This window comes from Bradyrhizobium sp. USDA 3315 (genome assembly GCF_054056795.1).
This window is the reverse complement of sequence record NZ_JBSRYP010000001.1, coordinates 5,448,353-5,505,617: the sequence shown is the minus strand read 5'-3', so window position 1 is coordinate 5,505,617 and position 57,265 is coordinate 5,448,353. Positions and strand designations below refer to the sequence as shown.

49 protein-coding genes, 1 tRNA gene and 5 pseudogenes are annotated in these 57,265 nt (G+C 61.9%); 18 read left to right on the top strand and 37 right to left on the bottom strand.

The genetic code is table 11. From position 1 onward, the window contains the following. The first annotated feature begins 844 nt into the window (after positions 1–844). From ACVIYL_RS25580 to ACVIYL_RS25565, 4 genes are all read left to right on the top strand, one after another. Positions 845–1,237, top strand: a complete 393-nt coding sequence (locus ACVIYL_RS25580; RefSeq protein ID WP_456780153.1) for a hypothetical protein — start codon at positions 845–847, stop codon at positions 1,235–1,237. 351 nt (positions 1,238–1,588) lie between these two features. Further along, entirely contained in the window at positions 1,589–1,972 is a 384-nt protein-coding gene (locus ACVIYL_RS25575) for a hypothetical protein (protein WP_411784443.1), read from the top strand. Positions 1,973–2,088: 116 nt separating this feature from the next. Then, positions 2,089–2,595: a hypothetical protein gene (locus tag ACVIYL_RS25570; RefSeq protein WP_456780152.1), complete on the top strand. Its 507-nt coding sequence runs from the start codon at positions 2,089–2,091 to the stop codon at positions 2,593–2,595. Positions 2,596–2,823: 228 nt separating this feature from the next. Continuing rightward, positions 2,824–3,054, top strand: a complete 231-nt coding sequence (locus tag ACVIYL_RS25565; RefSeq protein ID WP_456780151.1) for a hypothetical protein — start codon at positions 2,824–2,826, stop codon at positions 3,052–3,054. Between the two features lie 261 nt (positions 3,055–3,315). Here ACVIYL_RS25565 and ACVIYL_RS25560 read toward each other — a convergent pair. Beyond that, a tRNA-Glu gene (locus tag ACVIYL_RS25560) sits at positions 3,316–3,388 on the bottom strand. 482 nt (positions 3,389–3,870) lie between these two features. Between ACVIYL_RS25560 and ACVIYL_RS25555 the strand changes: the two genes are divergently transcribed. After that, positions 3,871–4,413 (top strand): hypothetical protein, encoded by a 543-nt coding sequence (locus ACVIYL_RS25555; protein WP_212058626.1) that lies wholly within the window; start codon positions 3,871–3,873, stop codon positions 4,411–4,413. Positions 4,414–4,702: 289 nt separating this feature from the next. Here ACVIYL_RS25555 and ACVIYL_RS25550 read toward each other — a convergent pair whose 3' ends face one another. The 9 genes and pseudogenes from ACVIYL_RS25550 to ACVIYL_RS25510 form a co-directional block, all read right to left on the bottom strand. Beyond that, positions 4,703–6,220: a tripartite tricarboxylate transporter permease gene (locus ACVIYL_RS25550; protein ID WP_212058627.1), complete on the bottom strand. Its 1,518-nt coding sequence runs from the start codon at positions 6,218–6,220 to the stop codon at positions 4,703–4,705. A 22-nt stretch (positions 6,221–6,242) separates the two neighbouring features. Continuing rightward, positions 6,243–6,786 (bottom strand): annotated as a pseudogene (locus ACVIYL_RS25545) (tripartite tricarboxylate transporter TctB family protein). A gap of 76 nt (positions 6,787–6,862) precedes the next feature. Beyond that, positions 6,863–7,963, bottom strand: coding sequence for an S-methyl-5-thioribose-1-phosphate isomerase (gene mtnA / locus ACVIYL_RS25540; RefSeq protein ID WP_456780150.1), 1,101 nt, complete (start codon positions 7,961–7,963; stop codon positions 6,863–6,865). A 41-nt stretch (positions 7,964–8,004) separates the two neighbouring features. Then, positions 8,005–8,880 carry an S-methyl-5'-thioadenosine phosphorylase gene (locus tag ACVIYL_RS25535; protein WP_456780149.1) on the bottom strand — a complete coding sequence of 292 codons (876 nt, stop codon included), beginning with the start codon at positions 8,878–8,880 and terminating at the stop codon, positions 8,005–8,007. 135 nt (positions 8,881–9,015) lie between these two features. Then, entirely contained in the window at positions 9,016–9,993 is a 978-nt protein-coding gene (locus ACVIYL_RS25530; protein ID WP_456781889.1) for a Bug family tripartite tricarboxylate transporter substrate binding protein, read from the bottom strand. 252 nt (positions 9,994–10,245) lie between these two features. After that, a complete protein-coding gene (locus tag ACVIYL_RS25525; RefSeq protein WP_157345163.1) occupies positions 10,246–11,043 on the bottom strand; it encodes an enoyl-CoA hydratase/isomerase family protein in 798 nt (265 codons plus the stop codon). Between the two features lie 48 nt (positions 11,044–11,091). Then, a complete protein-coding gene (locus ACVIYL_RS25520; protein ID WP_456780148.1) occupies positions 11,092–12,285 on the bottom strand; it encodes a pyridoxal-phosphate-dependent aminotransferase family protein in 1,194 nt (397 codons plus the stop codon). Between the two features lie 128 nt (positions 12,286–12,413). After that, complete coding sequence (locus ACVIYL_RS25515; protein WP_456780147.1) at positions 12,414–13,697, bottom strand: MFS transporter; 1,284 nt, start codon at positions 13,695–13,697, stop codon at positions 12,414–12,416. A 160-nt stretch (positions 13,698–13,857) separates the two neighbouring features. Continuing rightward, positions 13,858–15,060, bottom strand: a complete 1,203-nt coding sequence (locus tag ACVIYL_RS25510; protein WP_456780146.1) for a pyridoxal-phosphate-dependent aminotransferase family protein — start codon at positions 15,058–15,060, stop codon at positions 13,858–13,860. Between the two features lie 132 nt (positions 15,061–15,192). On the opposite strand from ACVIYL_RS25510, the gene ACVIYL_RS25505 reads away from it, so the two are divergent. The 4 genes from ACVIYL_RS25505 to ACVIYL_RS25490 all read left to right on the top strand — a co-directional run bounded on the left by ACVIYL_RS25505 (position 15,193) and on the right by ACVIYL_RS25490 (position 20,604). After that, complete coding sequence (locus ACVIYL_RS25505) at positions 15,193–15,945, top strand: GntR family transcriptional regulator (RefSeq protein ID WP_456780145.1); 753 nt, start codon at positions 15,193–15,195, stop codon at positions 15,943–15,945. A 132-nt stretch (positions 15,946–16,077) separates the two neighbouring features. After that, positions 16,078–19,056: an FAD-binding and (Fe-S)-binding domain-containing protein gene (locus ACVIYL_RS25500; RefSeq protein ID WP_456780144.1), complete on the top strand. Its 2,979-nt coding sequence runs from the start codon at positions 16,078–16,080 to the stop codon at positions 19,054–19,056. After that, positions 19,049–19,477, top strand: a complete 429-nt coding sequence (locus tag ACVIYL_RS25495; RefSeq protein WP_076833912.1) for a GlcG/HbpS family heme-binding protein — start codon at positions 19,049–19,051, stop codon at positions 19,475–19,477. Before ACVIYL_RS25500 ends, ACVIYL_RS25495 begins: the two co-directional genes overlap by 8 nt. Before the next feature lie 233 nt (positions 19,478–19,710). Further along, complete coding sequence (locus ACVIYL_RS25490; RefSeq protein WP_456780143.1) at positions 19,711–20,604, top strand: 3'-5' exonuclease; 894 nt, start codon at positions 19,711–19,713, stop codon at positions 20,602–20,604. Positions 20,605–20,671: 67 nt separating this feature from the next. Here ACVIYL_RS25490 and ACVIYL_RS25485 read toward each other — a convergent pair whose 3' ends face one another. The 6 genes and pseudogenes from ACVIYL_RS25485 to trbB form a co-directional block, all read right to left on the bottom strand. Next, positions 20,672–21,415: an invasion associated locus B family protein gene (locus tag ACVIYL_RS25485; protein ID WP_456780142.1), complete on the bottom strand. Its 744-nt coding sequence runs from the start codon at positions 21,413–21,415 to the stop codon at positions 20,672–20,674. Between the two features lie 59 nt (positions 21,416–21,474). Then, a complete protein-coding gene (locus ACVIYL_RS25480) occupies positions 21,475–22,257 on the bottom strand; it encodes a YadA-like family protein (RefSeq protein ID WP_456781888.1) in 783 nt (260 codons plus the stop codon). A gap of 429 nt (positions 22,258–22,686) precedes the next feature. Then, positions 22,687–23,010 (bottom strand): annotated as a pseudogene (locus tag ACVIYL_RS25475) (conjugal transfer protein TrbE); the annotation flags it as partial. 9 nt (positions 23,011–23,019) lie between these two features. Beyond that, positions 23,020–23,283 (bottom strand): VirB3 family type IV secretion system protein, encoded by a 264-nt coding sequence (locus ACVIYL_RS25470; RefSeq protein WP_456780141.1) that lies wholly within the window; start codon positions 23,281–23,283, stop codon positions 23,020–23,022. Continuing rightward, on the bottom strand, positions 23,283–23,609 hold the full coding sequence (locus tag ACVIYL_RS25465) for a TrbC/VirB2 family protein (RefSeq protein WP_456780140.1): 327 nt from the start codon (positions 23,607–23,609) through the stop codon (positions 23,283–23,285). Before ACVIYL_RS25465 ends, ACVIYL_RS25470 begins: the two co-directional genes overlap by 1 nt. Continuing rightward, on the bottom strand, positions 23,606–24,586 hold the full coding sequence (gene trbB, locus ACVIYL_RS25460) for a P-type conjugative transfer ATPase TrbB (RefSeq protein ID WP_456780139.1): 981 nt from the start codon (positions 24,584–24,586) through the stop codon (positions 23,606–23,608). Before trbB ends, ACVIYL_RS25465 begins: the two co-directional genes overlap by 4 nt. Before the next feature lie 1,118 nt (positions 24,587–25,704). On the opposite strand from trbB, the gene bfr reads away from it, so the two are divergent. Both bfr and ACVIYL_RS25450 read left to right on the top strand, forming a co-directional pair. Then, complete coding sequence (gene bfr, locus ACVIYL_RS25455; RefSeq protein WP_456780138.1) at positions 25,705–26,187, top strand: bacterioferritin; 483 nt, start codon at positions 25,705–25,707, stop codon at positions 26,185–26,187. Between the two features lie 509 nt (positions 26,188–26,696). Next, on the top strand, positions 26,697–27,500 hold the full coding sequence (locus ACVIYL_RS25450) for a hypothetical protein (RefSeq protein ID WP_456780137.1): 804 nt from the start codon (positions 26,697–26,699) through the stop codon (positions 27,498–27,500). 787 nt (positions 27,501–28,287) lie between these two features. Here the strand turns inward: ACVIYL_RS25450 and ACVIYL_RS25445 are convergent. After that, entirely contained in the window at positions 28,288–28,584 is a 297-nt protein-coding gene (locus ACVIYL_RS25445; protein WP_069275481.1) for a cytosolic protein, read from the bottom strand. A gap of 133 nt (positions 28,585–28,717) precedes the next feature. Between ACVIYL_RS25445 and ACVIYL_RS25440 the strand changes: the two genes are divergently transcribed. The 3 genes from ACVIYL_RS25440 (at position 28,718) to ACVIYL_RS25430 (ending at position 31,040) form a co-directional block, all read left to right on the top strand. Further along, positions 28,718–28,867, top strand: a complete 150-nt coding sequence (locus tag ACVIYL_RS25440) for a hypothetical protein (RefSeq protein WP_456780136.1) — start codon at positions 28,718–28,720, stop codon at positions 28,865–28,867. A 128-nt stretch (positions 28,868–28,995) separates the two neighbouring features. Continuing rightward, a complete protein-coding gene (locus ACVIYL_RS25435; RefSeq protein WP_456780135.1) occupies positions 28,996–29,283 on the top strand; it encodes a hypothetical protein in 288 nt (95 codons plus the stop codon). A 317-nt stretch (positions 29,284–29,600) separates the two neighbouring features. Then, positions 29,601–31,040, top strand: coding sequence for an IS1182 family transposase (locus tag ACVIYL_RS25430; RefSeq protein WP_253607763.1), 1,440 nt, complete (start codon positions 29,601–29,603; stop codon positions 31,038–31,040). 215 nt (positions 31,041–31,255) lie between these two features. Here the strand turns inward: ACVIYL_RS25430 and groL are convergent, their stop codons facing one another. The 13 genes and pseudogenes from groL to ACVIYL_RS25365 all read right to left on the bottom strand — a co-directional run bounded on the left by groL (position 31,256) and on the right by ACVIYL_RS25365 (position 42,056). Further along, positions 31,256–32,902: a chaperonin GroEL gene (gene groL, locus ACVIYL_RS25425; protein WP_456780134.1), complete on the bottom strand. Its 1,647-nt coding sequence runs from the start codon at positions 32,900–32,902 to the stop codon at positions 31,256–31,258. Between the two features lie 146 nt (positions 32,903–33,048). After that, positions 33,049–33,363: a co-chaperone GroES gene (locus ACVIYL_RS25420; RefSeq protein WP_456780133.1), complete on the bottom strand. Its 315-nt coding sequence runs from the start codon at positions 33,361–33,363 to the stop codon at positions 33,049–33,051. A gap of 315 nt (positions 33,364–33,678) precedes the next feature. Next, positions 33,679–34,125, bottom strand: coding sequence for a CopG family transcriptional regulator (locus tag ACVIYL_RS25415; protein WP_456780132.1), 447 nt, complete (start codon positions 34,123–34,125; stop codon positions 33,679–33,681). Between the two features lie 5 nt (positions 34,126–34,130). After that, the gene (locus ACVIYL_RS25410) at positions 34,131–36,116 is read right to left on the bottom strand and encodes a conjugal transfer protein TraG (RefSeq protein ID WP_456780131.1); all 1,986 of its coding nucleotides are present in this window, start codon (positions 36,114–36,116) and stop codon (positions 34,131–34,133) included. A 23-nt stretch (positions 36,117–36,139) separates the two neighbouring features. Beyond that, the gene (locus ACVIYL_RS25405) at positions 36,140–37,879 is read right to left on the bottom strand and encodes a relaxase/mobilization nuclease domain-containing protein (RefSeq protein WP_456780130.1); all 1,740 of its coding nucleotides are present in this window, start codon (positions 37,877–37,879) and stop codon (positions 36,140–36,142) included. Positions 37,880–38,122: 243 nt separating this feature from the next. Beyond that, on the bottom strand, positions 38,123–38,740 hold the full coding sequence (locus tag ACVIYL_RS25400; protein ID WP_456780129.1) for a lytic transglycosylase domain-containing protein: 618 nt from the start codon (positions 38,738–38,740) through the stop codon (positions 38,123–38,125). Between the two features lie 278 nt (positions 38,741–39,018). After that, positions 39,019–39,531, bottom strand: a complete 513-nt coding sequence (locus tag ACVIYL_RS25395) for a S26 family signal peptidase (RefSeq protein ID WP_456780128.1) — start codon at positions 39,529–39,531, stop codon at positions 39,019–39,021. Next, positions 39,528–39,992 (bottom strand): DUF2840 domain-containing protein, encoded by a 465-nt coding sequence (locus ACVIYL_RS25390; protein ID WP_456780127.1) that lies wholly within the window; start codon positions 39,990–39,992, stop codon positions 39,528–39,530. Before ACVIYL_RS25390 ends, ACVIYL_RS25395 begins: the two co-directional genes overlap by 4 nt. Before the next feature lie 41 nt (positions 39,993–40,033). Continuing rightward, a pseudogene (locus tag ACVIYL_RS25385) lies at positions 40,034–40,408 on the bottom strand (replication initiator protein A); the annotation flags it as partial. Positions 40,409–40,430: 22 nt separating this feature from the next. After that, on the bottom strand, positions 40,431–40,712 hold the full coding sequence (locus ACVIYL_RS25380; protein ID WP_253639355.1) for a helix-turn-helix transcriptional regulator: 282 nt from the start codon (positions 40,710–40,712) through the stop codon (positions 40,431–40,433). A gap of 133 nt (positions 40,713–40,845) precedes the next feature. Then, the gene (locus ACVIYL_RS25375) at positions 40,846–41,352 is read right to left on the bottom strand and encodes a DUF2285 domain-containing protein (RefSeq protein ID WP_456780126.1); all 507 of its coding nucleotides are present in this window, start codon (positions 41,350–41,352) and stop codon (positions 40,846–40,848) included. A gap of 73 nt (positions 41,353–41,425) precedes the next feature. After that, positions 41,426–41,620, bottom strand: a complete 195-nt coding sequence (locus ACVIYL_RS25370; RefSeq protein WP_069275638.1) for a transcriptional regulator domain-containing protein — start codon at positions 41,618–41,620, stop codon at positions 41,426–41,428. Positions 41,621–41,783: 163 nt separating this feature from the next. Next, entirely contained in the window at positions 41,784–42,056 is a 273-nt protein-coding gene (locus tag ACVIYL_RS25365; RefSeq protein ID WP_081334642.1) for a DUF2285 domain-containing protein, read from the bottom strand. 117 nt (positions 42,057–42,173) lie between these two features. On the opposite strand from ACVIYL_RS25365, the gene ACVIYL_RS25360 reads away from it, so the two are divergent. Next, positions 42,174–42,401 (top strand): helix-turn-helix domain-containing protein, encoded by a 228-nt coding sequence (locus tag ACVIYL_RS25360; RefSeq protein WP_069275471.1) that lies wholly within the window; start codon positions 42,174–42,176, stop codon positions 42,399–42,401. 205 nt (positions 42,402–42,606) lie between these two features. On the opposite strand, the pseudogene ACVIYL_RS25355 reads toward ACVIYL_RS25360, so the two are convergent. Then, positions 42,607–42,783, bottom strand: a pseudogene (locus ACVIYL_RS25355) (DUF932 domain-containing protein); the annotation flags it as partial. An 85-nt stretch (positions 42,784–42,868) separates the two neighbouring features. Then, positions 42,869–43,180: a DUF736 domain-containing protein gene (locus tag ACVIYL_RS25350; protein ID WP_225646982.1), complete on the bottom strand. Its 312-nt coding sequence runs from the start codon at positions 43,178–43,180 to the stop codon at positions 42,869–42,871. A 915-nt stretch (positions 43,181–44,095) separates the two neighbouring features. Between ACVIYL_RS25350 and ACVIYL_RS25345 the strand changes: the two genes are divergently transcribed. Next, a complete protein-coding gene (locus ACVIYL_RS25345; protein WP_456781887.1) occupies positions 44,096–45,646 on the top strand; it encodes a Fic family protein in 1,551 nt (516 codons plus the stop codon). Between the two features lie 430 nt (positions 45,647–46,076). Here ACVIYL_RS25345 and ACVIYL_RS25340 read toward each other — a convergent pair. Next, positions 46,077–46,859 (bottom strand): annotated as a pseudogene (locus ACVIYL_RS25340) (DUF2493 domain-containing protein); the annotation flags it as partial. A gap of 532 nt (positions 46,860–47,391) precedes the next feature. Here ACVIYL_RS25340 and ACVIYL_RS25335 point away from each other — a divergent pair. Beyond that, positions 47,392–48,690, top strand: a complete 1,299-nt coding sequence (locus tag ACVIYL_RS25335) for a hypothetical protein (protein ID WP_456780125.1) — start codon at positions 47,392–47,394, stop codon at positions 48,688–48,690. 59 nt (positions 48,691–48,749) lie between these two features. On the opposite strand, the gene ACVIYL_RS25330 is transcribed toward ACVIYL_RS25335, so the two are convergent. From ACVIYL_RS25330 to ACVIYL_RS25320, 3 genes are all read right to left on the bottom strand, one after another. Further along, a complete protein-coding gene (locus ACVIYL_RS25330) occupies positions 48,750–49,529 on the bottom strand; it encodes an enoyl-CoA hydratase/isomerase family protein (RefSeq protein WP_456780124.1) in 780 nt (259 codons plus the stop codon). 80 nt (positions 49,530–49,609) lie between these two features. Further along, on the bottom strand, positions 49,610–51,709 hold the full coding sequence (locus tag ACVIYL_RS25325; protein ID WP_456780123.1) for a molybdopterin oxidoreductase family protein: 2,100 nt from the start codon (positions 51,707–51,709) through the stop codon (positions 49,610–49,612). Between the two features lie 125 nt (positions 51,710–51,834). Then, positions 51,835–52,905, bottom strand: coding sequence for a substrate-binding domain-containing protein (locus ACVIYL_RS25320; protein ID WP_253607765.1), 1,071 nt, complete (start codon positions 52,903–52,905; stop codon positions 51,835–51,837). Positions 52,906–53,698: 793 nt separating this feature from the next. Here ACVIYL_RS25320 and ACVIYL_RS25315 point away from each other — a divergent pair. After that, the gene (locus tag ACVIYL_RS25315; protein ID WP_253607763.1) at positions 53,699–55,138 is read left to right on the top strand and encodes an IS1182 family transposase; all 1,440 of its coding nucleotides are present in this window, start codon (positions 53,699–53,701) and stop codon (positions 55,136–55,138) included. A gap of 302 nt (positions 55,139–55,440) precedes the next feature. Here ACVIYL_RS25315 and ACVIYL_RS25310 read toward each other — a convergent pair whose 3' ends face one another. Next, positions 55,441–57,207 (bottom strand): carbamoyltransferase family protein, encoded by a 1,767-nt coding sequence (locus ACVIYL_RS25310; RefSeq protein WP_256558684.1) that lies wholly within the window; start codon positions 57,205–57,207, stop codon positions 55,441–55,443. Positions 57,208–57,265 lie beyond the last annotated feature (58 nt).

Genomic DNA, 57,265 nt, shown 5'->3' with positions numbered 1-57,265 from the left:
CGCAGCTCAGTATTTGCAACGACCGGTGTTGGAGTGAACGCATAGTTGAAGCCGACACGCAGAATATGATTGTGGAAAGCTGACGTCCGCCTGGTTAGCGGTTCCGACGAAGTAAGTCTTACTTCCGAAATGCGTATTCGAGCTTCGCCGACCAATTCCGGGTGAACTTACGCTCGACGCCCGATCGAACCGACTCGGGTATCGGTGCTACTCACCGCCGCACCGATTGAAAAGCTGAACGCGCCGAACGGAGTCGTGCCGCCGAGATCCGCCCCGAAGACTTGGATCCCAAGGTTGACCGCGGACGAATACTTGAGCTCCCCAACAGCGAGACCACCGGTCGCATACCAGAGGGTCTGCGGACTAGATAGAAATCACCATTTGAAAAAGATAAGAAGTCCCACAAGAATCCAGAGCGGAGAGAAACTGAACAACAACGATGCCCAATAATAAAACTCTTTTCGAGTAGTCGCACGCCCACTCATACGCTTACTCCCGCTCACTGATTCACCGTAAAAATACGGTAGTGACCGCCTCCGCCAAGGGATAGGAGTCCTTATATTCAAAAAACTCTTTCACCGCTATTATGTTCGAGCTGCCGTCGACGTTGGTCGACGCCTTACCATTGGCTGGCCTGCATGATGACTTGGCTCATTCTCGCGGCAATTTCGATTTTGATCCTCGCACTGTGCGTCCGGGCGACATATCGATTTGCCTTTCGCGAGGGCCGCGAGCAGGGTTTGTCGGAGTCGTTTCAACTCTACGGAGGTACCCGGCGGTCACTCGATAAGGCTCCCCCACGGCGAGATCCTGATTGAGGTGTCGTTCTCTAAAATTACACGGTATGTCATACAGCGCTGGTGTCGACCGGCTCACACCGTTCGCTGTGGTCTATCTGATCGGCTTGCTGCCTTCGATTGCCGTCATTGCGCATCTTCTGCCTCGGGCAAGGAAACTGTTCATGACAATTTCTACGCGAGCTATCGTTACTGCTGCCGTCGTTATTAATATCATCTCGATTGGCTTGTCTGAGGTGCAGCGAAGGCAATTGGGCTCGACAGCGATAGATGCCACACTCGAGCTGCGTCGAATTGAGCAACAGCGGCTAGCCCAGCAGAGCATTGAGTTGGACCGAACCTACAAATTGATTGCAGAGGTCAACAATCGCATTAGCATGATCCAAGCTCAATTGCTCGGCCTTCAAGCGAGGGCGCAAGCCGTAAATGATGCCAAATAGCTATCAAGTGAGTGCCCTGCTTTTTGATTGGGAGAAGATGGTTCCGGCTCTCATGATCGCCGCGGGCCTCGCGCTGGTGCTGATAGGGTCTATTGCCGCGGCCCAGCACAAGCGATCGGAGAAGACTTGGGAAGACGGGGAAGCTGCAGCGCCGCGCCCCCGGATGGCGCCACTGCCGCGCCTGCTATCCACTCAACGGGACCGGGGCGAGTAAATTGCCATTTTTTCCGTTCTCGTCGCGGAGATGCTTCTCTAAGTTGCATCGTGCTACGAGCAATCCGGGCCGGATACGGGACCACCGGCGCAGGTGTTGATAGACCAAAGTTATTGTTGTTCAAGGGGTGGAAAACAATGCCTTCATTCAAGCTGCTCGCGCCATTTTCCCTTATCTACGCGCTGGGCATACTGGCCACGGCGGGGCACTTCTACCGCAAGCACGAAGGACGCTTAGGTGCACGCCAGACCTTGTGCGTACTCTTTTGGCCGGCTTGGTGGTTCCTGGAGCATAGTGTCCGAGAGACTATTGACGTCATTTCAGACGCGACCATAGGAACGGACGAGCGAGCGACACTTTCCTTCGGAGTTGGATTATTTGCGGCAGGACAATTTTTATTTTCTAACTGGGAAATGTGCAGTGGGGTCACATGCGCCGGCGTTCTATTGAAGAGCTCTGCCATGCTCTTCCCGCCGGTCGGCGCAACGTATCTGACTTGGCTTATCGCGCAGCTTGCATAGCACCAGATGACGACACGGATCATGAACACGCTTGAAGAACTTCGGGGCAGACCATTTTCAGGGCACTTGATCCGACGCTTCAAAGCCTTTCGTCTACAGACCACTCTGGAAATCCTGTGGGCCCTCCTCTTCAGGACGTGACGACGCGGATACTGAAAATCAACAAATGGCACGCGCTCGCCGCGGTGCTGGTCATATACATCCCGATCGGGCTCTATCTGGACACTCTATCGCCCACCGATCCAACAATCATGTACGGGCCGTTCGAGCACTATGGCGGCTACGCTTGGCGCTACCAGCCATCCGTTTCGCGAGCAATAGCCGATACCGCTGAAGCACCCCACCAATCGCGACTTGAACTGACCGAGGATGGCCGTCCCCTCGGGCCGGCCCACTGCGCGGACATCGAAATTGGAGACATAGGACACGGTCGGTTTTCCTACCGGAAGGATGATTGGGTTTTTCTCTATTTCTCGACAAGCGACAACAGTAATCCAAACACAAATGGCCGCATATATCGCGCTGTAGAACCGGCAGCTGCTGACCCGTTCCAGTCGATTAGAATTCCACCGCGTAAACCCTGGATCTTCTGGCTGCTAGAAAAGATCCATTCCCATTCTTGAAGGTCAATATCGAAGCGAAGCATTAACCGCACCGCTAGAAGCGCAGCGAGGCAGGATGTATGATCGGGAATTTAGAAACCCGCTTTAGACATTCCGGTCGGGCGACACCGTGCGTAGAAAACCCGGCTAGCTAAGGGAAGCGGGTCGGCACATCATGTCGCCCCCGTTTTTGACGGGCGATGGATTGCTCGACATGATGCACTCTCTCGGCGCAACCGACATACCAATGTGACTGCAATTAAAGATTTCGTCGATCACATCCTGCGCCCACGTCCGCCGAGGCGCGGCCGATCATGGCCAGCTGCCTCCGTGACGAACTACGGCTATCGCGGCGATGATGAGGCCCCCGATGAGTTCGCCTCGATCAAGCGGGAGATCGAGGAGCGGCGGGCCTGGCTGGACAAGATGGCCGCGATGGTCCGGAAGGCGCCGGCGCCGCGACCTGGTCCGGGACTATGAGATTGGCAGGAGCGGTAGGAATCGAACCCACATAACCATTTTTTGGAAGCCGGTGCCTTACCACTAGACGACACTCCCAAAGAGAGGTCCTGACTGGGTGAATCGAACACCGCGTCTCACGGCCGAGCGTCCTTCCATTGAACGAAGTCAGGAGAGATCGAGATGGCAACGCCAGAACAGTAAGGCAGCATCGCGAAAGGTGATGGGCGCCGTGACGGCGCTCAACAGCGCGCTCCACGACGCCGGCAGCGCCGGCCTGCACGTCAGCCAACGGGACGCGAACCCGTGTCGACCGGTTGAGAACCGGGCATCCTAACCGATAGACGATGGCTGCATGCATCGACTCCTCGACCAGGATTCGAACCTGGATGAACCGGTTAACAGCAGGGCCGCTTACCATTGCGGATCGGGAAAAAAGAGGGCCATAGAACTGGCCCCCAATTCTGATGGTATTGGCACAAAAGGGTTGTGGAAATGGGGCAGCTAAGCCGTGTGCTGTTTCGCGGTGCGCCCCTTATCCGTATCAACGCGAAATACACCCAGCCCGAAATGGCAACAGACCTGCTCGAGGCGAATATGGAAAAGCTCGGCAAGCTCTGGGATCGTGGGCGAGACTCTGCCAGCGAGTAGACGCGCAACTTAGAGGCTTTTTGACCTAGGAGAATTGGAAGTGGCAATTTCAGAAGCGCAACTCGAAACTTGGAGCAAGCGGAGCGCTAACTGCCCCAAGTCTTCAACAATGGGTCGGAGGATGCGCATTTCCTTGCGTTCAGCTTTGTCAAGGCTGCCGAGCTTTCCTTTCCCGTAAGGCTGCTCGTGCGCTTTCTCGGCACCGCTCTGACGATCATCACAATGTCGCAAGTGATGCCAAACTCGATCACGTTCCCTGCGCTGTCGACCGAACAATGGATGGCAATTTACGTCCTTCCCTCGGTGGCGATCGGCGGCGGCATCGTCGGATGGTGGCGGCCCGCCGGCTACATTCTGCCGATTTGCGCCTGCGGCTGGTATCGTTTTGCGTTTGCTTCGGTTCTCGGCTTTCCGTTCGGCTGGAACGAAGAGATGACGCTGCAGGAGTCAGCGCTGTTCCTCCTGTCTGGTACCCTTGTCATTGCGACCATCATAAGATTGCTCCCGAGCCTCAGGCACTATCGGGATTCGATTTTAGCGTCGCTCATCATGGCAGCAAGCGCGATTCACTTCGCGAATTACTTCTATTCCGGCGTTGCGAAAATTGTCTCTCGACGGAGGGCCGTTGAGCTGCCTTACAACCAATACGACCTACACGCTGCTGGCCTCGGCCGATCGACTTGGCGTCAACTTCTTCTCGACGATTCCGCTCGAGCAACTTCTGTATAACTCGTTTCGGGCGCATATCCTTTTGATAAACACCGTCACCATGGGCATCCAACTGTTTGCCTTGGTCGCGCCCCCCTTTCTGCCAGCGATCCGCGTGATGTTGCTCGTTTATGATCCGATAGGACGCCGACGCGCACGTGGAACGTCGTGAAAAATAAAAATTCCATGGGGAGTATACGCACCAAGGCCTGGCCGGCATCGCGCAGCGGAACATTTGGAACCAATGACGAGGCGCCTGGATAAGACTATCGCGACATAAGAGAACTGGGACACTGATCTAATTCAGTTCTCATGGTGTCTCCGTTTTGCTCCGCTGCCTCCAACTGACACGGCCGACCAAACCATCGATCAAGGGCCAAAACAGCAGCACGATTGCCAACGTCGTGATCGAGCCGACCAGTCCGTTCGACCAGAACACCTTCATGTCGCCGCCGGAGCCGATCATCGAAAGGCGGAACGCATCCTCGGCGCGGTTGCCGAGCACCAATGCGAGGGTGAACGGCGCGAGCGGGATCCCGATCTTCTTGAAGACATAGCCGACGACGCCGAAGCCCAGCATGAGCCAGATATCGAACATCGCGTTCTGGATCGCATAGGCGCCGATCGCGCAGGACACCACGATCATCGGGGCTACGGCCGCGAACGGCACGCGCAGGATCGAGGCGAAGATCGGCACCGTGGTCAGCACCAGCACCAGGCCGACGACATTGCCGAGATACATCGAGGCGATCAGGCCCCAGACGAAATCCTTGTGCTCGACGAACAGCAGCGGCCCCGGGTTGAGGCCCCACACCATCAGGCCGCCGAGTAGGATCGCAGCAGTCCCCGAACCGGGAATGCCGAGCGCCAGCATCGGCAACAGCGCCGAGGTGCCTGAGGCATGCGCGGCGGTCTCCGGCGCGAACACGCCCTCGATCCGGCCCTTGCCAAAGCTCTCCTGATCCTTTGCGAAGCGCTTGGCAAGGTTGTAGCCCATGAAGGAGGCCGCGATCGCGCCGCCGGGCGTGATGCCGAGCCAGCAGCCGATCACCGACGAGCGCAGCAGCGTCACCCAGTATTTCGGCAGGTCCTTCCACACCGAGAGCACGACGCGCAGGCTGATGCCGGCGGCGTGTCCGCGCAGCGCGAGGCGCTCCTCCATCGTGAGCAGGATCTCGCTGATGCCGAACAGGCCGATGACCGCGACGAGGAAGTTGATGCCGCGCAGGAGCTCCGCGGAGCCGAACGTCATGCGCAGCTGCCCGGACACCGTATCCATGCCGACGCCGGCGAGCAGTAGCCCGAGCGACATCGAGATGACCGTCTTGTGCTTGGCCTCGCGGCCGAGGCCGACGAAGGAACAGAAGGTCAGGAGATAGACGGCGAAGAATTCCGGCGGGCCGAACCTCAGCGCAAACGACGAGATCATCGGCGCCAGGAACGTGATCAGCAGCACCGCGACCAGCGAACCGACGAAGGAGGAGGTGAACGCCGCGGTGAGCGCTTCGGCCGCCCTGCCCTGCTGCGCCATCGGATAGCCGTCGAAGGTGGTCGCGACCGACCAGGCCTCGCCCGGGATATTGAACAGGATCGAGGTGATGGCGCCGCCGAACAGCGCACCCCAGTAGATGCAGGACAGCATCACGATGGCGGAGGTCGGATCCATTGTGAAGGTCAGCGGCAGCAGGATCGCGACGCCGTTGGGGCCGCCAAGCCCGGGCAGCACGCCGACGAAGATGCCGAGCACCAGCCCGACCATCATCAAGAGCAGCGTCTTCCATGTCAGAAGGACGGCAAAGCCGTGCAGCAGGAGACCGAAGGCTTCCATGTTTCGAAATCCTGTCGGTTCGCTAGCGGCCGAGAACCGCTTCGAGCGGTCCCTTCGGCATGATGACGTCGAAGACGATGTCGAAGGTCACGAACATCACGGCGGTGAAGACGAAGGCGGTGAGCAGCGACTTCCACAGCGCGATCTTGCCGACGAGGCGCATGAAGCCTGCGATCAGGAGAAAGCTCGCGACATAGAGGCCGAGATATTGGGTGGCGAGGCAGAACAGCAATGTCGGCACGAACACCGCCATCACCCGGCGAAGCTGGGACCGGGTGACAAAGGTCTCGGCGGCTTCCCGGCGCGAGAGGAAGGCCGCGCCGAGACCATAGAGGCTGGCACCGCCGAGGATGACCGAGAGGTAGAACGGAAAAATAGCCCGGCTGCGGCCCGGTCGAGTCCCACGACGCACCGGTGCGCCAATTGTCCCAGCCGAGCACCACGGCGAGCGCAAGCAGAAGCAGCGACACGACGACATCAACGACGCCGGTGCTGACGACCGCCGGCGAGTTATCTTCAGGTGCGGTCGGATCGTCGACAACGATCTCAAGTTCGGTATTGGACATGGATGAGACGGTCTGGGTTGCGAGGGCAACGATTGGGATAGCGTGCTGATGCAACCACCGTCAATGCAGCCTTCAGCTAAACGGTGGAACGTTCGGGAAAGGCGCTCGCAAGTGCAGCACGCTCCGGCTTGAGAACGCCGCGCTCGGTGATCAATCCGGTCACCAGCCGCGCCGGCGTGACGTCGAAGCCGAAATTGGCGACGGTCGAGCCGTCCGGAACCACGCGCACGGTCTCGATCCGTCCATCCGCCGTCCGCCCGGTGAGATGCGTCACCTCGGCGGCCGCGCGCTGCTCGATCGGAATCTGCCTGACACCGTCATCGATACTAAAGTCGATGGTCGGTGACGGCAGCGCAACATAGAACGGCACGCTGTTGTCGTGGGCCGCGAGCGCTTTCAGATAGGTCCCGATCTTGTTGCAGACGTCGCCATTGGCAGCGACGCGATCGGTCCCGACGATCGCGAGATCGACCATGCGATGCTGCATCAGATGGCCGCCCGTGTTGTCGGGGATCACGGTGTGCGGCACGCCGTGGTGCCCGAGTTCCCAGGCGGTGAGCGAAGCGCCCTGATTGCGCGGCCGCGTTTCGTCGACCCAGACATGGACCGAAATGCCGCGATCATGCGCCTGGTAGATCGGCGATGTCGCCGTTCCCCAATCCACGGTTGCAAGCCAGCCGGCGTTGCAATGCGTCAGGACGTTCACCACCTCACCCGGCTTCTTGGTCGCGGCGATCGTCTCGATCAGGCCGAGCCCGTGACGGCCGATCTCGCGGTTGATCTCGACATCCTCATCGGCGATCTCGCGCGCGCGGGCATAGGCCGCCTCGGCCCGGGCCGAAGCCGCGAGCGGCGCCAGCGCGCGCTGCATCTCGTCAACAGCCCATTTCAGATTGACCGCGGTCGGCCGGGTCGCAAGCAGCATCTTGCCGGCGCGCTCGAGCGCCGCATCCGACGCATCGGCGCGCATCGCAAGCGCCACGCCATAGGCTGCGGTCGCGCCGATGAGCGGCGCGCCGCGAACCAGCATCGAGCGGATCGCCTCGCCGGCCTCGTCCGCAGTGGTGAGTTTGGCGACGATGAATTCATGCGGCAACCGGCGCTGATCGATCGCGCCGACCGACCAGCCGTCGGGCTCGAGCCAGATGCTGCGAAAATGTCGTCCATCGACTTTCATGTCCTACGCCCTTCGCGTCGCGCGCTCGCTAGAGGACTTCTTCACGACCGCAACACCCGTCCGGCGACTGCATCGAGCTTGGCCAGCAGCTGCGGATCGCGGGCCGCGGGTGCCGTGATCAGCGCGGTGTCAAGCGCCCGATCCGAACCGACCGGACACGGCTCGTGCTCGCGCGGGAAATCCCGTGCCAGCCGCGCGACCAGCGCCTTTGCCTTCTCGGCGTTCGAATTCAGCACGCGGATGATGTCCTGCACCGTCACGGCATCATGCGCCGGATGCCAGCAATCGAAATCAGTGACCATCGCGACGCTGGCGTAGCAGATCTCGGCCTCGCGGGCGAGCTTGGCTTCCGGCATGTTGGTCATGCCGATCACCGAATAGCCCTGCGCCTTGTAGGTCAGGCTTTCGGCGAGCGAGGAGAACTGCGGCCCCTCCATGCAGAGATAGGTGCCGCCGCGGGCGAACGCGATGTCTTCGGCCTCGGCCGCGGCGGCGAGATGCCTCGCCAGCAACGGCGACACCGGATGCGCCATCGAGACATGCGCGACGCAGCCCTTGCCGAAGAACGAGCTCTCGCGCTTGTGGGTGCGATCGACGAACTGGTCGACCAATACAAAGGTGCCCGGCGGCAGCTCTTCCTTGAACGAGCCGCACGCGGACAGCGCGACGAGGTCGGTGACCCCCGCCCGCTTCAGCATATCGATATTGGCGCGATAGTTGATGTCGGACGGCGACAGCGCGTGTCCATGGCCGTGGCGCGGCAGGAATACGATCGGGAGTCCCGCCATCTCGCCGCGGCGGAGCGGCGCGGACGGCTCGCCCCAGGGGCTTGTGATCGCCTCCTCGCGAAGATTTTCCAGGCCCGGCAGGTCGTAGATGCCGGATCCACCGATGATCCCCAACACGGCTTTGGTCATGATCGCTCCTCACGGCCCCGCAACGGCGCCGGCGGGATGACCCAGCCCGATCGGGCTCGCCGGACGTTCGGCCATACTGCGGCGCAGTAATCACTGCGCCGCAGCCGCTTGCAAGGCAATTCCGAACCGCGACCGCTACTTCGCGACGAACCCTGCCGTGTTCATCAGCGACGCATTCTGCTTGTCGTCATCCTCGAGGAACTCGACCATGTCCTTGCCGGTGAGGAAGATCGGCTTCAGCGCCTGCTTCTCCATGTAGTCCTTGTATTCCGTCGTCTGCGTCACCTTCTGGAACAGGTCGACATAGAACGCCTGCTGCTCCTGCGTGACCTTGCCCGGCAGGAACATCGCGCGCAGCATCAGATACTGCACGTCGAGCCCCTCTTCCTTGCAGGTCGGGATGTCGTTCCAGGATTGCGTGTCGGTGACCTTGGTCTTGTAGGAGATGCGCTCCTTGTCGAACACGCAGAGCGCGCGAACCTGTCCGGCGCGCCAGACTTCGAGGTTCTCGCTCGGATTGTTGACGTTGGACTCGGTGTGGCCGCCGACCAGCTGGGTCGCGGCCTCGCCGCCGGACTTGTACGGCAGGTAGGAGAACTTTGCGCCGGTCTTCTGCTCCATGAAGACGGTCAGCACGTGATCCTCGCGCTTGGAGCCCGTGCCACCCATCTTGAACGGCGCGCTCGCCGCTTTCGCGGCAGCGATGAACTCCTTCACGGTCTTCGGACCGGAGGCGTTGTCCCACAACACAAACTGATCGAGCGCGATCACCGACACCGGGGTGAGGTCGCGCCAGTTGAACGGGATCTTGGCCGACAGCGGCAGCATGTAGATCAGCGAATAGGCGATCAGCACCTTGTTGGGATCACCCTCGCTGGACTTCATGTACATCAGCGCTTCCGCACCCGACGCGCCGCCCTTCAGCGACACCACCATCGGCTGCTTCATCAGATTGTTCTTCTGGATCGCCGCCTGCATCATGCGCGCCATCTGGTCGGAGGCGCCGCCGGCACCGGCCGCGACCACGATTTCGACCGGCTTGCTCGGCTCCCAGCCGGCAAAGGCGGGCGTGCTCAGCAAGAGGGCCGCGATTGCAGCCGTGGTTTTTACAATCTGTCCCACGTGTTTCTTCCCTATCTATTTGTTCGGCTTGGCAAAACCTGCGAGGTGGAGGGCTCGCGGCATTGTGCCGAGAATGAACGTGAGTTCAAGCCGCGAACTGCCGCATGGCCTATGACTTTGGAATGAGGTGGGGACGCTCAGGACCAACAATCAAAACAGCGCGGAGTCCGTCTCGGGCCCAGCTTTCTGACAACGGGGATCAATGCGAAAAGCGCGCTTTCCGCCAGGAATCCAGGACGACCGTTACTTGCCCTTGAAGTTGGGCGCGCGCTTGTTGAGGAAGGCGTCCATGCCCTCGCGGAAATCCTCGCTCATATAGGCGCGCAGGATCAGGTCCTCACCCTCCTCGCGCGACAGCGTGCGGCGGATGCGGCGCACCGCTTCCTTGGTCACTTCGAGCGTGATCGGCGCGTGGCCCGCGACGAGCTTCGCCGTCTCGGTGGCGCGGCGCTGCAACGTCTCCACATCGGGGACGACTTCGTTCAACAGCCCGAGCGCCAGCGCCTCGGGCGCCTCGACGAGACGCGCCTTGAAGATCAGATCCTTGGTCCGCGCCGGACCGATCAGCGACACCAGCCGCGAGATGTTGGACATCGAGAGGCAGTTGCCGAGCGTGCGCGCGATCGGGAAGCCGATCCGCGTCGCCTCGGTGCCGATCCGGATATCGCAGCAGGCGGCGATGCCGGCGCCACCGCCGGTGCAGGCGCCGGCGATCGCCGCGATCACAGGCACACGGCACTGCTCGAGCGTGCCCAGCACGCGATCGATCCGCGCCTCATAGTCGAGCGCATCCTGCGCCGTCTTGAACGCGCGGAACTGCGAGATGTCGGTGCCCGAGGCGAACGCCTTGTCGCCCGCGCCGGTCATAATCAGCGCCTTGACGGAGTGATCCTGATTGATGTTCTCACAAATCGCGGCCATCTGCTCGTACATCGCAAAGGTCAGCGCATTGCGCGCCTGCGGCCGGTTGAACGTGATGCGCGCGATCCCGTCCTCGACGGAATAGATCAGGTCTTCGGTCGAAGTGACGGGCGCGTTCATGTCTCGCTCTTTCTGTTGTTTGCGATTCGATTTCAGGCGACAGCCTTTTTAAGCGACAGCCTTCGACTGCGAAGCGTCGCGTCCCTTCAGGACCTCCATCGCGGCCAGCACGCCGCCGCTGCGATGTGGCACCTTGGCCAGATCAAGGCCCATCTCGACGCCGGACAGCGTGCCCATCAGCATCAGGTCGTTGAAGTGCCCGATGTGCCCGATCCGGAACACCTTGCCCTTGACTTTGTTGAGGCCGGTGCCGAGCGACATGTCGAAATTCTCCAGCACGACCTTACGGAAGTGGTCGGCGTCGTGGCCGTCAGGCACCCGCACCGCGGTCAGCGCCGGCGAGTGTGCACCCTGCTCCTGGCACTGTGTCTCGAGGCCCCAGACCTTGATCGCCGCGCGGGTCGCTTCGCTGTGGCGCTTGTGGCGGGTGAAGACGTTCTCAAGGCCCTCCTCCTCCAGCATCTTCACGGCCTCGCGCAGGCCGAACAGCAGGTTGGTGGCGGGCGTATAGGGCCAGGTGCCGGCCTTGTTGATGTTGATGACTTCCTGCCAATCCCAATAGGAGCGCATGCCCGGATTGGCCTTGGCCACGGCGAGCGCCTTCTCCGACACGGCGTTGAAGCCGAGGCCGGGCGGCAGCATCAGGCCCTTCTGGGAGCCGGCGATGGAGACATCGATGCCCCAGGCATCATGCTCATATTCCAGCGAGCCGAGGCCGGAGATGGTGTCGACCATCAAGAGCGCCGGATGCTTCAGCGTGTCGAGGATCTTGCGGACGTCGCGCGGATAGGTGACGCAAGCGGTCGAGGTCTCGTTATGGACCACGCAGACCGCCTTGATCTTGTGCGCCTTGTCGGCGGACAGCCTGGCCTCGATCTGCTCGAGGTCGGCGCCGTGGCGCCAGTCGCCCGCGATGAAATCGACGTCGAGCTTGAACTTGTCGGCAATGCCATGCCACAGCACCGCGAACTGCCCGGTCTCGCACATCAGGACCTTGTCGCCGGGCTGCAGCGTGTTGACGATCGCGGCCTCCCAGGCGCCGGTCCCCGACGACGGGTAGATGATCACGGGCTGCTTGGTGCGGAACACACGCTGCATCGCAGAAAGCACGGCAAAACCGATCTCGGCAAACTCGGGACCGCGATGGTCCATGGTCGGCATATCCATGGCCCGCAGCACCCGGTCCGGCACGTTGGTCGGTCCCGGAATCTGCAGAAAATGCCTTCCAGTATGCACGGTCATGAGCGTCTTTCCCGGTCTCGTCTTAGTCGTGGTGAGCCGCTCGCATATCACTATTCGCCGGGTTTGTCCTAGGCCCGGCGGGGGTCCGTCATGCATATCTGACGGCGCTCCGCCGGGCCGGCAGCGCCTCATTCGGCGGCCACCACCTTGCCCGGCACCACCGATTCGTTCGTCTCCTCGAACGGCCGCTCGGGATGCATTAGAAACGCCGAGAAGCCGCCGACCAGCAGCAGTCCCATGGACATCAGGAACGGCAGGTACCAGTTTCCGGTGGCGTCGATGACGAATCCGGCGACCAGCGGCGAGACGATGGCCGCGAAGGCCGAGCCGGTGTTCATGATGCCCGCGGCGGTGCCGGAATATTTTGCCGCGATGTCCATCGGGATCGACCACATCGGCCCGATCACGAGTTCGGCGCAGAAGAAGCCGGCCGACAGGCAGAGCGCCACCACCGTGATGTCGTGGACGAACAGGATCGGCATCAGCGACAGCAGCGCGCCGGCGAAGCCCACGACCGTCACGCTGAGTCGCGCCAGCCGTACATTCCCGGTGCGCTCGAGAATGCGATCGGAGATGATGCCGCCGATGCTGTCGCCGAGGACGCCGGCAAAGAACACGCCGGATGCGAACAGCGCCGAGTTCTTCAGATCAAGGCTGTAGTTGTTCTTGAAGAACAGCGGCAGCCAGTTGAGATAGAGCCACAGACACCAGCCGTAGCAGAAATAGGTCAGCGTCACCGGCCACATCCGCTGCAGCAGCGGTCCCCACGGCACCTTCGGCCGCTCGCCTTTCGGCCGCGGCGGCAAGGTCGCAAGCTCGGCCGCGGTGATCGAGCCGTGGTCCCGCGGCTCGTTGCGGAAGTACCAGACCCACGCGATGCCCCAGATCAGGCTGACGACACCGAGCACGACGAACGCGCCGCGCCAAGTCAGCCAGAGGATCAGCAGCGCGACCACCGGCGGGGTGATGGCATTGCCGAGCCGCGCGAATGAATGCGTCAGGCCTTGCGCGAAGCCGCGGCGGTTCGCCGGCGTCCAGTACTGCATCGCGCGCGTCGCGGTCGGAAACGTCGCGCCTTCGCCGAACCCCAGCGCGAAACGCGCGACGAACAGCGCGGCAAGGCCATGGACAAAGCCGGTCATGATGGTCGCCGCAGCCCAGATCATGCCGCACCAGAACAAGGTCTGGCGCGGCCCGAAGCGATCGCCGACCCAGCCGCCGATCACCTGGAACAGCAGGTACGGATAGGCGAAGGCCGAGAACACGAGACCGAGCTCGGTGTTGGACAGGCCGAGCTCCTTCTGGATCTCGCCGGCCGCGGTGCCGATGTTCACCCGGTCCACATAGGTGATGAAGTACATCACGCAGAGCATGGCCAACACGACATGGGTGGCCTTGAACCGAAGCCTCATATCATCCCCTCCCCCGATCCGCGATTGTTCTGAGTTCGTTGCGCTGCGGATGCCGTGGCTGCCAGAGCTTCTGGTTCTGATTGAATCAGAACCGAAGCTCTAGGTTTTTGTTGACGCGTTTTCTTCACGCGAACCGGCGTCCACTTCGCTCGAAAACGCTCTAAGTGCTGACCACCTTCAGATGCGACGACGCGTTGCGCTGGTCGCGCTGCTCGAGAAGCCGCATCGCGGCCTCGACGCCGCCCGGGCGATGCGGGACGCCGGCGACCGACAGCCCCATCTCGACGCCCGTCAGCGCGCCAAGCAGCGTCAGCTCGTTGCACTCGCCGAGATGACCGATACGGAACACCTTGCCCGCGACCTTCGACAGGCCGGCACCCAGCGACATGTTGAAATTGTCGAGCACGACCTTGCGGAACTGATCGGCATCATGGCCGGGCGGCATCATCACCGCGGTCAGCACCGGCGAGAATTCCGAAGGCTCCTGGCACAGCACCTCGAGCCCCCACTGATTGACGGCGGCGCGCGTCGCGGCGGCCAGCCGCTGATGGCGGGCGAACACGTTGTCGAGCCCCTCCTCCAGCAGCATCGCGATCGCCTCGCGAAGCCCGTAGAGCAGGTTCGTCGCCGGCGTGTAGGGGAAGAAGCCCTTGGCGTTCGGCTTCAGCATTTCCTCCCAGTCGAAATAGGAGCGCGGCATCTTGTTGGTGCGCGACGCGGCGCGCGCCTGCTCCGAGATGGCGTTGAAGCCGAGGCCCGGCGGCAGCATGAAGCCCTTCTGCGAGCAGCTGACGCTGACGTCGACCTTCCACTCGTCGTGCCGGTAATCGACCGAGCCGAGCGAGGAAATGGTATCGACCATCAAGAGCGCCGGATGCGCGGTGCGGTCGATCGCGGCACGGATGTCCGCGATCCGGCTGGTCGCGCCGGTCGAGGTCTCGTTGTGGACGACCATCACAGCCTTGATGCTGTGCGCGGTGTCGGCGGCAAGCCTTACTTCAATCTGGGCGGGGTCGGCGCCACGGCGCCAATCGCCGGGCATGAAATCCACCTCGATGCCGAAGCGGCCGGCCATTTGCCGCCACAGGGTGGCGAAGTGGCCGGTCTCGACCATCAGGACCTTGTCGCCCGGCGACAGGGTGTTGACGATCGCGGCTTCCCAGGCGCCGGTCCCGGATGACGGGAAGATCACCACCGAACCCCTGGTCTGAAACACCTTCTGGCTACCCTCGAGGACCGCACGGCCGAGCGCGGCGAATTCGGCGCTGCGGTGGTCGATGACCGGCATGTCCATCGCGCGAAGAATGCGATCCGGGACCGGGCTTGGCCCCGGAATCTGCAGAAAATGGCGCCCTTGATGCATGAGAACCTCCCAATCGCCGGATTTCGGCTCCTCGGTGAGCTATTTTGCATTCATTTTTTGTCTTTTCAATCCAATTTTGGTATTCGATCGAGAGCATCGACGCGACCGCGCCGGCAAATTATTGTTCAGAATATGAAATCCGCGATTCCCGAAGCCGGGGTTCCGATTACCCCGCCCGCCGCCGGCAATGGCAGCGACCGCCAGGAGGCCTCGCTTCACGGCGAGATCCTGCTGCGGCTCCGCGACTATGTGGTGGAGGGCAACATTCCCGAGGGCGCCCGCGTTCCCGAACGGCAGCTCTGCGAGATGCTGGGGATCTCAAGGACGCCGCTGCGCGAAGCGCTCAAGGTGCTGGCTGCCGAGGGCCTGATCGAGCTCTTGCCCAACCGCGGCGCGCGGGTGCGCCGGCTCAGCCCGCGCGACCTCGAGGAATTGTTCGACGTCATGGCCGGGCTCGAGAGCCTCGCCGGACGACTGGCATGCGAGATCATCACCGACGAAGAAATCGTCGCGATCGAGCGCCTGCATTACGAGATGTACGGCCATTACCTGCACCGCGACATGCACGGCTATTTCCAGACCAACCAGCAAATCCACGAGAGCATCGTTGCGGCCGCGCGCAACGAGACGCTGAAGGCGACCTACGCCAACTTCGCCGGCCGGATCCGCCGCGTCCGCTATTCCGCCAATTTCGCCCGCAAGCGGCAGCGCTGGGCAGAGGCGATGCGCGAGCACGAGGCGATCCTCGATGCGTTGCGCCGGCGCGCGGCAAGCGAGCTCAGCGACATCCTGTTCCACCACCTGCGCAACAAGCGGGCCGCCGCCATCGATCACCTGGCGGAGGGGCCGGACAGCGGCCTGGAGACGACGCCCCAGAACGACTAAAGGGGCCAGCTAAGGGATAGCTGGAGAGCAGCTATCCTTGCCCATTATGAATTCATAATGTAATTCTCGCGTCGAAAGAATGCATAATCGATGGGCGACCTCGGTCGCGTCATGGATCACATCGGATCTGGGATGAAGAACGCCACCTCGCTCGAACAGCGCCTGCGGTCCGAACTGGCCGGCGACGTGTTTTTCGACGCCTTCAACCGCGGCCGCTACGCGACCGACGCCTCGTTCTACCAGATCATGCCGGCCGGCGTGGTGGTGCCGCGAACCGTCGACGAGGCGCTGCGGACGCTCGCGATCGTCCGCGACGCCGGGCGGATCGTCACCCCGCGCGGCGGCGGCACCTCGCAATGCGGCCAGACCGTCAATGACGGCATCGTGGTTGACCTGTCCAAGCATCTGAACCGGATCATCTCGCTCGACGTCGAGCATCGGACCTGCGTGGTCGAGCCCGGCATCGTGCTCGACGATCTCAACCGCCAACTCAGGAAGCACGGGCTGTGGTTTCCGGTCGACGTCTCGACCGCATCGCGCGCCACGATCGGCGGCATGGCCGGCAACAATTCCTGCGGCGGCCGCTCGCTGCGCTACGGCACGATGCGCGACAACACGCTGTCGATGGATGCCGCGCTGGCCGACGGCACGCTGCTGCATTTCGGCGAGGTGCCGCGCGACCTGACGCGGGTCAATTCGTCCGACAGCGGACTGAAGCTGTTTCGCGACATGCTCGATCTCGGCGAGCGCGAGGCGCTCGAGATCGCCGACAAATTCCCCAAGGTGCAGCGCCGCGTCGGCGGCTATAATCTCGACGCGCTGGTGCCGCGCAACGCGCCGAACAACCTGGCGCATCTTTTGGTCGGCTCGGAAGGGACGCTCGCCTTCACGACACAGGTCGAGCTGAAGCTGTGGCCGGTCATCCGCAACAAGGCGCTCGGCGTCTGCCATTTCGGCAGCTTCTACGAGGCGATGGATGCGGCCCAGCATCTGGTCAAGCTGCGGCCCATTGCCGTGGAGTTGGTCGACCGCACCATGATCGCGCTCGGCCGCGAGATCGCGATGTTCCAGCCGATCATCTCGGCTGCCGTGCGCGGCGATCCGGACGCCATCCTGGTGGTCGAGTTCGCCGAAGAGGACCAGGCCGACAACCTCGCCCGCCTCAGGCAGCTCGGCGAACTGATGGCCGACCTCGGCTTCGGGTGGGACAAGCCGCAGCGCAAATGGGGCGGCGTGGTCGAGATCGTCGAGCCCGCGCTGCAGACCGGCATCGCCGATTTCCGCGCCGCCGGCCTCAACGTCATGATGTCGATGAAGCAGGAGGGCAAGCCGGTCTCGTTCGTCGAGGATTGCGCGGTGCCGCTGCCGCATCTCGCCGATTACACCGAGCGGCTCAATGCCGTGTTCGCCAGGCACGGCACCCGCGGCACGATGTATGCGCATGCCTCCGAAGGCTGCCTGCATGTGCGCCCGGTGCTCAATCTCAAGCTCGAGAAGGACGTCAAGGCGATGCGCGCCATTGCCGAGGAAGCCTTCGCGATGGTGCGCGAATACAAGGGCTCGCATTCCGGCGAGCACGGCGACGGACTGGTGCGCTCGGAATTCCACGAGGCGATGTTCGGGCAGCGCATCGTGGCCGATTTCCGCGAGGTCAAGCAGCGCTTCGATCCGACCAACACGCTCAACCCGGGCAAGATCGTCGATCCGCCCAGGATGGACGACCGTTCGCTGTTTCGTTTTTCGCCGGATTATCGCGTCGGCGAATTGAAGACGGTGCTGGACTGGTCGGCCTATCCCGGCGCCGGCGGCGGCTTCCAGGGTGCCGTCGAGATGTGCAACAACAACGGCGCCTGCCGGAAGCTCGAAGGCGGCGTGATGTGCCCGTCGTATCGTGCCACGCGCAATGAGAAGGACGTCACCCGCGGCCGCGCCAATACGTTGCGGCTCGCGATCTCAGGCCAGCTGGGTGCGGACGCGCTCGCCTCCGACGAGATGATGGAGACGCTAAAACTCTGCGTTTCCTGCAAGGCGTGCCGCCATGAATGCCCGACCGGCGTCGACATGGCCAAGATGAAGATCGAGGTGCTGGCCGCGCGCGCCGCGACGCACGGCTTCTCGCTGCGCGACCGGCTGGTCGGCTATCTGCCGCGCTACGTCGATCTCGCCTCGCGCTTTGCGCCGATCGCGAACTGGCGCAACCGCAGCCCACTGTTGCGCAGCCTGTTCGAGAGGCTCGCCGGGATCAGCGCCAAGCGCGCGCTGCCGGCGTTTCGCCGCGACACCTTCCGGCCGGACGCCGAGGTGCTGGGTCCAGCCGACGGCCGCGAAGTGGTGCTGTTCGCCGACACGTTCAACCGCGGCTACGAGCGCGAGAATCTCGACGCCGCGATCGAGGTGCTTGTCGCCGGCGGCTATCGCGTGCATCTGCCGAGGCCATCGGACGGCGGGCGGCCGCCGTGCTGCGGGCGAACGTTCCTGTCGGCCGGACTGGTTGAGCAGGCTCGCGCCGAGCTTGACCGGCTGGTTGCGACCTATGTCCCGTTCGCGGCCCGCGGCGTGCCGATCATTGGTCTCGAGCCAAGCTGCCTGCTGACCCTGCGCGACGAGCTGCTGTCGCTGCGTTCGGATGAGGCCGCCAAGACCGTCAGCGCGCACGCGCTGCTGTTCGAGGAATTTCTGGTGCGCGAGGCCGAGGCCGGGCGGCTCGCCTTGCCGCTCGGCGCGGTCGCCGGCAAGGCCGCGGTGCACGGTCATTGCCACCAAAAATCCTTCGGCGCGTTCAAGCCGGTGGAGAAGGTGCTGCGCCTGGTACCGGGCCTCGACGTCAAGACCATCGAGTCGAGCTGCTGCGGCATGGCCGGCGCGTTCGGCTACGGCGCAGACACCTATCAGGCCTCGATCGAGATGGCCGAGCTGTCGCTACTGCCAACGGTTCGCAGCGCCGATCCGGACACCCTGATCGTGGCCGACGGCACCTCCTGTCGGCACCAGATCAAGGACGGCAGCGGGCGCACGCCGCTACATGTCGCCAGCGTATTGGCGATGAGCCTGAAACGTGCGAAATCGCAATCCGATCAATCATTGCCGACAAAGGAAAAGGCCCATGGCTGAGCTCACTCTCGAAACTGCCCGCAAGATTCTGGATGCCGCGCTGGCCAAGGGGGTCGAGAAGAAGTTCAAGCCGCTGGTCGTCACCATCCTCGACGCGCGCGGCGCGGTGAAGGTGACGGCGGCACAGGACGGCACCAGCCTGATGCGGGCCGAGATCGCCCATGGCAAGGCCTATGGCGCGCTGGCGCTCGGGATGGGATCGCGGGCGCTGTTTCAGCGCGCCCAGGAGCAGGCCTATTTCATCGATTCCGTGAACACGTTGGCGCAGGGCCGGCTGGTGCCGGTCCCCGGCGGCGTGCTGATCATGGACGGTTCTTCCCTGCTCGGCGCCGTCGGCGTCAGCGGCGACACCTCGGACAATGACGAGATCTGCGCCGTGGCCGGCATCGAAGCTGCCGGCCTGAAGGCCAATATCGGATGACAACAACTGTTTGGTCTTCGCCGCTCTCGCCGCTTGGTTCAAACAAGTACAGCTTCAATTTTAGGACGATGACCGACCGGATCGTCAATCCGGTTCCACGGGAGAAGTCCTTCCTGCCGCCGGGAATCTCCGCGCACCAATGACCTATCCACAGCGGCTGCGATGCGAGGCCCGATCCGATCGGATAGACTTGCGAGCTATCAAACAAGCTCAATGTTCTCACACGGCCCAATATGATCGTTCAACCGACTCTTGCCGAGATCGCCGGCATGCTGGAGCAGTCACCCGATTACCGGGTGCTGCGGCGGCTCGTTCCCCGCTCCGAATTTGCTCCAAGCGACGGGCAATCGACCAAGATCGCAATCCTGCTCGATGTCGAAACCACCGGACTCGATACGGCCAAAGACGAGATCATCGAGCTCGGGATGGTCAAGTTCACCTATCTTTCCGACGGAAGGATCGGCCGGGTCATCGATACTTTCAGTTGCTTCAATCAGCCGTCGATCGCAATTCCCATCGAGATCACGGCGCTGACCGGTATCACCGACGAGATGGTCAAGGACCACGGCCTCGATGAGGAGCGCATCAACGCCTTCGTCTCCGATGCGGTCGTGGTCATCGCCCACAATGCCGGCTTCGATCGCAAGTTCATGGAGCGCTATGCACCCCTGTTGACGCAGAAGGCCTGGGCCTGCTCGGTGAGCGAGGTCGAATGGCGCGGCCTTGGCTTCGAGGGATCGCGCCTGTCCTATCTCCTGATGAAAGCCGGGCTGTTTCACGAGGCCCACCGGGCGGTCGACGATTGCCTGGCGCTGCTCGAAATCCTCGCCATGACCCTGCCCCAGCTCGATCGCACCGTGCTCTCCGTGCTGCTCGAGCGAGCCCGCCGCAAGACGATCCGGGTCTGGGCTGAGCAGTCGCCGTTCGAGCTCAAGGACGAGCTCAAGCGCCGCGGCTATCGCTGGAGCGACGGCGCCGATGGCCGGCCGCGGTCCTGGTACATTGACGTCGATGAGCCCAATCAGACAGCCGAGATCGAATATCTGCAGAGCACGATCTATCAGAGGGAAGTTGAGGTGCGGATCCAGACACTCACCGCATTCGACCGCTTTTCAGCGAGGGCATAGGGCGCTTTCGAGCGCAAAAAACGCTCCAGCACGAACGTTGACCATGTGGGAGTTATCAGGTGAAGCGTTATCGGATGCCCTTCCAGGGGCCGCCGTCGCCTTGGGTGGCAGCAACGGCTTCGGTCGATGTCCGGCGCGCAACGCGCTTCGCTGCTGGAGGGCGTGCCGGGGTGGCAGGAGCCACCGACTGCGAAAGATCCGTCAGTGCCAACATTAGGCCCCGCAAGCTCGCCATCATCGTGATGGGTTTGCCAACTCGCTCGAACACGATCGTGGCGCGGTCCTCACGCCCCAGCAACGAGATCAAAGCAGCGTCCGCAGGAAACGTTGCGGCACATAGCGCCTGGTCGCAGATCAGCGGCTTGACGACGCGCGTGAAGCCGCCAAAGGAGACCGTGACACCGACCTCCACGCTGCTGTCGCGTGGCAGCATGATCAGCGCCATTGATCGTCCATCCTTGGTGAGCGCGATACGCCAGTTCAATCGCGCGGCATCACCGTGCGAGATCGTTTCCAGATAGCAGATGCGCCGGGCGTTGCGGATCTCATCGCAAACCTGGGTCCAATCGAAGAAAGGCCTGATCGTGCGGGTGTAGTCGCCCGCCGCGGCCGATTTTCCTGGCGCGAAGACGCTCGCCCACTCGAATCCAAGCGAAGTTGCCTTTGTCGGCTCGGATACAATGCTGGCAGGGGCCGCTCCAGTCTGGCTCGAAGGCCGGGGTGCAGGGTCGGACGCGATCGCCGCCGACAAGCCGGCCAAGGCCAATGGCAAGAGCCAAGCAGCAACACGAGGCAAGCGTGATCTGGGCATGGCTTGTTTCCGGATTGATGGCGGCGGATTCGAGCGACAATGGTGCTGCGCCGAGGAGGTCAGAATCTGACGCCGATTGAGCCGGAAGCTCCAACGTCGCCCGTGTCCGGCGTGTAGGACACACTTGCCTTGAGGCGCACCGCATCACTCGCGCGGTAGGCAAGACCTCCCGCCAATGAGACTGAGTCCCGGAAAGCGCCGACCGCGATTGCTACGGAGCGGTCGCCTTTGGCCTCATCCGAGAACGCAAGTCCCGCCGCTGCCATCGCTGCCGAACCAGCCGCTCGCGCGCGCCGGTCCACCGCGGCCACCTTTCGATCTGTATACATCCGGTCTTCAGTGCCCAGCGCGGCGAGACCATCATTCAGTTGCTTCAGGTTGGTCGCATCGTTCGCCGCGGTACCCGCGGCCACATTGTGCAGTGCTACAGCGCCGGGAGAGCCGCCCTGCAAAGTTACCGAATTCAGGCGATGACCGTCTGCTGCGACGTCATATCGGATGCTGTTCACAGACGCAGCATTCAAGGCAGAGGCGACGTCATGATAGGTGCTCCCGAGGATCGTATACGAGGGCTGCGACACGGTTCCGTCGGAATTGACGTGCGAGCCCCCGCCAAGCCAGGTCGCGACCGAATCGGCTGACCGGTACAGCTGCTGCCCCGTGAGCGCATCAGACGATTGCGCTGAGACAATGCCATTTGTGATGCCCGTCAAGGTCCGACGGCCGTCGCTGCCGGTCAGATCGACGAGCTTGCCACCCGTCTTGGCAGCTATGGTCACGGCCGCTGTTGGGTCCCTCTGCCGGACCAGCCCGACCGCGCCGCTTCCGATGTCGTTGATCATGGAGGAGCTCATCGTGGCAATCTGCTGCTCGATCGCTTCGAGCGCGCCGCCGACATTGGTGGAGGGCATTCCGTTCACGAGTGTCGAAAAGTGAGTAACCTGTCCGGTCGTGGGGTCAAAGATGGCCCCTCCTCCGAAGGTCGAAGCTGTCGATCTGCCGAGATTATCATTATTGGACGTGACAATGTCCTTCGGACTTGGAGGTTGGATCACCGGCTGCGGCGTCGACACCGGCTGCGGGGCCGGGATCGATTGTGCAGTCGCGGGTGGGGCCGGCACCGGCACCGGCTTCTGTTCGGCGCAGTCCAGTTCGCCGCCCATCGCCTTCCACTGCTGCCTGAGCTGGTCTGTGCAGCCGCCGGGCGGCCGAAATTTCTGCACTGCCGGTGTTACCACGCCGTGTTGGACCTGCGCCATTGCCGGTGCAGAGAACTGTGCCCGGCGCTCGGCATCGACCAATGCGGATGCCACATCCGGAAAGGAGCATGAGGGATAGGCTCCGGCCGCATGGCGCTGCGCCTCGACGAAGACGGCCCAGCCCGAGCCCAGGCGGCGCAAGGCGTTGTTGAGGCGGCCGGCGATAGCCACGAGTTCGGCGGGTACGGCGCTTTCGAGATCCGGCCCGCGGAATCCGGCGGTCCGCTGCAACGAGCCGTCCTTGTTCAGGATGACGCTCTCGCCGACCAGAGCTGCCCAGGGCAGGAAATCGGCAAGACGGGTGCTGGACCGGCGATACTCGGAAAGATTCATCATGGAGCGAGCTCAAACGCAAAGATGTCCGGGAACACGAAGGTGGCGGCGCACGACCTCAACGAAGGCCGGATCGCGTTTGGCGGCCCAGACCGCTGCCATGTGGCCGATGAGCCAGAGGAGAAGGCCGGCAATCCAGAGCCGCAGGCCAAGCCCAACTGCGACGGCAAGCGTTCCATTCACGATCGCAACCGACCGCGGTGCACCGCCCATCAGGATCGGTTCGGTCAGCGAGCGATGCACGGGCGCGACAAAGCCTGCGACGAATTGATCCATCAGACCACCACCCCGCCGCCGAAGGAGAAGAACGAGAGGAAGAAGCTCGATGCCGCAAAGGCGATCGACAGCCCGAATACGATCTGGATCATCCTGCGAAAACCGCCTGACGTATCGCCAAACGCAAGCGTCAGCCCCGTGACGATGATGATGATCACGGCGATGATCTTCGCGACCGGTCCCTCCACCGATTGCAGGATCTGATTAAGCGGCTGCTCCCAGGGCATGTTCGAGCCGGCTGCCCAGGCTGGCGCAGTCGCGAACAGGACCGTTGCCGTTACAGCCACCGGGAGCGCACGCGGTGGAAGCGAGATTCGAAAGCTCATATGAGATCTCCTGCTGGTGAGAGGCTGTAGTCGCCGGTTGCTCCGAGCCCGTCGACGCGCGCGAGCTCGGCGAGGCGACGCTCGGCGCCGCGGCCGGAAAGCACGGCAATGATGTTGATGGTCTCGGCAATCAGGGCGCGCGGTACCGTGATGACAGCTTCCTGGATCAGCTGCTCCAGTCGCCGCAGCGCGCCGAGCGCGGTACCGGCGTGAATGGTGCCAATGCCGCCGGGGTGACCAGTGCCCCAGGCCTTGAGTAGGTCGAGCGCTTCTGCGCCGCGGACCTCGCCGATCGGAATGCGATCCGGCCGCAAGCGGAGCGACGACCGCACGAGATCCGAGAGCGAGACCACCCCGTCCCTGGTGCGCAGCGCAACCAGGTTCGGCGCCTTGCACTGCAGTTCCCGAGTATCCTCGATCAGCACCACGCGATCGCTGGTCTTGGCGACTTCCGCAAGAAGCGCATTGGTGAGCGTCGTTTTGCCCGTTGAGGTTCCGCCCGCGACCAGGATGTTCCTCCGCGCGGCCACCGCCCGCCGCAGTGCTTCCGCCTGGTCTGAGGTCATGATGCGCGAGGCCGCATAGTCATCGAGTGTAAATACGGCGACTGCAGGTTTGCGAATTGCGAAGGCGGGCGCAGCCACGACAGGCGGCAACAGACCTTCAAACCGTTCTCCAGTTTCAGGCAATTCTGCAGAAATACGCGGAGATGCGGCGTGGACCTCGCTGCCGACATGATGCGCCACCAGGCGAATGATGCGCTCGCCATCGGCGGCCGAGAGCTGCTCGCCGGTTTCCGACAGTCCGCCCGCCAGCCGGTCGATCCACAGCCGGCCATCCGGGTTCAACATCACCTCGACGACCGCAATGTCGTCGAGATAGCGCGCGATCGCGGGTCCCAGCGCGCTGCGGAGCATGCGTGCGCCGCGCGAAACCGCCTCCGACTGAAAGGACTGGAATGTCACTGCCGCACCCATCTATCGAGGGCGGATCAGACCGCGCCCTCAGATGGGGATGGATAGAAGAGCCACCACTCCCTTCGTGCAACAAGGCGCTCACGACGATCGTAGCGTAGCGTGGAAAAAGAAAACTCTGCGGAGACCATGAGCTCGATCGGAGACGGGACCATGCACTCCAACCCAAGGGGCGGAAGCATTGGCGCGGAGCCACAACCTGATCGACGCAGGTCGGGCGATCGCGGCAGCCTGCAACCGCGTTGCGCACCACCGGATACCCGCCAACATTGTCGGCGCCGAAGCAAGCTCTTGCCCCTGAACTCCCGCAGGCGTCATCGCGAGGATCATGCGTGCGCCGCGTCGACGTATAGAGAGAGAGACACACACAAATGACCAAGTCTACGATAGTTCGCCTCGGTCAGGTAATTGCCCGGCAAAGGCTGCGACGACGCGCCCCGTATTGAAGCGGGAAAGAGCTGGCAAGCCGAAGACTTCAGCGGACGCAAGGCCCGCACATAGCCCAAGCCAGGGGCACGGGGCGATCGCCGGTGTCCGCAGTCGGGGCCGCCATCTGTGGAGCCTGACCATTAACAGCAGAACCCGCCTGACGTGCGCCAGCCGGGGCTATTAGGCCTGAGCAGCACATCAGGCGGGACCACCACGCTCGGAACGTGGGGGATGCCAAGGGAGCGAGACTACTTGCTTGCGAAAGCGGCCGGTTGATCAAATAAGGGTGCTTACCGATCAAATCAGGACCAAACTGGCTCCGGTCGCCGCGCCTGGCGCTACGTCGGCGATTGGTCGATATTGGGTGCTCGAGTGACGCCGTTTGCGCTCCAGGCAGTTTTCTACGTCAAGCAGACGGTGGTGACACAGCTCGCGTCGAGCCGTCGGTGGCGTCATAGCCAGCCCACGGAGGAGAGTTGCGCAAGCGCGCCCTTGTTATCGGTGTTCAGCTTCACATTGGATCATGCATAGTAGCGAACCGCGGCGGGACTCCACCGACGGCGAACGCTAGGTGCCCCAAACTGCTCGAACCGCAAGCACAGACGCGCTAAACTCTCCATCGTCCTGGTCAGGCATTAAGTTCCAGCCGCCCACACCACCATGCGGTTCGACACCCGCGAAAGGAGCTGAGCATGAAGGGCGACAAGACGGCTATCGAATACCTCAATAGAGCGCTGCGTCACGAGCTCACTGCGGTGAACCAGTACTGGCTACATTACCGCCTGCTCGACAATTGGGGCTACAAGGTGCTGGCGAAGACGTGGCGCAAGGAATCAATTGAAGAGATGCAACATGCCGACAGGCTCATCGAACGCATCATCTTCCTCGATGGATCTCCCAATATGCAGACGCTGGAATCCCTTCATATCGGGAAGAGCGTGAAGGCCGTGCTCGATAGCGACTTGCAAGCCGAGTTGTCGGCGCACTCCCTTTACGCTGAAGCCGCGACCCATTGCCATCAGGTCAAAGACTACGTGACACGAGATCTGTTTGAGGAACTCATGCACGATGAGGAAGAGCACATCGACTTTCTCGAAACCCAGATCGACCTCGTTGCGAGGATCGGCCTCGAGCTATATGCCCAGCGTCGTATGGGAGAACTCGACAAGGACTGAGGTGCTAACGACGCCCCCCCCAAACGGTCTGCTTCTCGAGCTAGACCGGAAATAACAAGCCGCTTGCCCTGCGGCGCTTTTGACCCATAGCGGCGCTATGTCAATTTTCTTTTGTAGCTTGCTGACAGCGACCGTCTTGTTTCTGAGGGGGCGGTCAGGCGCCATTTGGCCTGCGCTGGAAGAGCAATCTCTCAGCTTCGCCAGCGCTTCGGTGACCGTCCGGCCAAGTTGTGTAATCGCTTAGTCAGTGAGGATCGATGTCACGCTTCCGAGCCGATCGACGCTGACATTCAAGTCGGTCCGCGCGCGCTCGCTCAGTTGGAGCCGCTTGGTTTGCCGACAGCTACGGTCCAGAGCACCCCTCCATCGAACTTATTCGGTCGTATGCCTGACCGTATTTTCCCGGTGAAGTCGATGATGTTGACTGGGGTTCACTTCATTGGTCACCTTGACCTCCTCGGAGTCGACCGATGAAATGAACGAACGTTGCCCGGACGGGAGTCTGAGTAGTGGGATCGCCGGTAGATCAAAGCGCGAAGACGCCGAGACGGCTGGCACTCGGCCTATTGTTGCTGTTTGCGTTCACGATTCTTGGCTTCAGCGGGCTGTACTTTGTGGGCGATTTGTCGAGATATCAGGAAGCCATCTCAAAAAGTGACGCCTATGTTGTCATGCGCGACGTGAGCAATCCTGAACAATTGGATCAAGCTCTAAAGCGACATCCCTCGAACGTGATTCTGAAAATGATCGCACTGGCAAGTCTGGATGCGATCGAGATGAATGCTGCCGCTCGAAGGCTGTTAACCGGCGCCGAGCAAAAGGAAATCCCGAAAGCAATCGATCCAGCTTCCAGCCGCAGTGATCTAGACGCAATTCTTCGCGATCTGAAGGCCGCCGAGGGTCGTATCGCTACCTTTGAGCCCCGCTATACCGCTCTGGTAAAATCCGAGCGCGGCAAACTGGAAGACGAGGCCCGCTCACTCCTTGTTGGAAACGACACAATTCGCAGATTCATGAGCATGATCGATACGCAGCACACCGAAACAATTGCCGTAGCGGCCGAATTGTCGGCCGCATACGCCGAATATTACAAGACCTATGACAAGTGTGTAACGCTCCTGCTGAGGGAATTTGGGATCTACAAAGTGAAAGACGGTCAGTTCGTGTTCCCGTTTCAAATGACTGCAGACAACTACAATCGTGCAGCGGCGGCAATGATCGCTGCTGCAAAACGCATTGCCGAGCTGGACGATGAACTGACCGCCCTGAGGCCCCTCCAGTTGAACAGATGGAAGGCCTTCGTTGAACAATAATTGAGAGGAAGTAGTGGTGCTGTTGCATCGATCAGTAGGATCTACCGACCCAATATCCGTCCCTTTTTTCAAAGCTAGGCCGTTCGACTGCTTTGTGGGTTGAACGCTTCCAGAGTGTTTAAGCGTCCGAGGGATCCGTTCTAAGGGTATGACGGCCGCCCAGGCTGCTTTAACCCTCGTCCCGGTTCGAACTTCGTAGCGCCGATCCATTTTGAGGAGGCATTTGCGAAGTTCGAAAATGCGCCGACGAGGTTATCGAATGAGGGGCTCACTCTGCCGCGGTGCATGAGTCCGGAATTGCCCCAACTCGGACCTGCAGTGCGGTCCTCGATTGCGTCGCTATCAGGGTCACAGCGAACCTCATAAGCGCCCCCAACTGCGGGTGGATGAGCAAACGCGCTGACCGCTGCTGTCGACGACCAGGGATACCTCCCAGCCGTCCTTCGCCGCCTTAACGGAATGGCTTGCGCGGTGGATTTGACGTCCCGGATTTGCGAGTAGTCGGTCGATTGAAACTTCGCCACAAGCTCCTGCGTGATGTCTCTTCAGCGGTCGACACGCTCCGATCCGAAAAAAATGGCCCTCGGGCAACTGACGGAACATTGCGTTGGTAGCTACAAATCGTTCAACCCTAATGAAGTTCGTGGAGGAGCAACGGAGTCCCTTCCGAATGCGCCAGCCCGCAGGCGGTGAACCAGCCATTTGGCGGCAGAGACGCGCCGACCGCCGTCGAGTAGCCGAGCCATCCCCGGGCTACTTTCGGATCAGGCATGGAGACAAGGCCGGGTCACCGCTGTTCTTGAAGAATCGGTACTCCGAGTTCATCGAAACGAAAGAGCTGAAACGCCCGCTGACCGTTGAAGTCGAGCACTCTCAAATCATCGGTCTCGTGAAGATCGCTCTCGACGGCTTGGAAATGCCCGCCGTAGCGCTCCCTGGCGAGCGGCACGGGAACCTCAAATGCGACGAACTTGCCAATTCCCTTGTGCTTGAGCTTCTCGAGAAGCTCCTGATCGTGTACGGACTCGTGCGACGTGAGAATGAGCAGAGGACCGCTCGCCGTTAGCAGCAAAAGCGCTTTCATCGGACCCTCCTTCGCGGTTGGACTGATTTCATGGATGTCCAGTCCGGATACTCCCAGTATAAGCCGGTTCACCGCTCATAACGATTCCACGGTGGACGTGATCTGCACTGTTTGGACCGTCCTGGGTCCTGAGATGCTCGATCGCATCGAGGCCGGTGACGCGCGGCCCAGGGCTCGCTATTCCGCCATTCCCTGCCAGCTGGCGCTGACGAGCGATCGAATGATTACGTTCGCTTCAGAGATGGCCGAATACCAACTCCGCACCGCCTCCGAGGTTGTCTAACTGAGCTCGTCTGGAAGTGGCATGCCTGGAATGACGCGATTGGACCATCGCGGAAGCAGGCCCTAGTCCAGCAGCGGCCCTATATGCTTTGATGCGCAGGACCGGAATTGAGATGCAAGGGTGGCCAGATGTATATGTTCGTTAGAAAGTACACCAAGGTTCGTTCGGTTGCGGATGCTGCCCGCCGCGCCAAGAGTGGCATCGGCCAGATCCTGAAGGATTCGCCCGGATTTAAATCTTATTATGTATTGGATGGGGGCCAAGGCGTTGGTGTCGCTGTGATGATATTCGAGGACCGCGAAAGCGCCAATGCGGCGAACGAAAAGGTCCTGCAGTTTGTTCAAGCAAGCATGCATGACCTTCATCTTGGCGCCCCCGAAATTATCGCAGGGGAAGTCTTGGTGAACATAGAATGATGCGTAGTTGATCGCAAGCGCCGCTGATCCGCAACGTGAGCGAGCATGGCGTCGAGAAGCTGCTGTGACGTTCGGCAAGAAGACGTTTCAATGTCACTGCACATGTATGGCCGGGATATCAATTACACGGGCCGCTCAGAGTTCGATGTGGAGCGCAGGCGCGCGAAGCCATTCGTGCTCAAGGTCGCTGTCGACGAGCACGCGCGGACTTAGTCTTTTTCGTCAGGCGGGAGCGTCGGCACGTCCGCTGCTGACCCTGGCTGTGTGAAAACGCTGGGCTGCTGTTATGATTCTCCTGTGATTCTTTGGGGGAATCGATGAGGCGCTTCGTTGAAGAGGCGGATCGTGGACAGCGGTCGCTGTTGCCCGAATGCCTCGATGACTTCATTGACGAGAGCAACCCTGTTCGCGTGATCGACGTATTTGTCGATGCGCTCGGTTTGGCTGAGATGGGCTTTGAGGGTGTGGAGCCGGCGGCCACCGGTCGGCCGTCGTACCATCCCTCGGTGCTCCTGAAGCTTTACATTTACGGTTATCTGAACCGGGTACAGTCGAGCCGGCGGCTGGAACGAGAGGCCGGGCGCAACGTCGAGGTGATGTGGCTGCTGGGTCGGCTCGCTCCCGATCACAAGACGATTGCGGACTTCCGCAAGGACAACGGCCTGGCGCTGCGCAGGGTATGTGCGCGCTTCGTCGAACTCTGCCGAGAGATGGGTCTGCTGGCGACGGCGAGCGTCGCCATCGATGGCAGCAAGTTCAAGGCCGTGAACAACCGGGACAGGAACTTCACGCGCGCGAAGATGGAGCGACGGCGTGCTCAGTTGGAGGAGAGCGTCGCGCGCTATCTGAGCCAACTTGACACGGCCGACCGCCAGGAGCCGACCGAGGCCCTGGCCACGAAGGTGACGAGGCTTACCGAGAAGCTGACGAAACTGAAGGAGGAAATGGGCAAGCTTGCCGTCTACGAGAAGCAGATGCTTGCGTCACCCGACCAGCAAATCTCCCTGACCGACCCCGACAGCCGCTCGATGGCGACGAGCGGGCGCGGCTCTGGTGTTGTCGGCTACAACGTACAGGTCGCCGTAGACACCGAACACCATCTGATTGTGACGCACGAGGTGACGAACAGCGGCTCGGATCGGGCACAACTTGCCAATATGGCCAAGCGGGCGAAGGCTGTTCTGAAGACTGAGACGCTCGAAGCTGTAGCCGATCGCGGCTACTTCAACAGCCCAGAGATCCTTGCATGCCACGAAGCGGGCATCACGGTAACTCTGCCCAAACCGCTAACGTCCGGCGCTAAGGCAGACGGACGCTTCGGTAAACAGGACTTTGCCTATTTGCCAGAGGAGGACGTCTATCGCTGCCCGGCCGGGGAGCGGCTATCCTATCGCTATACGAATGAAGAAGACAGCAAGGTGCTGCGGCGCTACTGGACCACGGCCTGTCAAAGCTGTTCGCTCAAGACCCAATGCACGCCTGGGTCAGAACGGCGGATTACGCGATGGGAGCATGAGCATCTGCTCGAGGCTGTGCAGCAGCGCCTTGATGCAAGCCCGCACGCCATGCGTCAGCGCCGCGAAACTGTCGAGCATCCGTTCGGCACCATGAAGGCCCGCATGGGAGCGACACACTTCCTCACCAAAACGCTTCCGAAAGTGGCGGCCGAAATGGCGCTCTCCGTCCTGGCCTACAATCTGACACGGGTCATGAACATCGTCGGGATCAAGCCGCTGATGGCTGCGATCGCGGCATGACACCAATCCAGTCCCGACTGCCTCGGGACTGGCGTTTTTACACGACCAAGACCCAAACGCGAAGGCCGGACCACCTCTGAGGTCGTTCGGTCATCGGGCCAGACCGGAAGTGGTTCGCCCAGCGACCGGCACGATTCGTGTCCGACATATAACCAGTACAGAAAAGCCGGGCGGCGATGCTGGGCCTCTCTTTCTTTGAACGCTGAACTTTGGACCTAGAAGTCCACACCACCCATGCCGCCCATGCCACCACCCCCTGGCATGCCGCCGGGTGCGTTCTTCTTCGGCAGCTCGGCGACCATGGCTTCCGTGGTGATTAGGAGTGCCGCGATGGAGGCGGCGTTCTGGATCGCGGTGCGCACGACCTTGGTCGGGTCGATGATGCCCTTCTTGACGAGGTCGGCATAGTCGCCGGTCTGGCCGTCGAAGCCGTAATTGTAGGTCTTGTTCTCCAGGATCTTGCCGACGATGACGGAGCCGTCCTCGCCGGCGTTGACCGCGATCTGGCGAGCCGGAGCCGACAGCGCCTTGCGCACGATCTCGACGCCGGTCTTCTGGTCGTCGTTCTTGGTGCGCAGGCCCTTCAGGTGCTCGGAGGCACGGAGCAGGGCGACGCCGCCGCCCGGGAGGATGCCTTCCTCGACAGCCGCACGGGTCGCATGCATCGCGTCATCAACGCGATCCTTGCGCTCCTTCACCTCGACTTCGGTCGCGCCGCCGACGCGGATCACCGCGACGCCGCCTGCGAGCTTGGCGAGACGCTCCTGCAGCTTCTCACGGTCGTAGTCCGAGGTGGTCTCCTCGATCTGCGCCTTGATCTGGGCAACGCGGGCGTCGATGTCGGCCTTCTTGCCGGCGCCGCTGACAATCGTGGTGTTTTCCTTGTCGATCATCACCTTCTTGGCGCGGCCGAGCATCTGCAGCGTGACGTTCTCGAGCTTGATGCCGAGGTCTTCCGAGATGGCCTGGCCGCCGGTCAGGATCGCGATGTCCTGCAGCATGGCCTTGCGGCGATCGCCGAAGCCCGGAGCCTTGACGGCCGCGACCTTCAGGCCGCCACGCAGGCGGTTGACGACGAGGGTGGCGAGGGCTTCGCCTTCGACGTCCTCGGCGACGATGACCAGCGGCTTGCCGCTCTGTACCACGGCCTCGAGCAGCGGCAGCAGCTCGTTCAGCGAGGAGAGCTTCTTCTCGTTGATCAGGATATAGGCATCGTCCAACTCGGCACGCATCTTGTCGGCGTTGGTGACGAAGTAGGGCGAGATGTAGCCGCGGTCGAACTGCATGCCCTCGACGACGTCGAGCTCGGTCTCGAGCGACTTGGCTTCCTCGACCGTGATCACGCCCTCGTTTCCGACCTTCTTCATGGCGTCGGCGAGGAACTTGCCGATTTCGGCATCGCCGTTGGCCGAAATGGTACCGACCTGGGCGATCTCCTCGTTCGAGGTGACCTTCTTCGAGTTCTTCTGGAGGTCCGCAACGACGGCTTCGACCGCGAGGTCGATACCGCGCTTCAGGTCCATCGGGTTCATGCCGGCGGCGACCGACTTGGCGCCTTCCTTCACGATCGCGGCCGCGAGCACGGTCGCGGTGGTGGTGCCGTCACCGGCCGCGTCAGCGGACTTGGAGGCGACTTCGCGCACCATCTGCGCGCCCATGTTCTCGAACTTGTCCTCGAGCTCGATCTCCTTGGCGACAGCGACGCCGTCCTTGGTGATGCGGGGAGCGCCGAACGACTTCTCGAGCACCACGTTGCGGCCCTTCGGACCGAGGGTGACCTTCACCGCGTTGGCGAGGATATCGACGCCGCGCAGCATCTTGTCGCGGGCATCGACGCCGAATTTGAGTTCTTTGGCTGACATGTCTGTCTCCCCTGAGTTGATCTCTGCTCCTCGTCCTGAAGTGCTTGCTCTTGAAGCGGGCGTCTCGAAGAACGAGACAGTTGGCTCTTGGCCTCATCTTTCGAGACGCCGGCAGCGCCTGCTCCTCAAGAGAGCGGGCGTACGGCTTAAGCGGCCTTTTTGCTGGCGGAGGTGCCAGTGAGAACACCCATGATGTCGCTCTCCTTCATGATCAACAGCTCCTTGCCGTCGATCTTGACTTCGGTGCCCGACCATTTGCCGAACAGCACGCGGTCGCCGACCTGAAGGTCAATCGGGATCAGCTTGCCGCTCTCGTCGCGGCCGCCCGGGCCGACGGCGATCACTTCGCCCTGCGAGGGCTTTTCCTTGGCCGAGTCGGGAACGATGACGCCACCAGCAGTCTTCTCTTCAGCTTCGATGCGCTTGACCACGACGCGGTCGTGAAGCGGACGGAATTTCATGCGATCCTCCCTGGCCTTGTGCGCAATCTCGGGATTCGCACCCACAATGAGCAAGTGCTAATCGCAGCTCACTTATACCTGTGACAGTTGGGCGCAAGAGCGTCCGCCTGCGATATTTGGCTGCAAATTGGGTCTCTCGAAGGAGAATGCCCGCGGCGATCGCTGGCGGGCGAAGCAATAGGCCGCCAGCAGTGTCTGTGTCCGATCTGGGCCGTCGCGACTTATTGCACCGCCACACGACTTCGGTGCGGACGGGACTAAACACCTAGGCGGACACGCCATCGTCGCGCACCCCACAAATTCACAGGTACAGACCTAGGAGCGTGGCTGGCCCGAATGATCGTCGCCACCGAGGTCGTCCGCGATCTCCTGCAGGAGCTTCGGTCCCCTGGCGAGCCTGCGGCCAAGTGCGGTGACGAAGGAATCGTAGCGTTCACCTCCCTTGGCGCGCGCGGCTTGCGCGGCCGGCTCCGGCAATGCCGGGGTCGTGGTCAACCAGAACCGGACGAACACGGCAAGCGTCTCGACCGCGATGCCGACGTCGCGCTCAAGCCGGATCATGCGGCGATCGAGCTGGTCGAGGCGCTTCGCGATCACCGCCTCCCGTCGTTCGGCCGCATCCGGGGACAGAAAGGAGGCGATCGCGGCCTCAGCGATCAGCGATTGAGGTTGGTCTCGGCGCGCGGCATAGTCCGTCAGCGCCGTCATAACGGCCGGGTCGAGGTAGACCGAAATCTGGATCTTCTTCTTGCGGACGGTCATGGCGGTCACAGCTCCATGCCATCGCCGGAGTCCAGCGAGACCTGCCGCGCTACGCCTCGCATGATCCGGGTTATGCGGCTGTTGCGGACGGCCTCATCGTCCGCATCATCGACGGGATCGGCTTCGAACTCGTTCTCGATCGGCGCCCTCCTCTCGACCAGCGTCACGCGGCTGAGCTCGGGCTGCTGGCGGCGTTCGGATCCGGTCGGATCGTCATCTTCGGTCGCGGTCATCGGGCCGGCATTGCCGATTTCCGCTTTCGGCGGCACTGGCCGGCCCGTCCAATCATTCGGCCGCCCCTGGTTGGGAACAGTGAGTGCCGGCACCGGCAGAATGCGCTGCAGGAGGCGCGCGTCGTCGTAATAGCGCGCCTTCTTCGCCCGGATCGGCCGAGCGCCCGCAACCATGACGATCTCGTCCGTCGGTGGCAGTTGCATGACTTCGCCTGGGGTGAGCAGCGGCCGGGCCGTTTCCTGCCGGGAGACCATCAAATGACCAAGCCACGGGTTCAATCGGTGGCCGGCATAGTTCTTCATGGCGCGCATTTCGGTCGCGGTACCCAAGGCATCGGAGACACGCCTGGCGGTGCGCTCGTCGTTGGTGGCGAAGCTGACGCGGACATGGCAGTTGTCGAGGATCGAATTGTTCGGGCCGTACGCCTTCTCGATCTGGTTCAGCGATTGGGCAATCAGAAAGCCCTTCAGTCCATATCCTGCCATGAACGCCAGCGCCGACTCGAAGAAATCCAGCCGCCCCAACGCGGGAAACTCATCGAGCATCAGGAGCAGCCGGTGGCGCTTTGCCTTGGCCTGCAGGTCCTCCGTGAGACGCCGGCCGATCTGGTTGAGGATCAGACGGATCAGCGGCTTGGTCCGGTTGATGTCGGAGGGCGGCACGACGAGGTAGAGGGTCGCCGGTTGCTGGTCGCCCACGATGTCGGTGATGCGCCAATCGCAGCGCCGGGTCACCGCGGCGACGATGGGATCGCGGTAGAGCCCGAGGAACGACATGGCGGTCGACAGCACGCCCGACCGTTCGTTGTCGGACTTGTTGAGCAGCTCGCGCGCTGCGCTAGCGATGACGGGATGTGGTCCGGCTTCGCCGAGATGCGCGGTCTTCATCATCGCGACAAGCGTCGATTCGATCGACCGCTTCGGATTAGAGAGGAACGCGGCGACGCCCGCCAGCGTCTTGTCCTCTTCGGCATAGAGGACATGGAGGATGGCGCCGACCAGCAGCGCGTGACTGGTCTTCTCCCAATGGTTCCGCTTCTCCAGACTCCCCTCGGGATCGACCAGGATGTCGGCGATGTTCTGGACGTCGCGCACCTCCCATACGCCGCGGCGAACCTCGAGCAGCGGATTGTAGGCCGCTGACTTCGGATTGGTCGGGTCGAACAATAGAACCCGCCCATGTTTCGCGCGGAAGCCGGCGGTCAGCTGCCAGTTCTCGCCCTTGATATCGTGAACGATCGCCGAGCCCGGCCAGGTCAGGAGCGAGGGCACGACCAGGCCAACGCCCTTGCCCGAGCGGGTCGGGGCAAAGCACAGCACATGCTCCGGACCGTCATGACGGAGATAGTCACGCTCATAGCGGCCGAGCACGACCCCGTCGTCGCCAAGGAGCCCGGCCGCGTTGACCTCTCCCGTCTCGGCCCAGCGGGCCGAGCCGTAGGTCTCGACATTCTTCGCCTCGCGCGCCCGCCAGACCGACATGCCGATCGCGGCCACGATCGAGATGAATCCGCCCGAGGCCGCGATGAACGCGCCGCGCACGAAGATGTCGGGCGCATAGGCGTCGTAGAAGAACCACCACCAGAAAAACGCCGGCGGATAATAGATCGGCCAGCCAATGACGCTGAACCATGGGGTGCCCAACTGCCCCTGAAATCCGAGCTGCCAGGCGACATATTCCGTCGCACCCCAGGTCGTCAGAAGCACGATCGCGAGCACGGTCAGGATCTGTCCCCAGAGGATGGTGGTCGCGGACATGGCGTTAGTCCTTTCTGCGCGATCTACAGTCCAAGTCCCCGCTTTCGGCCAAAGCTCCAGTCGATGCCACCGTCGTTGCGTATCGTTCCGGTGACGTGGCGGCCGAGCTGTTTCTCGAGTGAGGGCGTCCAGGGCACGAGCTGGAAGCCGAGTCCGTCGTCGATCATGGCGAAGCGACCGGAGGCGAGCGTGAAGCGCTGGCGGTAGCTGCCGGCGACATGGTCGCCGCTGCCGGCTTGATGGAATGGCTGGCCGGTTCGGGACGCGAGCCTATCGCCCAAGGCCTCCAGCTCCCGGCAACGCAAGGTGTCGATCAGGTTGCGCGAGAAGATGATGCGCTGGCCCCGCCGCTCGGCATAACCGCGTTCGAGCAAATGCTCGGCACGCCGCTCCATGGCCTGCCGCACCTCGGCGCCGAAGGCGCCATCCGAAAGCGCGGCCGGCGTGCGAGCGACCGCCTGCCGGTCGAGCCAGGTCGCCCCCGATGCCGAGACCTGCGCAGCAAGGTTGAGATCCGACCGTACGGCGAGCGCCAAGCGGCGACGTCCTTGCGGGTCGTCGAACTTGCGCAGCTCGACGATCGCGCCCGGCGCGCCGTCGCCGGCGGCGTCGAGATCGGGCAACCTCAAGTGATGGGTTCGCCCGTCCACGCCGTCGACCACGGCATAGGCCGTGCCCTTCAGCTCGTCGTCGAGGCCGCGATCGACCAGCCGGCCGATGATCGGCGCATCGAGGCTCTCAGCCGCGAGCACATAACTCGCCGCGCCGCGCTCAATGCCGCGTTCGGTCAATGCCCGGTGCATGCGCCTGATGATGTCATCGCGCTCCTCCAAATCGCGTAGCGTGGTCTCCGCCTGGTCGCGGATCACCCACTGGCCTGGCCCGACCTGATCGGCGAGGCCAAGGGATTCGAGCTTGCGCAAGCGACCGACCTTCAAGGCGTGATATTCGTCCGGCTGCCGGCCCCGATGGCGCGCGAGATCGATGACGCCGGTGGACCAACCATCGCGCACAAGCTGACGATCCAGCTGGGTCCAGCGTTCGGCTTCAAGCTGGCGCTCGAGGTTGCGACGGATGTCGAGCTCGGTGCGCGGACCAAGTTCCTGGGTGACCAGATCCTGCGCGCGGGCACGCATTCCCTCCTTGATGTAGTCGCGCGAGATCACGAGGTCCTGGCCATCGTCACCCCGGCCGCGGAGGATGACGTGAACGTGGGGATTGTCGGTGTTCCAGTGATCGACACCGACCCAATCGAGCTTCGTGCTGAGATCCGTCGCCATCTGGCCCATCAGCTCGCAGGCGAAGGATTTAAGGTCCGTCATTTCCACCGCGTCCTCGGGCGACACGATGAAACGGAAGTGATGACGGTCGCCCTCGCACCGCGTGGCGAAGGCACGGCCATCAGCGTCCTCGGTCTGCGGTCCGAACAGGCGCGCCCTGTCCCCATCGCGGGTCACACCCTCACGACGGAGATAATTGAGGTGCGCGGCGAGCGGCGCGGCGCGCGCCGTGTGACGGACGACGCGGGTCTTGATCACGGCGAGGCGCGAGCGCCCCGTCAGCAGGTGGTTGGCCTGCACGCTGGCGATCCGGCCGCGTCCAAAGCGCGACCGGCTGGCCGGGATGATCCGGCCCGACCGGGATACCTGCCCGCCGGCCTTCTGTGCCGCCGCGATCGCCTGCGCAATGAAGGGCCGCGCCCGCTGCGAAGCGGATGAGCGGATGCGGCCGGGCCGGATGCGAAACTCCCGATCATCGGCCATCGCCGACCTCGGAAATGTGCGAAAGATCGTAGAACGTCTGTGACTTGCGCGTGGGGTGCACATTGCAGCAAGCGCGAGCACCCTGCGCCGAAAGGAGGAAACTCCAAACAGTACAACCGACCGTCCGAAGCGCACATTGCGCCCTTTTATCTCGCCCTCGCTCGGTTGTACTTGCGCACCGCTCTCCTGCCTCCGCCGACTCCCCTCTGGCACACGCCAGCGCTCGCCAGTTCACACAGGTGCTCATCGCATGTCTCCGGCATCCGATTTCGTGATGAACAGGCCGATCCCACTGGGAACGATCGATGACAGGGAATGAACGCCCGACGAAGCGAGAATGCCGTTCTCGACGCGCCTGGCCTTCTGCCGATCTGCAGTGCTGTTGCGTTCCCATCGAGCGACGAAGACCGGCGCATCGGCACATGAGAATTGGCCGATGGACTGACTGGAAGCGTACTCAACTCCCAACAAGCTCGCGAGATGGGCGACATAGGCTTGCGTCTCGGCAGCCAGCGGTTCGCCGGTCAGATGCCTTTCGTAGCGTGTTGGTCCGGCGTTGTAGGCTGCGAACGCACCGGGCGCGCCGTAGCGGTCCCGTAGTTCAGCCAGATACGCCGTGCCGGCCAGGATATTGTCGCGTGCATCGTAGGGATCGTTGCCGAGGCTGTACCGATGGCTTAGGTCAGCCCAGGTCCCCGGCATGATTTGCATCAATCCCATTGCGCCCTTCGGCGATTTGGCGCGCACGTCGCCAGCGCTCTCCAGCCGGATGAGTGACCTGATCCAGCACACAGGCACCGCGAACCGCTGTGAAGCCTCTGCAATGAAGGGAGCAAATGCATTGTCGCCATGATCGTTCACTGACGGGAACGCCGATTGCTCCGCGGCGAGAGCGGCACAGCTCCAAACCGTCAGGGCGAAAAGCAGCGTTCCGACAGGCCGAAAACACGCTCCCGACAAACGCAAGCATGCCGTCGTGCTCGCGCCCGACCGGGGTGAAGCTGCTTCGCGACGGCCATTCGGCCCCCCTGGACCGCCGCTGCGCGCGACAGCGCCGCGATCCCTGGTCGGGACGGAGGAATGGTCGCGCAACTGATCGAACAGAGAAATGGCAGATCGGAAGCACCAGCAAGGCACGGTCACTCCTCCCACGTCCACACGGGGAGCGCACGGCCGATGACAGCCGACGCAGGCAGAAGTCCAAAGTATCGGCCATCCAGAGAGTCGCTTGACTGCCAGTTCATGAGAAAGAGCTCACCGTCGCCGACCACGGCGCATCCTTCCCACTTCGGCAGCGGCCGCCCGCGACCGTCGCGATCCCTCGCCTCGCCCACCGCAATCTCGTCGACAGAAATTGCGAGCCCGCTTCTGCAGACCGTCTGCCCTGGAAGCGCCAGCACCCGCTTGAGCATCGGGACGCCTGCGGGCAGATACCCATTCAGATCGAGAAAGGTCGCAAGCAGCTCGGGCGGCCGAACCGCGACTAGTTCCGTGATGAAGAACTGGTCCGTTGGTTGCAAACGATAGAGGCCAACCGGCACGCTGGTCGATGCATTCCAGATGTAGAGCGGATTCGATCCCAGAGCGACCGGAGCAACAAGTGTGGCGACACCGAAAACCATCGCGATCAACGTCTTTGAGCCGAACGTCATCGCATGAACCTCTGCCGATGCAGCCAGGCCTGGTGACGCCCTTTTGTGTACGCGCGCGGCAACTCGTTGACAGAGAGGCGGTTATGAACGTGGTGCCAATAGTCGGGGGCTGCATCCGCCGGATCGATCCCAAGCCCCTCGACAGCGTCGATCAGTTGCAGCACGCGCTCGACCTTGGGCCAGCCCGACAACCGCAGCAAACTCTCACCGCCCGGCTTGACATAGGGGACCGTCGAGCGTCGCTCACCTGGAGCGACCGCGCGCAGAATGTCGATGCGCGAAATGACTGTTCCGAAATCGCTCGACGTCCAGCGAACGAAGGCGAAGATGCTGCCCGGAGCAAATGACAGCACGCGGCGGTGTCGGTCGATCATCTTGTCTTCGACGGCACGGCCGAACCGAATCCGGTTTTCGATGCGCTTTTCGAGCCAAAAGACTTCGACTTGGGTGAGATCGCTCATGCCCGCGCTCGTGATTCACAAACCGGGTTTCTGATCGGAAACCTGTCGAGACCAGCCTTCAGCCGGTCATAGTCTCCCGCACCGGTTCCGCGACCGACAAACGTCAGGCTCTCGTAAGGCGTTGCAGCCATCAGGCGTGAGGTCTTCAAGCCTGCGTCGCGTCCTTCGACGATTTGGGAAGCCGCCCAGATCAGGACGTCCGCATCCCGGATGGTCTCCATGCCGTGTTCCGGTACGGCCTCGTCGCGAATGGAGATTGCGCCCGCGCGGAAATCGATTGGCACGATGCGCTTTGTTTTGGCGAGCGAGAACAACGGATAAGCCATCAGATCCTGCGCGTCGCGTGACGCGAGATCGCCGGGCTGCGCCCGAAAGAGCTCAAGCTGGTCGCGCTCGGAGCGATGTGTGCGCCGCATTGTCACTGTCCTCGCGCTGACGTCAGCGACGTTCCTGGCCCGCATACGGGCGCAGCGTCGGGTGCTTCTTGGCCGGCGGTACAGTCCCTTTGCCCGGATCAGACGTCGACGTTTTGGCGCCGAGGTCGGCCCAGGCTTTCAGGTCGTCCAACGCGTAAACGACGCGCCCGCCGATCTTCCGATACATTGGCCCCGTGCCGTATGTGCGGTGCTTTTCCAGCGTGCGACCGGAGAGGCCAAGGTAGCGTGCGGCCTCCGGTGTACGCAGGAAGCGCGGCGGCAGGCCGGCCATTGGATCGGACATTTGAGAACTCCGGGGTGACAGCACGGAGCCGATTTCGGCGCCGGCGTGTGTGCGGTCATCATGGAGAAGCGCGATGTCGGAGGGGGATGCCGAAGATTGAGGGGGCGATTTTCGATACCCCAGGCGGGTTATGCTATTTGCCTGTGCGCCCGCGTCGCAGAATTTGGCGATAACCGCCGCGCACCTGTGCGAGGCCGGTTTGCACCAGGCGGACGGTCCGGTTGCGCAGATCGTGCGTTTTCCAGGCGCGGTCTGGGATGCGCTTCTTGCCGAACAATGCTTCTGCGATGGTGCGATACGTGCCGCCGTCCCCACGCGCATCGAGCGCGCGAAGAGCCGCACTCAACCGTTCGCGTCGCTGTTTGGATAACTCGTGAAAGGCAGGACCTGGCGCACGCCCGCTCATGGTTCGCCACAGCCGTCGCGCAGCGTACGCCCGCGCGTCGAAGTCGCCGTCTAACGACAACTCGACCACGTAGTGGGCGGCTACGGTTGGCGCTTCTCTTGACCAAACGCGGTGTTCCACCGTGCCGATGCGCAGCACCGCATGCCAGCCGTCGGCTGCACGGCGAACCTTGCCAGCTGCGAGATCAATCAACGGATGAGACGCCGCGTCCCGGTCAATGGGCGACGCGGTCATTGCGATCGGAACGACGGTCGGCAGAACCTCGGGTGCCCAAAAGACCGTCTGTTGCTTGAATGACCTCAACGGGTCATGGGCGAAAGCAGATGCCCCATCTCCTCCTGAACTCGGGCGTCACCTCGCCATCCGGGCTGTTGGCGATCATCGCTTCGTAGTCGCGTCGGTAGTCCATGCTGCGACGAAGACATTCCCAGGCGATGTCGGTGATTTCAGCGTCCTGTAGGCCTTTGTAGGATTCCGGCGACCGCCATTCGAACTCACGCATCGCTTCCACCCGCATGCACGCAGCTAATAAGGATTGCGGTGCAATAATCGTGAACCGACGAGTTACAGGAAGTCCCTAGTTTGGCACCATGTGGTGCTCCCGGATGACCACGTATCGGCTAGAGAAGGCGATTTCCGCATAGACGTTGGTCGATGGGCATCTTCTAATTCGACCACGTGCCCCGTAGGAGACGCCCCTGTTCCGTCATCCACTTAGCGCGCGCAAGGTGACTCTGGTACGCGATCCGCGCGCGCTCCGGATCACGCTCCGGATCGATATGCAGGACGATTCGAGCGACTTCCCGCCAGTCCGCGCCCTCACCTTCCGCCTGCAGAAGGCGCACGTACGTTACAAGGTGTTGTTCGTCATAGGAGGTTGGCGTTCGATCGGACGGTGCGCTATCGGCCACATCTGGATCCAAGGGTAATTTTTGCATCATGTTCGTTTCGAGAAGCGGGCTCCGATTGCATCCGCCTAATAAATAGCATACTCGCTGACGAATAGGAACGATCGTTCCTAGAACGATTGTTCCTATTTTGATTCCCATGTCGCCATGGATCTCAAGGAGATCATGGCAGCGAACCTGCGTCGGAAACGCCACGATCTACAAATGACGCAAGAGGAGCTAGCCGAGCGCGCCGGATTAAGCGCCCGGTACGTCGGTGCCATTGAGCGCGGCGATGTGTCGGCAAGCGTCACCGTTCTCGGGCAAATTGCGAAGGCATTGGGAGCCGAACCGGGGGACTTGCTCAAGGAAACCGGGCGGAGAGGCAAATCATAGGCAGCCTCGAACGAGCCGCAGACCGCTCCGCGCTCCGCCGGATGAGCGGTACACCCCGGGGGCCGCGGTTGACCGGGCCTAAAGCCTGACGGGAATGACACCCGTGATATGCCGCTCGCCGGGCCGAAGGCCCGGCGAGCGCCGGCCGCGCATCGGGCCTGGGAACAAGGCCGCGCAACCGGGTCTGGTTGCGCGGCCCATACCTTCAGATTGCGTGCTCCATCAAGCGCCTTGCTTTGCCTTCCAGTTCAAGGCGTGTGTCCTGATGGACCTTGCTGCGAGCAAACGCAGTAATGCCCTGTACGAAATCGAGGATGCCTTCCGGCTTGCGATTTTCTTCGCCCAGAACGGTTTCGATGATTTTCGAGGCCTCGGATTTGGATGCTCTTCCTGCCTTTCCGCAAAGCGGCAACATAAATGGAAAAGGCCCCGCCTCGGAGGAGGCGGGGCCGATGACCCCTATGGGATCAGTCGCCGTTGCGGCGGGACCAGATCAGGGTGAAGCCCTCGTCGCCTTCGACCTTCACCAGCGAGGCGTAGATCGGGGCCGGAAAGCTCGGATCGTCGAGCTTGACCGAGAGGTATTCGCGATCGCTGTCGCGGGCGGTCTTCTTCCACGCGGCACCGAACTCGGTCACACCGGCAAAGATGCGGTAGTCGGGCGCCTTGTCATTATCCTTCTCGGATGCGGCGAACCGTGCCTTGATGTTCAGCGTCAGCGTCTTGATGAAGCCGACGTAGCCGTTGTCCGAAGCGGTGAAGGTGCCGATAGTAGCCATAGTACTCTCCGTTGGTTGCTCGGGCCGCGCCCATCGCGGCCTCGATGGCGATCCCTGGCCCGGGGAGCGATCGGCCCGCAGCCGTCAGGCCCGCAGCGCCAGCGGAGGACGGCGACAAGCCTGCTTTTTTGTCTCCCGCGAGGAATGCCGCCCACTTCGCGGCAGGGGAAAAAAGCAGGCGTAGCCGTTGCGGGAAGGCGATCGAGGCCTTGGCCGTCCCTCGGGCCTGATCAGCCCATTCGAGGTTGCGTTGGACGCGCGCCATGAACGAACTGACGAAGACAACCATGGCGGCCGACACCGACACAGCACAAGGACTCAGGCTGGAGATCGGACATATGCTGACGGTGACGCATTAACGGCAAGGAAGGCGCACCTGGGAAAACGCCAGCGAACCCAATCGCATCCGCAGCGTAGGGGATCGAAGGCAAAGGCGGAGTTGGTCGCCAGAAAGCGATCTCGATATTCGCAGTCATCACACGAACAAGGCATCCGACCTCAATGCTGCTGATTGACCAGCGCGACACTGCATTCCCTTGGCCTGCCGCGTACCTATGCGGAGCTTCGCGGGGTTGTCGCCGGGTCGCAGTGACGGTGCCGCAAGGGCCGCGGGCGACAGCGCCGTCGTGGGAACGTGTCGTTCGCATGTTCTTTCGATCTGGCCGTCTTCAAACTCCAGGGGAGTAGCTGCTCTGGAGATGACGCCTTCGAAAGAGCAGCGCACCTGCGGCACGCTCGGCATCGCCGGCCAATGGCCTATTCCAGCAGGGACTGGATCGCCAGATTGGCATGCGGAGCAGCCAGTGAATAATTTTCACAAAAGTAATACTTTCTGAGCATTTTTCATGGGATGCTCAGACTCTGATGATTTTGGAGCTTTCAGCGAAGAAAATTCAGGAATTGAAAGTATTTTTCATGGGATCTAGCAAAAATGCACGATTTTCAGGGCAAGTGAGCGTTTTTCATGACCGGCGGCTCCCCGAGACAGCGGTTCCGGTCGGCTACGCCGCCCTGATCGACGCCTATGATCTGCCCGTCCCGGTTCCCCGGACGCTTTCGGCGATCGGCACCAAACACCGCATTGTTGAAAAGGACCACTGGCACATCTATACGCCGCGTCACGCGCCCGAGGCCTCGCTTGAGGGGCATCTAACCTTTGCGCTCAAATACGAGGGCTTGGATCTCGCCCTCCTGAAGCGGCTTTTCCTCGCCGTCAAGGACGAAGACGTCGCCGAAATTGTGCGGCAGAAGCCTACAGGGATCTACACGCGCCGCATCTGGTTCTTGTACGAATGGCTGCTCGGCCATGAGCTGAGGTTGCCTGCCGCAGACAAGGTCTCGTATGTGGATGCTGTCGACACCGACATCCAGTTCGCAGGTGCGCCGCAGAGTTCGGCCCGGCATCGCGTCCGCAACAACCTTCCCGGCACGCCGGAATTTTGTCCGCTCGTCTTCAAGACATCTGCGCTGAACGAATTCATCGCGCAGGACTGGAAAGATCGCGCGCGCGCCGTCGTGAGCCAAGTGCCGAAGGATCTGCTCGCCCGCACGGCCGCCTTCCTTCTGCTGAAGGACTCGAAATCCAGCTACGTGATAGAAGGCGAAAGCCCGCCGCAGGATCGAATCCAGCGATGGGGCCGCGCTATTGGCGAAGCTGGTCGCGCACCGCTCGACGAGCAGGAGTTTCATCGCCTGCAGCGCCTCCTGATCGGGGACGAGCGTTTCGTCAAGCTCGGCTTCCGCAAGGATGGCGGCTTCGTCGGCGAGCACGACCGCGACACGCAACACCCCATTCCGGACCATATCAGCGCGCGGCATGAAGACATCGCGTCGCTCATGGCCGGATTGATCGCTTTCGACCACAGCGCCGAGAATGACCTCGATGCCGTTATCGCGGCGGCCGTGCTCGCATTCGGATTCGTCTATATCCACCCATTTGAGGACGGCAACGGGCGCATTCATCGCTATCTGATGCATCATGTTCTCGCACGTCGGGGGTTCAACCCGGCGGGCGTGCATTTTCCTGTGTCCTCGGCCATCCTCGATCGGATCGCCGAGTACAAGAGCGTGCTTGGGAGCTATTCGGGCAGGCTGCTTTCCTGCATCCAGTGGGAGGCAACGCCAAGGGGCAACGTCAGGGTTCTCAACGATACGGCAGATTTCTACCGATTCTTCGATGCGACACCGCACGCGGAGTTTCTGTACGCCTGCGTGCGTCAGACGATTGAGCGGGATCTTCCGAACGAAACCAACTTCCTTGTCAGCTTCGATATATTCCGCGCCGGCATCGAGAACATGATCGACATGCCGGAGCGGACGCTGAACAATCTATTCGGCTTCCTCAGACAAAATCAGGGCAAGCTGTCGAAGCGCGCAAGAGAGGATGAATTCGCTGCGCTTACGGAGGACGAGGTCTCAAAGATAGAACAACTATATGCAGATTCGTTCGGCCAAACCGGAGAGTAACTGATGGCACATCAGATTAGATTCGGAGGCGCGGCTTGCGAAGAATATCTCTATCCAGCTCGACATCTCGATCCGAGCGACTCTCGATCTGGCGCTGGCAAAGGAAGACACTCGTCCACCGAGTCGAGGCGGGTATCTCATGGAGTCAATCATAACTGCAGCGAAGAATGAGAGGGTCACGAGAGCAAAGGTCAGCCAGGAAAGCACTGAGCCCAATAACCTTAAGGATAAATCCAAGGGCCAGCATGGTGGTGGTCTCGCACTCAAAGATGACCGATTATGCCTTCCACCATCACGGCGCATTTCGACACATAGATCCAAACGCGAGACAAGAACCATTTCGCATGAAGTTCGCTTCGATGAGCGGGCTACCGACCTCTCGCGTTGCTTGCGCGAACCGATTTTCGGCTAGAGTCGAGTAAGACGGCGCTCACGCGCCGTCCTTGTCGAATTTCCAGACCGGAATCCCGAGTTTCTTCGCCTTGTCGGCGAGGTTATCCTGTATGCCGGTCCCCGGAAAGCACATGATTCCCATCGGCATGACTGCCAGCATGGCGTCGTTGCGTTTGAATGGTGCAGCCTTGGCATGCTTCGTCCAGTCCGGTTTGAAGGTGATCTGCGACACCCTGCGATTGCTGGCCCATTTTGCAGCGATCAATTCAGCACCCTTCGGCGAGCCGCCGTGAAGCAGCACCATGTCGGGATACTTCGCGTGGACCTTGTCGAGCCGGCCCCAGACGAGCGAAACGTCGTTGAAATCGAGTCCGCCGGTAAGGGCGATCTTGGGCCCCGATGGCAGCATCGCCTGGGTTTCTGCGCGATGCTTGGCGGCTAGGAAGTCGCGGCTGTCGATCATCGCGGCAGTGGGCGTGCGATGGCTGACCAGTGATCCGGCGCGAGGACGCCAGGGCGAGCCAGTGTGAAGCTCAAATTGCTCAGTAGCCAGGTCGCGGAACAGCTCCATGGCGTTGCGGCGTTCGACCAGTGAAATGCCGTCGGCGGTCAGCCTTTCGAGCTCAACGGATCGCACTTCCGAGCCGTTCTGCTCGCGTTGGCTCCTCTGCTGCGCCTGCTCATTGTCGTCGAGCCCGTGCTCGATACGGCCCACCGCGCGATGTAAGAGATTGACGGTCGACCAGAGCAGGCCTTCCAGATCGGGCTCAAGTCGGGTGTCGCCTAAAGTTGCCACGAAGGCGTCGAAGATTACCGCACCAATTGTTGATGGCTCTTTTCCTCGCAGCCTTCTCGTGCTCCGGGAGAGCATCCATGTGACTGGAGGGCAGCAAACCAAAAAGCCACAAGGGAGCGGCGAATTTGACTTTGGATATCCGGTTCCGTGCTTTCCAAGGCGTCGCACGAATAAGGACCCTCTCCAGGGATGATGACGCCATTCTGCTGAATTCGGCACCGAGATCGTTGCAGCATTGACGCGCGAGCTAACGCCTATGACATCCCGCTCCGCTCTTCCTGCTCGTTATCCACTCATCGGCGCCTGGCCTGCACTCATGCTTGCCGACATGGCCGCCGCCTATTTGGATTTCGCAAATAGCCATGAACTCGCGCGAGCCGTAGGCCGCGGCGAGGCGCCGCCTCCAATCGGCTATCGTGGAATTGGGCGGGCGCGGCAACCGGTCTGGTCAAGGGCCGCGATTGATGATTTTGCCGCGCCCCATAGAACTACCAATTTGGACAGATCAGAAGGCGAGGATTTGGCCTCCCTGGCAAGACGTTAAGGTCGCGCTGCAATGAAGCTTCCGCGCTACTGCAGGCTAAAGTCATTGAAGAATGGTCGACGCGGATATTTCTTCGAGCCGCCAACGTGGGCTCGCAATGAAGGCTGCCCTGTCACAGCTGAAGCACTGGGAGAAGACTATGCAATCGCTCTCAACAGAACCAAGAATATTCTGCTGCCTGCCTTCGACAGCTGGCGTTCGGGCGGATTGACCGACATGGTCCCGGCGTCTCCCGTGCCTGGCACTTTTGATTGGCTTGTCGGCGTTTTCAAAGCCAACCACCGATGGCGTGAAATCGATTTCAAGACCCAACGCTTATACGACCAAGGCCTGGCGCTATTCGCCAACCACGAATTGAACGACGGTAGCCGCGCGGGCTCGAAACAGATTGCTGATTTTTCCAAAGCATTTGTCGATGCGGTTTATGCAAATCTGCTCGTCGTTCAATACAAGGACGCGGATGGAAACATCGTCAAGCGCGAACGTCGGCGTTTCGCAAACGCTGCCATGACCGCATGCAGGCGCGCCTGGTTCGTTGGTCAGCGCGCCCAGGAAACGAAAGTGCCAGCCATCAACCCATTCTCGCGGATGGGCTTAAAATCGCGCGCCCCTGGTCAGGCCCTGCGAGAGACGCCTACCGCAACCTGGGAAGAGCTTGTCGCCTTCAGGCAAGCCGCAAAGAGACTGGGGTACCACTCGATCGCAACTGCTGCATTGCTGACCTGGGAGTGGCTGCAGCGCGAGGAACATATATTCGGAGTCTTCGAAATCGAGCACTATCGACCGAAAGAACGCCCCAACAGCGTGAGGATTATGCACCCAAAGAATGGCGAAGAAGCCTGGTGGCCTTTGGTCGATGAGAACAGTGTGCTGCTCTTCCCCGAGTTGATGGCGGAGCTTGATGCTCTCAAAGACTCAGTCGCTTCAGGACTGGCGTTTCGCCGTGATCATGCTCATCGCAGGTCGCCTACTCCTCTGCCGTGGATCACCGAGCGCAAGGATCTGCGCTACCTTCGGCATGTCGTTAAAAAGATAATCATAGCAGCGGGACTTCGGAACGAGCTCTCATTTACGTCCTTTCGCCACGGCGGCTTCACCGAAGGCGCAGACAGCGATCTTACGGACGCTGAACTGCGTGCCGCCGGCCGACATCGCTCGAGACTACAACTACCCACCTACGCCAAACGCACGCGGAAGCAATTGATCGTGGCCGCCAAGAAGCGCCGCGAGGAGCGAGCCAGAACGACCCTCTTGTCAGAAGGCGTGCTCGCTCCTCATTCTTCAGTCGTTTCGAGCAATCGACACGCTTGATTCTCAAAACTCAAGTCGGCGTGCGATTCCGAAAAGGAAAACCCTCGATTGGGTTTCCGCTAACGCCCGGTCCATGTCGGCTTGCGCTTCTCGCCGAAGGCTTTGAGGCCTTCCTTGGCGTCCTCGGTCATCGCGAGCAGCGCGATCTGGCTTTCGGTGTAGGCGATGCTTTCATCGAATGACATCGAGGCGATCGCCCGCATCGCGTATTTGCCGCGACGGATCGCCGTCGGCGACTTGTCGACGATGCGCCCGATCAGCCAATCGACCTTGGCATCGAGCTCGGCTGCCGGCACAACGTAGTTGAGAAGACCCGCAGCCTTGGCCGTCGCGGCGTCGAACGGCTCGCCGGTCAGCGCCCATTCGTTGACGAGGCGGCCGGGCGCGATCGACTGCAGCAGGCTCAGCACCTGCATCGGAAACACGCCGACCTTCACCTCGGGCAGGCCGAAGATCACCTGATCGGCGGCGACCGCCATGTCGGTCATGCACAACAGTCCCATGCCGCCGGCCATGCAGACGCCACCGACCCGCGCGATCGCGGGCTTGGTCGCATTCTGCGACAGCCGCAACAAATCGGCGTAATCGACATTGGGACGCGAGAAATCCATCGAGAAGGCCGCGCCGCTGTTCTGCAGATCGGCACCGGCGCAGAACGCCTTGTCGCCCGCCCCCGTCAGCACGATGACGCGGACGTCCTTGTCGTCATGCGCCTCGCGATAACCCTTTGCGATGCCGGCGATCACACCGGCATTGAGCGCGTTGCGCTTGTCCGGGCGGTTGATGGTGATCCAGAACGCCTGCCCGCGCTTTTCGAGAAGAACGCTGTTGTCGGTCATGTTTCCTGCCTGTATTCTTGGCCAATGTGCCGTTGTCAGCCGACATTTGCGGCGGGATCGGCGCCGACTGCAAGCAGGATTTATGCGGCCATCGATACCTTCCGGATCCAGACCTTGTTGTCGTGGAACGCGGCGCCGCCGAGCGGCGCGACGGCCTCCGCCCCAGTCAGCATGTTGATGCCGCGCCCGCCGATATGGGACTTGTTCGGATGGATCGACTCGGCGATCAGCACGCCGCGGCGAACGCCATCGAACAGTTTTGCGGTCAATGTGGTCTCGCCGCGCATGTTGCCGAGCGTCACCGCGTCGCCATCGGCGATCAAGAGCGTCGCCGCATCGTCGGGATGAATCATCACGGTCGGCGCGCCCTCGCGGGCTTGCGACGACGGCGTTTCGTTGAAGCTGGTGTTCAGGAAGCTGCGCGAGGGTGACGTCGCGAGCCGGAACGGATGCTGTGCGTCCGCCTCCTCGATGATGGTCCAGTGGTCGGGCAGCGAGGGCATCTTGTCCCACGCCCCCATCAGCCCGCCGGTGCCGACGGGCACCTTGCCCCAATCGACCTTGAAATGGAACTTCTTGTCGGCATGGGCAAAGCCGTCAAGATAATGCGAGGTGCGGAAATCGGGCTGCAGGTCGCGCCAGATATCGGCCTCCAGCGCCTCGATCGTGCCGTGGCCGCTCTTCTTCAACGTCGCATCGATCAGCTGGCGCGGCGTCATGTCGAAGCCGGGATGCACGGCGTTGAGCCTGCGGCCGAGCCCCTGCATCACCTCGTGATTGGAACGGCACTCGCCGGGCGGATCGATCAGCTTCGGGCCGACCGAGATGTGCTGATGACCGCCGCCGTAATAGAGGTCGTCGTGCTCCATGAACATCGTCGCCGGCAGCACGATATCGGCCATCTGGGCCGTCTCGGTCATGAACTGCTCGTGCACCGCGACGAACAGATCCTCGCGGGCAAAGCCCTGGCGCACCAGCGCCTGCTCGGGCGCGACCGTCATTGGGTTGGTGTTCTGGATCAGCATTGCCTTGACCGGGCCGCCGCCCCGCAGCGCCTCGGCATCGCCGGTGAGGATGCGGCCGATCTTGGATTGATCGAGCACGCGCGTCGCGGGATCGATCGCGTCGTGGCCTTCGATGATCGACTCGTCGAAGCGCCAGATGCCGGCATTGTTGAAGAACGCGCCGCCGCCCTCATATTGCCAGACGCCGGTCACCGCGGGAATGCACGAGGCCGCGTGCATCTGGGCGGCGCCGTTGCGGCTGCGGGTGAAGCCGTAGCCAAGACGGAAGAACGAGCGCTTGGTCTGTCCGACCAGCCGCGCGAATGCCTCGATCTCCTCGACTGGCACGCCCGAGATCACTGAGGCCCATTCCGGCGTGCGGGTCTTGAGATGCGCTTCCAGCTCGTCGGGGCAATCGGTATAGCGCGCGAGATATTCGCGATCGGCAAATCCCTCGCGGAACAGCACGTGCATCACGGCGCAGGCAAACGCGCCATCGGTGCCCGGCCGCAGCAGGATCTTGATGTCGGCCTGCTTCATGGTCTCGTTGTTGTAGACGTCGACCGCCGCGATCTTCGCGCCGCGCTCCTTCCGCGCGCGCGATGCATGCGTCATCACATTGACCTGGGTGTTCACCGGATTGGTGCCCCAGATCACGACGAGGTCCGAGACGCCCATCTCGCGGGGATCGACACCGGCGATCTTGCCGGTCCCGGCCGCAAAGCCGATACGCGCGATGGTTGCGCAGATCGTGCCGTAGAAGCGCGAATACTTCTTCACATGCGACAGACGGTTGAGGCCGTCGCGCATCACGAGCCCCATGGTGCCGGCGTAGTAATAGGGCCAGACCGACTCGGCGCCGAACTCCCGCTCGGCCGCATCGAACCGCGCCGCGATCTCATCCAGCGCCTCGTCCCAGGCGATCCGCGCGAACTGGCCCGAGCCCTTCGGGCCGGTCCGGCGCAGCGGATACATCAGCCGTTCGGCATGATGAATCCGCTCGGCATAACGCGCGACCTTGGCGCAGACCACGCCGGCCGTATAGGTCTGCTGTTTGGAGCCCCTGACGCGACCGATCGAGCGTCCCTCGATCACCTCGACGTCGAGCGCACATGCCGACGGGCAATCGTGCGGACAGGTGGAATGGCGGATGTCGACCTTGGCATGCTGGTTCATGGCCAAATTGGTAACATCAAATATCCCCCCCGCCGAGGGGCATTATTGACCCAGTCCGCGCGAAATCCGGGCACGTGCCATGCGGCAGGCGCCCGGACGGGCAGTTATTGGTCTGAGCAGTCCCATCAGACTCGGAAGATGCGGGTGTAGTGCGATTTGATCGATTCCCCTTCCCGTTCCACCGCCACCGGATCGTCCTTCATCGTCTTGATGTCCTTTAGCGGTCTGCGTCCAGCCTTCTCCTTGGCCTGCGCGTGGACGGATCTGAGGCCGCCGATCTCGACATTGAGCTGCTGCCCCTCACGCCCGAGCGCGAAGGACTGGAACAGCCTGGCGGCATTCGGATGCGGACAGTCCTTGAAGATCCCGTTCGGGCCGACAATAATCGGCGACCCCTCGGTGGCATAGACCGGCTCGACCGGGCGGCCGGCCTCCTTCATCTGAAAGATGTTGTATTCGTTGCCGTCGGCCATCACAGCACGCTCGCCGAGATCGAGCTTCTTGGGTGGATCGGTCGAGGACTGCACCTGCATGATGTTCTGCTTGGCGAGCTTCTCGAAAAAGCTCCAGCCGAGATCGCGCTGCAACTGGTAGGTTGCGGTCATGATGGTGCCGCTATAGCCGGGATGCGCCTTGACGATTTTGCCCTTCCATTTCGGATCGAGCAGATCGGCAAAGCTCTTCGGCGCCTCCTCGGCCTTCACGAGATTGGTGTTGTAGGCAATGATCGAAAGCCAGACCCGGAAGCTTGCGAATTGCCCGTCCGCGTCGCGATGCTCCTCGGGGTAGTATTTTGCGACCTCTTCCGGAACATAGGGCGCGAGAATGCCGTCGCGCTTCCACACGATGAAATGCGCGGCGTCGGAGGAATTGACGACGTCGACGGCATGAATGTTGCTGGAATATTCCTGGCCGACCCGCTGGAACACGCGCTCCGCGCCGGTGCGTTCGACGCGCACGGTGATATCGGGATACTTCGCTTCAAATGCCCTTGCCAGCTTCTCGGCAACCGGCAGATCGGTCGACGTGTAGTAGACGACCTGCCCCTCTTTCTTCGCCGCTTCGATCAACGTCGGCGTCACCGGTTCCGCAGGCGGCGCGGCGGCCATCACGCGCGTTGAAAGGGCGGCCCCAGCCAGCACCGCGCCCGAGCCCTTCAGCATGTCGCGGCGCGATAGCCCAGGATGTTTCCTCATATGATTCCCCGCACGCGATGGCGAAGTTTGAGTACACCGTCCTCCCGCTCTTATTCCAATGCGCGAAAACGGAGTCTGTCGTCGACAGAGGCTTCAGGTTGCAGCTAGACTTCTGATCAAGAAACAAGACTAAAGTTGGGGGATTCAGTCAATGGCGAGCCTGCGATACGCCTTGGTGTTTGTCACCGTCAGAGTCCCGGTTCCCGGCAGAGAACTCGTGAGGAAGCCATGGGACAAATCCGGTGCCGATTTAAGCAGGTACACTCCTTGAAAGAGCGCCTTGCCGCAGAGGCCAGAAGCTTGCGCGAGGCGGCGAAATCGCTGCCCCAAGGCGCGAAGAAAGAAGCTCTTCTGGAAAAGGCCAGGCAGGATGAAACAGCCGACCACATGACAGGATGGCTGACTTCTTCTGACTCACGGCCATCGACTTGAGTATTTTGGCAGATGACCGCGCTCAATCATGCGCGTGATCGAGCTATTGGAGGCACTACGTGAGCGCACACCCGAGGAAATCACGATTGCCTCGCTCGCGCTTGGGGGAAGTTTCACTCCGGAGATGTGGCATGCATTGGAGCTGCTTTCAAAAGGAGCGAAGTAACCGCGATAAAAAGGCCGCCTCCTGAGCCGGTCATCGCGATTTGATCTATATCAAGGCCGCCCAGTCGACCAGGTTCAGCCATACTAACATGGCGAAAGAGCGCTTCGCCGGACCAACGATGTCGCCTTTTGACCCTGGCTGTGTGAAAACGCTGGGCTGCTGTTATGATTCTCCTGTGATTCTTTGGGGGAATCGATGAGGCGCTTCGTTGAAGAGGCGGATCGTGGACAGCGGTCGCTGTTGCCCGAATGCCTCGATGACTTCATTGACGAGAGCAACCCTGTTCGCGTGATCGACGTATTTGTCGATGCGCTCGGTTTGGCTGAGATGGGCTTTGAGGGTGTGGAGCCGGCGGCCACCGGTCGGCCGTCGTACCATCCCTCGGTGCTCCTGAAGCTTTACATTTACGGTTATCTGAACCGGGTACAGTCGAGCCGGCGGCTGGAACGAGAGGCCGGGCGCAACGTCGAGGTGATGTGGCTGCTGGGTCGGCTCGCTCCCGATCACAAGACGATTGCGGACTTCCGCAAGGACAACGGCCTGGCGCTGCGCAGGGTATGTGCGCGCTTCGTCGAACTCTGCCGAGAGATGGGTCTGCTGGCGACGGCGAGCGTCGCCATCGATGGCAGCAAGTTCAAGGCCGTGAACAACCGGGACAGGAACTTCACGCGCGCGAAGATGGAGCGACGGCGTGCTCAGTTGGAGGAGAGCGTCGCGCGCTATCTGAGCCAACTTGACACGGCCGACCGCCAGGAGCCGACCGAGGCCCTGGCCACGAAGGTGACGAGGCTTACCGAGAAGCTGACGAAACTGAAGGAGGAAATGGGCAAGCTTGCCGTCTACGAGAAGCAGATGCTTGCGTCACCCGACCAGCAAATCTCCCTGACCGACCCCGACAGCCGCTCGATGGCGACGAGCGGGCGCGGCTCTGGTGTTGTCGGCTACAACGTACAGGTCGCCGTAGACACCGAACACCATCTGATTGTGACGCACGAGGTGACGAACAGCGGCTCGGATCGGGCACAACTTGCCAATATGGCCAAGCGGGCGAAGGCTGTTCTGAAGACTGAGACGCTCGAAGCTGTAGCCGATCGCGGCTACTTCAACAGCCCAGAGATCCTTGCGTGCCACGAAGCGGGCATCACGGTAACTCTGCCCAAACCGCTAACGTCCGGCGCTAAGGCAGACGGACGCTTCGGTAAACAGGACTTTGCCTATTTGCCAGAGGAGGACGTCTATCGCTGCCCGGCCGGGGAGCGGCTATCATATCGCTATACGAATGAAGAAGACAGCAAGGTGCTGCGGCGCTACTGGACCACGGCCTGTCAAAGCTGTTCGCTCAAGACCCAATGCACGCCTGGGTCAGAACGGCGGATTACGCGATGGGAGCATGAGCATCTGCTCGAGGCTGTGCAGCAGCGCCTTGATGCAAGCCCGCACGCCATGCGTCAGCGCCGCGAAACTGTCGAGCATCCGTTCGGCACCATGAAGGCCCGCATGGGAGCGACACACTTCCTCACCAAAACGCTTCCGAAAGTGGCGGCCGAAATGGCGCTCTCCGTCCTGGCCTACAATCTGACACGGGTCATGAACATCGTCGGGATCAAGCCGCTGATGGCTGCGATCGCGGCATGACACCAATCCAGTCCCGACTGCCTCGGGACTGGCGTTTTTACACGACCAAGACCCACTGCGAAAGCTTCGCTCAAGCTCACGTTTGACGATCCTGCAGCAGAGGCGGATTTTCAACGAGACCGCCAAACGCGAACATCGAAGTTCATAGCAAACGCAATTGCATTCAGCGCGTTCCTGTGGGGTTCGTTCGGAATAGGGCAGATGAATTTGCGGTTTAAGACGTCGAGCAATGGGCTGAGACGTTCGCCGTCGCTTCCACGCTGGACGCACGACCTTCCCCGTCGCCGGCTGGTTTGCTCTGGCTACTTCTGTCCCGCGCGGCGGATCAGCACGTTTTCGAGGAAGAGATACTCGATGCCGGTGCTAAGGAAGGTGTCGATGGCTTCGCGCGGGGTGTTGACGATCGGCTGCCCCTTCACGTTGAAGCTCGTGTTCAGCACCATTTCGCGGCCCGTCGCCCGGCCGACGGCCTGCAACAGCGCGTGGAACTCTGGATTGTCCCCGGCGTCGACCGTCTGCACGCGGGCCGAGCCGTTGACGTGGGTGATCGCCGGCAGCGCGGCGCGATGCTCGGGGCGCACGTCGGCGGTCATGATCATGTAGGGAAGCTTGAGACCTTTCGGCACCTCGAACCAGTTCTCGACCTGCTCGAGGGTAACCGCCGGCGCAAACGGGCGGAAGGCTTCGCGCATCTTGACCATAGCGTTGATGCGATCGCGCATTTCCGGATGACCAGGATCGGCCAGGATGCTGCGGTGTCCCAAGGCACGGGGGCCGAATTCCATGCGTCCGCGGTACCAGCCGAGCACGCGCCCGGCCGCGATGAGCCTGGCCGCCACCGCACAGGTCTCGTCCAGATCCGGAAAGCGCGTGATCTCGATGCGGCCGGCGGTGTCGGCGAGCGCCCTGTCGATCTCGCTCTGCGAGTGTGCGGGGCCGAGGAAGGGGACCGGCATCCGGACGTTCTCCACGCCGCGGTCGCGCGACGCCGACCAGAGCGCGGCACCGAGCGCGGAGCCGTCGTCGCCGGCGGCCGGTTGAACGTAGATCTCGTCGAACAGGCCGGACTGCAGCAGGCGGCCGTTGGCGGTGCAGTTGAGCGCGACGCCGCCCGCCATCGCGAGCCTGCGCAGGCCGGTGCTGCGGCCGAAATGGCCACAGATGTGGAGCATGACTCTGTCGAGGCATTCCTGCAGCGCCGCGGCGACGTCGCGGTGGTCGTCGGTGACGTCGCCGTCGGGCGCGCGGGCCGGGATCAGGTGCTCGTCGAGATGGCGTCGCGTCGCACCGTAGGTTTCGCGATCGTGGCGCTCGGTATTGAGGCGAAGCAGAGGAATCCTGATCAGCCCGTCGTCGCGCAGCTCCACGGTGCGCTCGAAGAAAGGACGGTGGCGGGCGGGGTCGCCGTAGGGCGCGAGGCCCATGATCTTGTATTCGTCGGAGTTGAAATCGAAGCCGAGATGCAGCGTCAGGGTGGAATAGAGGATGCCGATCGAATCCTGGGCGGTGATCTCTGCGAGCTTGTCGATCTCGCTGTCGTGCGCGTGATAGACGCTGACGGCGTGGACCTCACCCATGCCGTCGAGGACCACCACCAGGCAATCGTCCCATCCGGAGGTGTAGTAGGCGCTGGCGGCGTGGGACAGATGGTGATTGACGTGGTGGACCTTGCTGGCGGGAAATCCGGGCAGGTGCTCGTCTACTTGCGACAGCAGTTTTTCGCGCGAGAAGACCTCCCTGTATTGTCGGGCGGAGGTCGGATCGAGCATGAAGGCGGCTTTGTAAGGGGAATAGTCGAAGCCGTGAGAGATCGCGTCGATGTCGGCCGGCTTCAGGCCAGCGGTCTCCAGGCAGTAGCTGATAGCGCCGATCGGGAAGTCGCCGGTATGTTTCTTGCGGCTGAAGCGCTCTTCGGCGGCACCGGCGACGATCCTGCCGTCGACCACCAGCACCGCAGCCGAATCGTGGCCTTGCGAGATCCGATATTCGCGTTCCTCCAGCCCCGGCCAGTGCTTCTTCTTGAAGGGGATCGAGCTCTCGAATCCACTGATGCCGATTACTTTCGCCATATTCAACAACCCCTCGACGGATCACGCGCAAGCGAAATTCGAGCAGGTTCCGCGACAT

Coding starts and splice junctions, on each gene's coding strand:
- ACVIYL_RS25335 (WP_456780125.1), top strand. CDS start 47,392: ATGAAGCTTCCGCGCTACTGCAGGCTAAAGTCATTGAAGAATGGTCGA.
- ACVIYL_RS25330 (WP_456780124.1), bottom strand. CDS start 49,529: ATGACCGACAACAGCGTTCTTCTCGAAAAGCGCGGGCAGGCGTTCTGG.
- ACVIYL_RS25510 (WP_456780146.1), bottom strand. CDS start 15,060: ATGCATCAAGGGCGCCATTTTCTGCAGATTCCGGGGCCAAGCCCGGTC.
- ACVIYL_RS25345 (WP_456781887.1), top strand. CDS start 44,096: ATGGGATCTAGCAAAAATGCACGATTTTCAGGGCAAGTGAGCGTTTTT.
- ACVIYL_RS25415 (WP_456780132.1), bottom strand. CDS start 34,125: ATGACCGTCCGCAAGAAGAAGATCCAGATTTCGGTCTACCTCGACCCG.
- ACVIYL_RS25370 (WP_069275638.1), bottom strand. CDS start 41,620: ATGCGTGAGTTCGAATGGCGGTCGCCGGAATCCTACAAAGGCCTACAG.
- ACVIYL_RS25480 (WP_456781888.1), bottom strand. CDS start 22,257: ATGATCAACGACATCGGAAGCGGCGCGGTCGGGCTGGTCCGGCAGAGG.
- ACVIYL_RS25325 (WP_456780123.1), bottom strand. CDS start 51,709: ATGAACCAGCATGCCAAGGTCGACATCCGCCATTCCACCTGTCCGCAC.
- ACVIYL_RS25410 (WP_456780131.1), bottom strand. CDS start 36,116: ATGTCCGCGACCACCATCCTCTGGGGACAGATCCTGACCGTGCTCGCG.
- ACVIYL_RS25430 (WP_253607763.1), top strand. CDS start 29,601: ATGAGGCGCTTCGTTGAAGAGGCGGATCGTGGACAGCGGTCGCTGTTG.
- ACVIYL_RS25420 (WP_456780133.1), bottom strand. CDS start 33,363: ATGAAATTCCGTCCGCTTCACGACCGCGTCGTGGTCAAGCGCATCGAA.
- ACVIYL_RS25390 (WP_456780127.1), bottom strand. CDS start 39,992: ATGAGCGATCTCACCCAAGTCGAAGTCTTTTGGCTCGAAAAGCGCATC.
- ACVIYL_RS25435 (WP_456780135.1), top strand. CDS start 28,996: ATGTATATGTTCGTTAGAAAGTACACCAAGGTTCGTTCGGTTGCGGAT.
- trbB (WP_456780139.1), bottom strand. CDS start 24,586: ATGGGTGCGGCAGTGACATTCCAGTCCTTTCAGTCGGAGGCGGTTTCG.
- ACVIYL_RS25310 (WP_256558684.1), bottom strand. CDS start 57,207: ATGGCGAAAGTAATCGGCATCAGTGGATTCGAGAGCTCGATCCCCTTC.
- groL (WP_456780134.1), bottom strand. CDS start 32,902: ATGTCAGCCAAAGAACTCAAATTCGGCGTCGATGCCCGCGACAAGATG.
- ACVIYL_RS25395 (WP_456780128.1), bottom strand. CDS start 39,531: ATGACGTTCGGCTCAAAGACGTTGATCGCGATGGTTTTCGGTGTCGCC.
- ACVIYL_RS25405 (WP_456780130.1), bottom strand. CDS start 37,879: ATGGCCGATGATCGGGAGTTTCGCATCCGGCCCGGCCGCATCCGCTCA.
- ACVIYL_RS25375 (WP_456780126.1), bottom strand. CDS start 41,352: ATGACCGCGTCGCCCATTGACCGGGACGCGGCGTCTCATCCGTTGATT.
- bfr (WP_456780138.1), top strand. CDS start 25,705: ATGAAGGGCGACAAGACGGCTATCGAATACCTCAATAGAGCGCTGCGT.
- ACVIYL_RS25380 (WP_253639355.1), bottom strand. CDS start 40,712: ATGTCCGATCCAATGGCCGGCCTGCCGCCGCGCTTCCTGCGTACACCG.
- ACVIYL_RS25315 (WP_253607763.1), top strand. CDS start 53,699: ATGAGGCGCTTCGTTGAAGAGGCGGATCGTGGACAGCGGTCGCTGTTG.
- ACVIYL_RS25520 (WP_456780148.1), bottom strand. CDS start 12,285: ATGACCGTGCATACTGGAAGGCATTTTCTGCAGATTCCGGGACCGACC.
- ACVIYL_RS25525 (WP_157345163.1), bottom strand. CDS start 11,043: ATGAACGCGCCCGTCACTTCGACCGAAGACCTGATCTATTCCGTCGAG.
- mtnA (WP_456780150.1), bottom strand. CDS start 7,963: ATGAAAGTCGATGGACGACATTTTCGCAGCATCTGGCTCGAGCCCGAC.
- ACVIYL_RS25515 (WP_456780147.1), bottom strand. CDS start 13,697: ATGAGGCTTCGGTTCAAGGCCACCCATGTCGTGTTGGCCATGCTCTGC.
- ACVIYL_RS25500 (WP_456780144.1), top strand. CDS start 16,078: ATGAAGAACGCCACCTCGCTCGAACAGCGCCTGCGGTCCGAACTGGCC.
- ACVIYL_RS25360 (WP_069275471.1), top strand. CDS start 42,174: ATGGATCTCAAGGAGATCATGGCAGCGAACCTGCGTCGGAAACGCCAC.
- ACVIYL_RS25320 (WP_253607765.1), bottom strand. CDS start 52,905: ATGAGGAAACATCCTGGGCTATCGCGCCGCGACATGCTGAAGGGCTCG.
- ACVIYL_RS25580 (WP_456780153.1), top strand. CDS start 845: ATGTCATACAGCGCTGGTGTCGACCGGCTCACACCGTTCGCTGTGGTC.
- ACVIYL_RS25490 (WP_456780143.1), top strand. CDS start 19,711: ATGATCGTTCAACCGACTCTTGCCGAGATCGCCGGCATGCTGGAGCAG.
- ACVIYL_RS25365 (WP_081334642.1), bottom strand. CDS start 42,056: ATGCAAAAATTACCCTTGGATCCAGATGTGGCCGATAGCGCACCGTCC.
- ACVIYL_RS25505 (WP_456780145.1), top strand. CDS start 15,193: ATGAAATCCGCGATTCCCGAAGCCGGGGTTCCGATTACCCCGCCCGCC.
- ACVIYL_RS25550 (WP_212058627.1), bottom strand. CDS start 6,220: ATGGAAGCCTTCGGTCTCCTGCTGCACGGCTTTGCCGTCCTTCTGACA.
- ACVIYL_RS25575 (WP_411784443.1), top strand. CDS start 1,589: ATGCCTTCATTCAAGCTGCTCGCGCCATTTTCCCTTATCTACGCGCTG.
- ACVIYL_RS25495 (WP_076833912.1), top strand. CDS start 19,049: ATGGCTGAGCTCACTCTCGAAACTGCCCGCAAGATTCTGGATGCCGCG.
- ACVIYL_RS25350 (WP_225646982.1), bottom strand. CDS start 43,180: ATGGCTACTATCGGCACCTTCACCGCTTCGGACAACGGCTACGTCGGC.
- ACVIYL_RS25445 (WP_069275481.1), bottom strand. CDS start 28,584: ATGAAAGCGCTTTTGCTGCTAACGGCGAGCGGTCCTCTGCTCATTCTC.
- ACVIYL_RS25535 (WP_456780149.1), bottom strand. CDS start 8,880: ATGACCAAAGCCGTGTTGGGGATCATCGGTGGATCCGGCATCTACGAC.
- ACVIYL_RS25440 (WP_456780136.1), top strand. CDS start 28,718: ATGCTCGATCGCATCGAGGCCGGTGACGCGCGGCCCAGGGCTCGCTAT.
- ACVIYL_RS25465 (WP_456780140.1), bottom strand. CDS start 23,609: ATGAGCTTTCGAATCTCGCTTCCACCGCGTGCGCTCCCGGTGGCTGTA.
- ACVIYL_RS25485 (WP_456780142.1), bottom strand. CDS start 21,415: ATGCCCAGATCACGCTTGCCTCGTGTTGCTGCTTGGCTCTTGCCATTG.
- ACVIYL_RS25470 (WP_456780141.1), bottom strand. CDS start 23,283: ATGGATCAATTCGTCGCAGGCTTTGTCGCGCCCGTGCATCGCTCGCTG.